The sequence below is a fragment of the Pseudomonas fluorescens genome, assembly GCF_000968015.1.
GTDB lineage: Bacteria > Pseudomonadota > Gammaproteobacteria > Pseudomonadales > Pseudomonadaceae > Aquipseudomonas > Aquipseudomonas fluorescens_W.
The window spans coordinates 110,055-167,156 of record NZ_LACH01000002.1 but is presented as its reverse complement, the minus strand read 5'-3'; the positions used below and the strand labels follow the sequence as shown (position 1 = coordinate 167,156).

50 protein-coding genes and 1 pseudogene (1 of these 51 cut by a window edge) are annotated in these 57,102 nt (G+C 59.7%); 26 read left to right on the top strand and 25 right to left on the bottom strand.

Annotated elements, in window-relative coordinates; genetic code table 11:
- Window positions 1-328, bottom strand: partial view of a transcriptional regulator BetI gene (gene betI / locus VD17_RS01960; protein WP_046052445.1) — the 5' portion only. The gene continues 266 nt to the left of window position 1, outside the view; only the first 328 of its 594 coding nucleotides appear in the window; the start codon lies at window positions 326-328; its stop codon lies beyond the left edge, outside the window.
- A gap of 379 nt (window positions 329-707) precedes the next feature.
- Between betI and VD17_RS01955 the strand changes: the two genes are divergently transcribed.
- Window positions 708-2,657, top strand: a complete 1,950-nt coding sequence (locus VD17_RS01955; RefSeq protein ID WP_259674532.1) for a BCCT family transporter — start codon at window positions 708-710, stop codon at window positions 2,655-2,657.
- Between the two features lie 299 nt (window positions 2,658-2,956).
- Here the strand turns inward: VD17_RS01955 and choV are convergent, their stop codons facing one another.
- The 3 genes from choV to VD17_RS01940 form a co-directional block, all read right to left on the bottom strand.
- Window positions 2,957-4,135: a choline ABC transporter ATP-binding protein gene (choV, locus tag VD17_RS01950; protein WP_046052443.1), complete on the bottom strand. Its 1,179-nt coding sequence runs from the start codon at window positions 4,133-4,135 to the stop codon at window positions 2,957-2,959.
- On the bottom strand, window positions 4,132-4,977 hold the full coding sequence (gene choW, locus VD17_RS01945; protein ID WP_033060358.1) for a choline ABC transporter permease subunit: 846 nt from the start codon (window positions 4,975-4,977) through the stop codon (window positions 4,132-4,134). The genes choV and choW overlap by 4 nt, the downstream gene beginning before the upstream one ends.
- A gap of 66 nt (window positions 4,978-5,043) precedes the next feature.
- Entirely contained in the window at window positions 5,044-5,991 is a 948-nt protein-coding gene (locus VD17_RS01940) for a choline ABC transporter substrate-binding protein (RefSeq protein WP_046045294.1), read from the bottom strand.
- A 435-nt stretch (window positions 5,992-6,426) separates the two neighbouring features.
- Between VD17_RS01940 and VD17_RS01935 the strand changes: the two genes are divergently transcribed.
- Both VD17_RS01935 and VD17_RS01930 read left to right on the top strand, forming a co-directional pair.
- Window positions 6,427-7,803, top strand: coding sequence for an L-serine ammonia-lyase (locus VD17_RS01935; protein ID WP_046052442.1), 1,377 nt, complete (start codon window positions 6,427-6,429; stop codon window positions 7,801-7,803).
- A gap of 524 nt (window positions 7,804-8,327) precedes the next feature.
- Complete coding sequence (locus tag VD17_RS01930; RefSeq protein WP_033060353.1) at window positions 8,328-9,431, top strand: GlxA family transcriptional regulator; 1,104 nt, start codon at window positions 8,328-8,330, stop codon at window positions 9,429-9,431.
- Window positions 9,432-9,533: 102 nt separating this feature from the next.
- Here VD17_RS01930 and VD17_RS01925 read toward each other — a convergent pair whose 3' ends face one another.
- The 6 genes from VD17_RS01925 to choX form a co-directional block, all read right to left on the bottom strand.
- Window positions 9,534-9,797: a hypothetical protein gene (locus tag VD17_RS01925; protein ID WP_033060352.1), complete on the bottom strand. Its 264-nt coding sequence runs from the start codon at window positions 9,795-9,797 to the stop codon at window positions 9,534-9,536.
- 369 nt (window positions 9,798-10,166) lie between these two features.
- Entirely contained in the window at window positions 10,167-11,330 is a 1,164-nt protein-coding gene (locus VD17_RS01920) for a gamma-butyrobetaine dioxygenase (protein ID WP_046052441.1), read from the bottom strand.
- A 14-nt stretch (window positions 11,331-11,344) separates the two neighbouring features.
- A complete protein-coding gene (locus VD17_RS01915) occupies window positions 11,345-11,821 on the bottom strand; it encodes a thioesterase family protein (RefSeq protein ID WP_046052440.1) in 477 nt (158 codons plus the stop codon).
- Between the two features lie 163 nt (window positions 11,822-11,984).
- Window positions 11,985-12,950: an L-carnitine dehydrogenase gene (locus tag VD17_RS01910; RefSeq protein WP_019580670.1), complete on the bottom strand. Its 966-nt coding sequence runs from the start codon at window positions 12,948-12,950 to the stop codon at window positions 11,985-11,987.
- 152 nt (window positions 12,951-13,102) lie between these two features.
- Window positions 13,103-13,990, bottom strand: coding sequence for a 3-keto-5-aminohexanoate cleavage protein (locus tag VD17_RS01905; protein ID WP_046052439.1), 888 nt, complete (start codon window positions 13,988-13,990; stop codon window positions 13,103-13,105).
- 88 nt (window positions 13,991-14,078) lie between these two features.
- On the bottom strand, window positions 14,079-15,023 hold the full coding sequence (gene choX, locus VD17_RS01900) for a choline ABC transporter substrate-binding protein (protein ID WP_046052438.1): 945 nt from the start codon (window positions 15,021-15,023) through the stop codon (window positions 14,079-14,081).
- Window positions 15,024-15,233: 210 nt separating this feature from the next.
- On the opposite strand from choX, the gene VD17_RS01895 reads away from it, so the two are divergent.
- On the top strand, window positions 15,234-16,193 hold the full coding sequence (locus VD17_RS01895) for a GlxA family transcriptional regulator (protein WP_046052437.1): 960 nt from the start codon (window positions 15,234-15,236) through the stop codon (window positions 16,191-16,193).
- A 138-nt stretch (window positions 16,194-16,331) separates the two neighbouring features.
- Here VD17_RS01895 and VD17_RS01890 read toward each other — a convergent pair whose 3' ends face one another.
- The 4 genes and pseudogenes from VD17_RS01890 to VD17_RS01875 all read right to left on the bottom strand — a co-directional run bounded on the left by VD17_RS01890 (window position 16,332) and on the right by VD17_RS01875 (window position 17,956).
- A complete protein-coding gene (locus VD17_RS01890; protein WP_046052436.1) occupies window positions 16,332-16,748 on the bottom strand; it encodes a DUF3010 family protein in 417 nt (138 codons plus the stop codon).
- A 32-nt stretch (window positions 16,749-16,780) separates the two neighbouring features.
- On the bottom strand, window positions 16,781-17,104 hold the full coding sequence (locus VD17_RS01885; RefSeq protein WP_046052435.1) for a helix-turn-helix domain-containing protein: 324 nt from the start codon (window positions 17,102-17,104) through the stop codon (window positions 16,781-16,783).
- Window positions 17,088-17,341: pseudogene (locus VD17_RS01880) on the bottom strand (type II toxin-antitoxin system RelE family toxin). The gene VD17_RS01885 and the pseudogene VD17_RS01880 overlap by 17 nt, the downstream one beginning before the upstream one ends.
- Window positions 17,342-17,554: 213 nt before the next feature.
- Entirely contained in the window at window positions 17,555-17,956 is a 402-nt protein-coding gene (locus VD17_RS01875; RefSeq protein ID WP_046052434.1) for a lysozyme inhibitor LprI family protein, read from the bottom strand.
- Window positions 17,957-18,204: 248 nt separating this feature from the next.
- Between VD17_RS01875 and VD17_RS01870 the strand changes: the two genes are divergently transcribed.
- The 8 genes from VD17_RS01870 to VD17_RS01835 all read left to right on the top strand — a co-directional run bounded on the left by VD17_RS01870 (window position 18,205) and on the right by VD17_RS01835 (window position 27,978).
- Entirely contained in the window at window positions 18,205-19,182 is a 978-nt protein-coding gene (locus VD17_RS01870; RefSeq protein ID WP_046052433.1) for a dipeptidase, read from the top strand.
- A gap of 78 nt (window positions 19,183-19,260) precedes the next feature.
- Window positions 19,261-19,791: a DUF5943 domain-containing protein gene (locus VD17_RS01865; protein WP_008033249.1), complete on the top strand. Its 531-nt coding sequence runs from the start codon at window positions 19,261-19,263 to the stop codon at window positions 19,789-19,791.
- 15 nt (window positions 19,792-19,806) lie between these two features.
- Complete coding sequence (gene dgcA, locus VD17_RS01860) at window positions 19,807-21,867, top strand: dimethylglycine demethylation protein DgcA (RefSeq protein WP_046052432.1); 2,061 nt, start codon at window positions 19,807-19,809, stop codon at window positions 21,865-21,867.
- Between the two features lie 171 nt (window positions 21,868-22,038).
- Window positions 22,039-23,988, top strand: a complete 1,950-nt coding sequence (dgcB, locus tag VD17_RS01855; RefSeq protein WP_046052431.1) for a dimethylglycine demethylation protein DgcB — start codon at window positions 22,039-22,041, stop codon at window positions 23,986-23,988.
- Entirely contained in the window at window positions 23,988-25,208 is a 1,221-nt protein-coding gene (gene etfA / locus VD17_RS01850; RefSeq protein WP_046052430.1) for an electron transfer flavoprotein subunit alpha, read from the top strand. The genes dgcB and etfA overlap by 1 nt, the downstream gene beginning before the upstream one ends.
- Window positions 25,209-25,223: 15 nt before the next feature.
- Window positions 25,224-25,994, top strand: coding sequence for an electron transfer flavoprotein subunit beta (etfB, locus tag VD17_RS01845; protein ID WP_033060746.1), 771 nt, complete (start codon window positions 25,224-25,226; stop codon window positions 25,992-25,994).
- A gap of 139 nt (window positions 25,995-26,133) precedes the next feature.
- On the top strand, window positions 26,134-26,700 hold the full coding sequence (locus tag VD17_RS01840) for a GNAT family N-acetyltransferase (protein ID WP_046052429.1): 567 nt from the start codon (window positions 26,134-26,136) through the stop codon (window positions 26,698-26,700).
- A 78-nt stretch (window positions 26,701-26,778) separates the two neighbouring features.
- Entirely contained in the window at window positions 26,779-27,978 is a 1,200-nt protein-coding gene (locus VD17_RS01835) for a retropepsin-like aspartic protease (RefSeq protein ID WP_046052428.1), read from the top strand.
- 791 nt (window positions 27,979-28,769) lie between these two features.
- Here the strand turns inward: VD17_RS01835 and gbcA are convergent.
- Window positions 28,770-30,065 carry a glycine-betaine demethylase subunit GbcA gene (gbcA, locus tag VD17_RS01830; RefSeq protein ID WP_046052584.1) on the bottom strand — a complete coding sequence of 432 codons (1,296 nt, stop codon included), beginning with the start codon at window positions 30,063-30,065 and terminating at the stop codon, window positions 28,770-28,772.
- A 283-nt stretch (window positions 30,066-30,348) separates the two neighbouring features.
- On the opposite strand from gbcA, the gene gbcB reads away from it, so the two are divergent.
- Window positions 30,349-31,449: a glycine-betaine demethylase subunit GbcB gene (gene gbcB / locus VD17_RS01825; protein ID WP_046052427.1), complete on the top strand. Its 1,101-nt coding sequence runs from the start codon at window positions 30,349-30,351 to the stop codon at window positions 31,447-31,449.
- 140 nt (window positions 31,450-31,589) lie between these two features.
- Here gbcB and VD17_RS01820 read toward each other — a convergent pair whose 3' ends face one another.
- Window positions 31,590-32,414, bottom strand: coding sequence for an SDR family oxidoreductase (locus VD17_RS01820; protein WP_046052426.1), 825 nt, complete (start codon window positions 32,412-32,414; stop codon window positions 31,590-31,592).
- A 231-nt stretch (window positions 32,415-32,645) separates the two neighbouring features.
- Window positions 32,646-33,686, bottom strand: coding sequence for a threonine aldolase family protein (locus tag VD17_RS01815; protein WP_046045314.1), 1,041 nt, complete (start codon window positions 33,684-33,686; stop codon window positions 32,646-32,648).
- A 131-nt stretch (window positions 33,687-33,817) separates the two neighbouring features.
- Between VD17_RS01815 and VD17_RS01810 the strand changes: the two genes are divergently transcribed.
- The 8 genes from VD17_RS01810 (at window position 33,818) to fdhA (ending at window position 43,951) form a co-directional block, all read left to right on the top strand.
- Window positions 33,818-34,537 carry a TraX family protein gene (locus VD17_RS01810; RefSeq protein WP_046052425.1) on the top strand — a complete coding sequence of 240 codons (720 nt, stop codon included), beginning with the start codon at window positions 33,818-33,820 and terminating at the stop codon, window positions 34,535-34,537.
- A 285-nt stretch (window positions 34,538-34,822) separates the two neighbouring features.
- Window positions 34,823-36,076: a serine hydroxymethyltransferase gene (gene glyA / locus VD17_RS01805; protein WP_033053962.1), complete on the top strand. Its 1,254-nt coding sequence runs from the start codon at window positions 34,823-34,825 to the stop codon at window positions 36,074-36,076.
- A 23-nt stretch (window positions 36,077-36,099) separates the two neighbouring features.
- On the top strand, window positions 36,100-37,350 hold the full coding sequence (locus VD17_RS01800; protein ID WP_007947735.1) for a sarcosine oxidase subunit beta: 1,251 nt from the start codon (window positions 36,100-36,102) through the stop codon (window positions 37,348-37,350).
- A gap of 14 nt (window positions 37,351-37,364) precedes the next feature.
- Window positions 37,365-37,694, top strand: coding sequence for a sarcosine oxidase subunit delta (locus VD17_RS01795; RefSeq protein ID WP_033053963.1), 330 nt, complete (start codon window positions 37,365-37,367; stop codon window positions 37,692-37,694).
- Window positions 37,691-40,708, top strand: a complete 3,018-nt coding sequence (locus VD17_RS01790; RefSeq protein ID WP_046052424.1) for a sarcosine oxidase subunit alpha — start codon at window positions 37,691-37,693, stop codon at window positions 40,706-40,708. Before VD17_RS01795 ends, VD17_RS01790 begins: the two co-directional genes overlap by 4 nt.
- A gap of 160 nt (window positions 40,709-40,868) precedes the next feature.
- Entirely contained in the window at window positions 40,869-41,501 is a 633-nt protein-coding gene (locus tag VD17_RS01785) for a sarcosine oxidase subunit gamma (protein WP_008147099.1), read from the top strand.
- Between the two features lie 212 nt (window positions 41,502-41,713).
- Entirely contained in the window at window positions 41,714-42,571 is an 858-nt protein-coding gene (gene purU, locus VD17_RS01780; protein WP_008147101.1) for a formyltetrahydrofolate deformylase, read from the top strand.
- 180 nt (window positions 42,572-42,751) lie between these two features.
- Window positions 42,752-43,951, top strand: coding sequence for a formaldehyde dehydrogenase, glutathione-independent (gene fdhA, locus VD17_RS01775; protein ID WP_033053966.1), 1,200 nt, complete (start codon window positions 42,752-42,754; stop codon window positions 43,949-43,951).
- Window positions 43,952-44,088: 137 nt separating this feature from the next.
- Here fdhA and VD17_RS01770 read toward each other — a convergent pair whose 3' ends face one another.
- From VD17_RS01770 to VD17_RS01760, 3 genes are read right to left on the bottom strand one after another with little or no spacing between them, the layout of a single operon-like run.
- Window positions 44,089-44,763 (bottom strand): anti-sigma factor, encoded by a 675-nt coding sequence (locus VD17_RS01770; protein WP_046052423.1) that lies wholly within the window; start codon window positions 44,761-44,763, stop codon window positions 44,089-44,091.
- On the bottom strand, window positions 44,760-45,395 hold the full coding sequence (locus tag VD17_RS01765; RefSeq protein WP_046052422.1) for a sigma-70 family RNA polymerase sigma factor: 636 nt from the start codon (window positions 45,393-45,395) through the stop codon (window positions 44,760-44,762). Before VD17_RS01765 ends, VD17_RS01770 begins: the two co-directional genes overlap by 4 nt.
- Window positions 45,396-45,447: 52 nt before the next feature.
- A complete protein-coding gene (locus VD17_RS01760; protein ID WP_046052421.1) occupies window positions 45,448-46,038 on the bottom strand; it encodes a fasciclin domain-containing protein in 591 nt (196 codons plus the stop codon).
- Between the two features lie 215 nt (window positions 46,039-46,253).
- Here VD17_RS01760 and VD17_RS01755 point away from each other — a divergent pair, with 215 nt between their 5' ends.
- The gene (locus VD17_RS01755; RefSeq protein ID WP_046052420.1) at window positions 46,254-46,805 is read left to right on the top strand and encodes a DUF2780 domain-containing protein; all 552 of its coding nucleotides are present in this window, start codon (window positions 46,254-46,256) and stop codon (window positions 46,803-46,805) included.
- Window position 46,806: 1 nt separating this feature from the next.
- On the opposite strand, the gene VD17_RS01750 is transcribed toward VD17_RS01755, so the two are convergent.
- A complete protein-coding gene (locus VD17_RS01750) occupies window positions 46,807-47,694 on the bottom strand; it encodes an acyltransferase (RefSeq protein ID WP_046052419.1) in 888 nt (295 codons plus the stop codon).
- A gap of 299 nt (window positions 47,695-47,993) precedes the next feature.
- Here VD17_RS01750 and rloA2 point away from each other — a divergent pair, with 299 nt between their 5' ends.
- The 4 genes from rloA2 to creD all read left to right on the top strand — a co-directional run bounded on the left by rloA2 (window position 47,994) and on the right by creD (window position 52,214).
- Window positions 47,994-48,500 (top strand): retropepsin-like aspartic peptidase RloA2, encoded by a 507-nt coding sequence (rloA2, locus tag VD17_RS01745; protein WP_046052418.1) that lies wholly within the window; start codon window positions 47,994-47,996, stop codon window positions 48,498-48,500.
- 74 nt (window positions 48,501-48,574) lie between these two features.
- The gene (gene creB, locus VD17_RS01740; RefSeq protein WP_046052417.1) at window positions 48,575-49,255 is read left to right on the top strand and encodes a two-component system response regulator CreB; all 681 of its coding nucleotides are present in this window, start codon (window positions 48,575-48,577) and stop codon (window positions 49,253-49,255) included.
- Window positions 49,255-50,682 (top strand): two-component system sensor histidine kinase CreC, encoded by a 1,428-nt coding sequence (gene creC, locus VD17_RS01735; RefSeq protein ID WP_046052416.1) that lies wholly within the window; start codon window positions 49,255-49,257, stop codon window positions 50,680-50,682. The genes creB and creC overlap by 1 nt, the downstream gene beginning before the upstream one ends.
- Before the next feature lie 161 nt (window positions 50,683-50,843).
- Window positions 50,844-52,214, top strand: a complete 1,371-nt coding sequence (gene creD / locus VD17_RS01730; RefSeq protein WP_046052415.1) for a cell envelope integrity protein CreD — start codon at window positions 50,844-50,846, stop codon at window positions 52,212-52,214.
- A 210-nt stretch (window positions 52,215-52,424) separates the two neighbouring features.
- On the opposite strand, the gene VD17_RS01725 is transcribed toward creD, so the two are convergent.
- From VD17_RS01725 to VD17_RS01710, 4 genes are all read right to left on the bottom strand, one after another.
- The gene (locus tag VD17_RS01725) at window positions 52,425-53,054 is read right to left on the bottom strand and encodes a glutathione S-transferase (protein WP_046052414.1); all 630 of its coding nucleotides are present in this window, start codon (window positions 53,052-53,054) and stop codon (window positions 52,425-52,427) included.
- An 89-nt stretch (window positions 53,055-53,143) separates the two neighbouring features.
- Window positions 53,144-53,323 carry a hypothetical protein gene (locus tag VD17_RS01720; RefSeq protein WP_046052413.1) on the bottom strand — a complete coding sequence of 60 codons (180 nt, stop codon included), beginning with the start codon at window positions 53,321-53,323 and terminating at the stop codon, window positions 53,144-53,146.
- Window positions 53,320-54,450, bottom strand: coding sequence for a PepSY-associated TM helix domain-containing protein (locus tag VD17_RS01715; protein WP_046052583.1), 1,131 nt, complete (start codon window positions 54,448-54,450; stop codon window positions 53,320-53,322). Before VD17_RS01715 ends, VD17_RS01720 begins: the two co-directional genes overlap by 4 nt.
- Before the next feature lie 72 nt (window positions 54,451-54,522).
- Window positions 54,523-56,958 (bottom strand): TonB-dependent siderophore receptor, encoded by a 2,436-nt coding sequence (locus VD17_RS01710; RefSeq protein ID WP_046052412.1) that lies wholly within the window; start codon window positions 56,956-56,958, stop codon window positions 54,523-54,525.
- Window positions 56,959-57,102 lie beyond the last annotated feature (144 nt).

The window sequence follows — 57,102 nt, the reverse complement described above, 5'->3', positions numbered from 1 at the left end:
GCCAGGTTTTCATTGCCGGGCCATTGACCTGGCTGGCGTCGAAGTTGCCTTCGATAATCACCTGGAGGTGCGCCCGCGGGCTGCTGTCCTCCAGCGCCTGACGGCGCGCGGTGACGTTCTCGCTGAGGACACTCATCAGATACTGCGCGGTGGCCGCGATCAGGCCGTTCTTGTCCTGAAAATAGTGACTGATGATGCCATTCGAGACACCGGCCAAACGGGCGATCAGCGCAATGCTGGCGTCCCCCATGCCGACCTGATCGACGGCCAGTAGCGTGGCTTCGATCAATTGCTGGCGGCGGATGGGTTGCATACCGACCTTGGGCATCTTGCACATCTCCTTAGGCCTACCGGTGGACGTGAAACGTCTATCGGATTGAAGGCCAGTCTATTTTGTTTTGATTGAACGTTCAATCAACAAAGAATAAGATCTGCGACAATTCGTCGCTGCCTACAGGTTTTTCCTACATGTAGTTGGCGGAAAAACGACATCCCAAAACGCTCGAAACCCACGCGCACTGGCGCTCCCGGGTTTCGGGCTTTTTTCGGGGTGTCTTTATATCACCCGCTGGTCGGCTGCCAACTAAGCGATTGGTCGGGTAACGCGTTGCCTTGTGTTTTTCTCTCGCACTGCCTGGAGCATCTGTGCCATGAGTTCTGCCTCTCTTATAAAGACCCCACCCGAGAAGGTGACGGTCAACGGTTGGGTGTTCTACACCTCTACCGCGTTGATCCTGTTGTTGACCGCCATTCTGATCATCGCCCCGCAAGAGGCCGGCAGATTGCTCGGTATTGCCCAGGCCTGGTTGTCCCGCAGCTTCGGCTGGTACTACATGGTGGTGATCGCCGCTTACCTGGTCTTCGTGGTCGGTCTGGCGTTTTCGTCCTACGGCAAGCTCAAGCTGGGCAGCAAGGACGACACCCCGGACTTCAGCTACGGCGCCTGGGCAGGGATGCTGTTCTCGTCGGGTATCGGCATCTCGCTGCTGTACTTCGGTGCATCCGAGCCGCTGGACCACTACTTCAATCCGCCGGAAGGCGTTGCTGCCAGCAACATGGCGGCACGTCAGGCGGTTCAGCTGACATTCCTGCATTGGGGCCTGCATGGCTGGGCGATCTACGCATTGGTCGGCCTGGCCGTTGCATATTTTGCTTACCGTCATAACCAGCCGCTGGCGTTGCGTTCGGCGCTGTATCCGCTGGTCGGCGAACGTTGGGTCAAAGGCGCGGCCGGTCATGCGGTGGACGGCTTCGGCATGTTCGTGACCCTGCTGGGTCTGGTGACGAACCTGGGGATTGGTTCGCTGCAAGTGTCGTCGGGCCTTGAAAACCTGTTCGGCATGGAACACAGCAACACCAACCTGCTGATCGTGATCATCGTGATGAGCACCGTGGCGACCATCGCTGCCGTGTCCGGCGTGGAAAACGGCATTCGCCGTCTGTCCAACCTGAACATCGTGCTGTTCAGCGGCCTGCTGATTTTCGTGCTGTTGTTCGGCCCGACCCTGCACCTGCTCAACGGCTTTGTGCAGAACATCGGCGACTACCTGAACGGCGTGGTGCTGAAGACCTTCGACCTCTATGTGTACGAAGGCGACACTGAGAAGTCCGACCGCTGGTTGGGCCTGTGGACCCTGTTCTATTGGGCCTGGTGGATTTCCTGGGCCCCATTCGTGGGTATGTTCATCGCGCGTATTTCCCGTGGTCGCACGGTGCGTGAACTGGTGGCCGGCGTGCTGCTGATTCCACTGGGTTTCACCCTGGCGTGGCTGTCGATCTTCGGTAACTCGGCCCTGGACCTGGTGATGAACCATGGGGCGGTGGAGCTCGGGAAGACGGCGCTGGAACAGCCGTCGATGGCAATCTACCAACTGCTTGAGCACTACCCGGCGTCGAAAATCGTGATCGGCGTGTCGATCTTTGTCGGTTTCGTGCTGTTCCTGACCCCGGCGGATTCCGGCGCGGTGATGATGGCGAACCTTTCGTGCAAGGGCGGCAACGTCGACGAAGACGCCCCGCATTGGCTGCGGATCTTCTGGTCGGCGGTGATCACGCTGGTGACCATCGGCCTGCTGTTCGCCGGTAACTTCGAAGCCATGCAAACCATGGTGGTGCTGGCCGGTCTGCCGTTCTCGGTGGTGCTGGTGTTCTTCATGTTTGGCCTGCACAAGGCGATGCGCCAGGACGTGCAGATCGAACAGGAACAAGCGGAACTCGCAGCGCGTGGTCGTCGTGGTTTCAGCGAGCGTTTGACGCAGCTGGACTTGCAGCCGAATCAGTCGATTGTTCAGCGTTTCATGGACAAGCAAGTCAGCCCGGCGCTGGAAGATGCGGCGGTGCAATTGCGTGGTCAGGGTCTGGATGTACAGACGTTGCTGGGCAAGTCGAAACGCTGCATGGGCCTGCGGATCGAGATGGAAGAGGGCAATCCTTTTGTCTACGAAGTGAGCCTGGACGGCTATCTGGCAGCGGCGAGCGACATGGTTTCGGCTGAAAGTGCTGATGAACCGCGTGCACGTTACTACCGCGCCGAGGTGTACCTGCACAACGGCAGCCAGGACTACGACTTGATGGGCTTCACCCAGGATCAGATCACCCGTGATGTGCTCGATCAGTTTGAAAGCCATCGGCAGCTCCTTGGCCGGGTCTATAGCTAAAACTTGAGGTCTGCGGTGCAGTGAATGCACCGCAGCTCTTTTGTGGAGAGGGATTTCTGTGGCGAGGGGATTTATCCCCGTTGGGCAGCGAAGCGGCCCCAAACCAGACACCGCGGTACATCAGATAAATCGCGCTGGCCGGTTTTACGACTGCTGCGCAGCCGAACGGGGCGGTGCGACGTTTCGCTAAATCCCCTCACCACAAAAATCCCCTCACCACAGTTGTCAGCATTCCAAGCCGAATATCTGCACAAACAAAAACGCCGCGATCCTCTCGCGGCGTTTTTGTGTGTGTTGCCTTACCCCAGGTTCTTGCCGAGCAGTGCGTGATACAGCTCGCTGTCACCGAGGATCCCGACCACTTTGTTGTTGTCGTGCAGCACCAGCTTATTACCCGTCTGATAGCGAATCTGCAGCGCGTCGCGCATGCCGATGTTCGAATCCACCAGCGTTGGACGACGACCCAGCCCTTCAACCGCTTGCCCTGGAATCCAGTTCTGCAGGTCCAGGATCGCGCCGTTCTGGCGGGCGCCTTTGATGGTGTTGCCTTCGGCCAGGTCCAGCCACGAATCGCCGCCCGGATCGAGGCAGACAGAGCCATTGATGCGTTTGCAGTTGTCCAGGGTGCGCATCAGGCTGCGACCGCAGAGAACGTTCAGCGGGTTGGTGTGGGCCACGAAGGTCCGTACATAGTCGTCCGCCGGGTTCAACACGATCTCTTCAGGTTTGCTGTACTGAATGATCCGACCGTCTTTCATGATCGCAATACGGCTGCCGAGCTTCAGGGCTTCATCGAGGTCGTGGCTCACGAAAACGATGGTCTTGCTCAGCTTGCGTTGCAGTTCCAGCAGTTCGTCTTGCAGGCCTTGGCGGATCAGCGGGTCGAGTGCCGAGAACGGTTCGTCCATCAGCAGGATGTCGGCGTCCATCGCCAGGGCACGGGCCAGGCCCACGCGTTGTTGCATACCACCGGACAGCTCGTTGGGTTTCTTGTTGCGCCATTGGGTCAGGCCCACCAGCTCAAGCTTTTCATCCACCAGTTTGCGGCGTTCTTTCTCAGGGCGACCCTGCATTTCCAGGCCGAAACTGATGTTTTCGCGCACCGTCAACCAAGGCATCAGGGCGAACTTCTGGAACACCATCGCAATGCGCTTGGTGCGCATCATTTTCAGTTCCGCAGGGGTGCAGGAAGCAATGTCGATCTGCTTGCCTTCGTGCTCGACGAACAGCTTGCCGCGGCTGACGGTGTTGAGGCCGTTGATGCAGCGCAGCAAGCTGGACTTGCCGGAGCCGGACAGGCCCATCAGTACACAGATTTCACCTTTTTCGACGTCCAGGCTGGCCTTTTCAACGCCAACAATCTGCCCGGTCTTTTTCAGGATCTCGTTACGGGTCATGCCTTGATCCAGCAGCTTGAGTGCCTCGCGTGGATCCTTGGAGAAGATTACGTCGACGTTATCGAAGCGAATAATGCTCATGCGTCACCCCCTACTTTAGCTTCGGGTTGTTTGCAGATACGGTCGAGCATGATCGCCAGCAGTACGATCGCCAGGCCTGCTTCGAAGCCCAGGGCGATATCAGCAGTGTTCAGTGCGTTGACCACGGGTTTGCCCAGGCCATCGGCGCCCACCAGTGCCGCGATCACCACCATCGACAACGACAGCATGATGCACTGGGTGATACCGGCCGCGATGCTTGGCATGGCGTGGGGCAGTTCGATTCGCGAGAGCAGCTGACGTCGCGAGCAGCCAAAGGCCTTGCCTGCGTCCATCAACTCTTCCGGGACATCGCGAATACCCAGGTAGGTCAGGCGGATAGGCGCGGCAATCGCGAACACCACCGTCGAGATCAGGCCCGGGACCACACCCAGACCGAAGAGGGTCAGGGTAGGAATGAGGTACACGAAGGTCGGTACGGTCTGCATCAGATCGAGCACCGGACGCATCAGTGTGTAGAACATCGGTTTATGCGCGGCGACGATACCCAACGGCACGCCGATGACCACGCAGACCAGGGTGGCGAACAACACCTGGGCAAGGGTTTCCATGGTTTCCTGCCAGTACCCCAGGTTGAGGATCAGCAAGAAGGAGGCGATGACGAAAACGGTCAGCCCCCACTTTCGTTGAATGAAGTGAGCCAGTAGCGCGATGAGGCCGATCAATGCCAGCGGGTTGAACCAGGTCAGCGCAAAAGTCACGCCGTGGATCATCGTTTCCAGTGACACGGCGATTGCGTCGAAGGTGCTGGCGCCGTGTTGCGTCAACCATTCAACGAAGCCCGCGATGTACTGGCCTAGAGGTATTTTCTGATCAATCAGCATGGTAGTGAACGTCCGCATGCAAGGAAATAAACAGCCCGGGCGAGCGAACTCGCCCGGCGTAAGCGATTACTGCGCGAGCTTGGCTTTCACGGCCTCCAGGCCTGGTTTACCGTCAATGGTGGTCACGCCAGCGAGCCAGGTATCGAGGACCTGTGGATTCTTTTTCAGCCAGGCCTTGGCGGCCGCGTCAGGCTTCATTTTGTCGTCCAGGACGTTGCCCATCAGGGTGCTTTCCATGTTCAGCGTGAACTGCAGGTTTTTCAGCAACTGACCGACGTTGCTGCATTCCTGCGCATAGCCCTTGCGGGTGTTGGTGTAGATGGTTGCCTGGCCGAAGTTCGGACCGAAATAGTCGTCGCCGCCGGTCAGGTACTTCATCTTGAAACGCGTGTTCATCGGGTGTGGTTCCCAGCCCAGGAACACCACGGCGGTGTTGCGGCGCTGGGCGCGATCGACTTGCGAGAGCATGCCTGCCTCGCTGGACTCGACCACCTTGAAGCCGGCGTCTTTCAAGCCGAAGGCGTTCTTGTCGATCATGCTCTGGATCAGGCGGTTGCCGTCGTTGCCTGGTTCAATACCGTAGATCTTGCCGTCGAGTTCTTTCTTGAACTTGGCGATGTCGGCGAAATCTTTCAGACCTTTGTTATACAACTCTTCGGGGACGGCGAGTGTGTATTTTGCGTTTTCCAGGTTGGCGCGCAGGGTGTCCACGGTGCCGGCATCGCGGTAGGCCTTGATGTCGTTTTCCATGGTCGGCATCCAGTTACCCAGGAATACGTCCATGTTCTTGCCGTCGGCCAGGGACTTGTAGGTCACCGGTACGGAAATCATCGTGGTTTTGGTCTTGTAGCCGAGGGCATCGAGGACGACGCTGGTGGTGGCGGTGGTGACAGTAATGTCAGTCCAGCCGACATCGGAGAAGTTTACGGTGCTGCATTGAGCCGGTTCGGCGGCTTGAGCCAGTAACGGCAGACTCAGCATGGCGGCCAACAACAACGACGGGGAACCTTTCATGGATGGACTCCTTGGTGTTTTTTTTGGCAGTGTTCCGACTGGACCACCGCACTTATAGGTTGCGGTTGGATGGCGTTTTGGAGACATCTCTACCACGGCGCCTTGCAATCGAGTCGATACGATCATGTACCAGTGAAAATCTGACGCCTACAGGGTGCGTCGTAACCAGTACAGGGATGGTCGCATCCAGTGTCGGTGACGTCGTTTACAGCTTTTTTCAGCCCCCTTTGCCCCTCTGATCCGCAAAAAAACGGCGAAAACGTAGCGTCAAAGCCTCGCGGCGTTGGTGGGCATGAGTGCGTCGGTGTGAGACGTCGAACGACATGACAAAAGCCTGATGATGCGGCCATCTCGGCGGATTGCAGCTTGAGCGTAGCAGCTCCGTCACTGGGCGCTTTTGCGTCTGGAGTTGGCACATCCAGGAGTTCGGCAGTAATGGCTATCAGTGTTTTCGACCTGTTCAAAATCGGCATCGGCCCCTCCAGTTCGCACACTGTGGGGCCTATGCGCGCCGCGGCGTTGTTCGTGCAAGGTTTGCGTGAGCGGGGTCTTTTGGAACAAGTACGTCGCGTCGAAGTTCAGCTTTATGGGTCGTTGTCGGCCACCGGCATCGGTCACGGCAGCGACAACGCGGTGATCATGGGCCTGATGGGCGAATGGCCGGACGCGATCGATCCGTCGCAAATCGGCATCCGCATCGAAACCCTGCGCGAGACCCACACGTTGCTGCTCGACGGTCGTTTGTCGGTCCCGTTCATCTGGGCCCGGGACATGCGCCTGATCGACGAGAACCTGCCATTCCACCCCAACGCCATGACGCTGATCGTCGAAGGCGATGACGGTGAGCTGCATCGCGACACCTACTATTCCATCGGCGGCGGTTTTGTCGTTGATGAAGCACAGGCTTCAAGCGGCGTGGTCGATCTGGACCGCACCGTGCTGCCGTACGATTTCTCTAGCGCTGCCGAGCTGCTCAGCCTCTGCAAGCAGCACAACTTGCGCGTTGCAGAGTTGATGATGGCCAACGAGAAAGTCTGGCGCAGCGAAGAGGAAATCCGCGCTGGCCTGATGACACTCTGGCGCGCCATGCAGGATTGCGTCGAACAAGGCCTCAAGCACGAAGGCATCTTGCCCGGCGGCCTGAATGTGCGCCGTCGCGCGGCCAAGTTGCACCGCAGCCTGCAAGAACTGAACAAGCCCAACGTGATCGGCTCGACCTTGAGCGCCATGGAGTGGGTCAACCTGTTCGCCCTGGCGGTCAACGAAGAAAACGCCGCTGGCGGGCGCATGGTGACGGCGCCGACCAATGGCGCGGCGGGGATCATTCCGGCGGTGTTGCACTACTTTATGAAGTTCAGTGAGGTGGTGACCGACGCCAACGTGGTCGACTATTTCCTCAGTGCGGCGGCGGTAGGGATTCTGTGCAAGAAGAACGCTTCGATTTCCGGTGCCGAAGTCGGTTGCCAGGGCGAAGTCGGTTCGGCCTGCGCCATGGCGGCGGCCGGGCTGGCGGAGATTCTGGGGGCGACGCCGGAGCAGCTGTGTAACGCGGCGGAAATCGGTCTGGAACACAACCTCGGCCTGACCTGCGACCCGGTGGGCGGGTTGGTGCAAGTGCCGTGTATCGAGCGCAATGCGATTGCCGCGGTGAAAGCCATCAACGCAGCGCAGATGGCGCTGCGTGGCGACGGTCAGCACTTTATCTCGCTGGATCGGGTGATCCGCACGATGCGTGATACCGGTGCCGATATGCATGACAAATATAAAGAGACATCGCGGGGTGGGTTGGCGGTTAGCGCGGTGGAGTGCTGAGACCGAGTTGGTCCCATCGCGAGCAAGCTCGCTCCCACACTGGATTTGTGAACGACGCAGATCAAATGTGGGAGCGAGCTTGCTCGCGATAGCGCCAGACCAGTCAAAACTGCGCGCAAAGTGAACACCCGATTCAGAACGCGCCACGTTTTGGAGCGTCGCTTACAGATAAGCGACTTGCTCGAGATCCGGGATCCAGTTTGGCCATTACCGCCTGTCACCTGTGCCTGCGGTGACACTCTCCCTCAGGTCGCTGTAGCCCTGTTCCCACAAGTGCTACCGATTTGCTCACGCCCAACGGGGCTGAGCGCCTCCCGCCGATAATGGCACTTATAACCCCCACTCGCGGCGCGGCTTATATAGACGCGGCGCGACGTCGTTTTCAGGAGTTATTGAACGGCCATTCAATTTTAGGCATGGCATTTGCTCTGTCATTACAAAGCCCGTCTCCCGCGCGAGAACGATGGCAATAACAAGAGCCTCCGCCTGAGGCCATCACCCGCTTTGTGTGAGGAGATACCGCGATGACGACGTTCAACTCCGGGGCCCAACCCCAGAACCGTGCGCCTCAATCCATCGGCTTTCTGCTGCTGGACAATTTCACGCTTATTTCTTTGGCCTCCGCAGTAGAACCCCTGCGTATGGCCAACCAGTTGTCCGGTCGCGAGCTGTATCGCTGGAGCACGCTTACCGTCGACGGCGGTCAGGTCTGGGCCAGTGACGGTCTGCAGATCACCCCCGATTGCTCCATGCACAAAGCGCCACCCCTGGACACCGTGATTGTCTGTGGCGGTATCGGCATCCAGCGCACTGTTACCCGGGAACACGTTTCGTGGCTGCAAAGCCAGGCGCGTCAGTCCCGCCGTCTCGGTGCGGTCTGCACCGGCAGCTGGGCCCTGGCGTGCGCCGGCCTGCTGGATGGTTTCGATTGCAGCGTGCACTGGGAATGTCTGGCCTCGATGCAGGAAGCTTTCCCGCGTGTGGCCATGAGTACCCGTCTGTTCACCCTCGACCGTAACCGTTTCACCAGCTCCGGTGGCACCGCGCCGCTGGACATGATGCTGCACCTGATCAGCCGCGATCACGGCCGTGAACTGTCGGCCGCGATTTCGGAGATGTTTGTCTACGAGCGCATCCGCAACGAGCAGGATCACCAGCGTGTGCCGCTCAAGCACATGCTTGGCACCAACCAGCCGAAGTTGCAGGAAATCGTCGCGCTGATGGAGGCCAACCTCGAAGAGCCGATCGACCTCGACGAGCTGGCGGTGTACGTCGCCGTGTCGCGTCGTCAGCTGGAGCGGCTGTTCCAGAAATACCTGCACTGCTCGCCGTCGCGTTACTACCTGAAACTGCGCTTGATCCGCGCCCGGCAGTTGCTCAAGCAAACGCCGATGTCGATTATCGAAGTGGCGTCGGTGTGTGGTTTCGTGTCCACGCCGCACTTCTCCAAGTGCTACCGCGAATACTTCGGCATTCCGCCGCGTGACGAGCGCGTAGGTTCCAACACCACGCAACAAGTGGCGATGATGCCGCTGCCGCAAGCACTGGTGCTGTCGCCGTTGTCCGGGCCGTTGTCGGCGTTGAGTCAGGCGCGCAATGAGTCGACTTTCGCCAGCGTAAGGCTTTAAACCGTTGTGGCGAGGGGGCTTGCCCCCGTTCGACTGCGCAGCAGTCGTAAAGCTTTTAGGGCCGCTTCGCGACCCAACGGGGGCAAGCCCCCTCGCCACAGGTCAGGCGCTACGGCTTTGTTGATACTCCGCCAACGCTGGCAGCAGTTGCTTGTCGATGGCCTGACGCACGGCCGGCTGGATGGACGCGCTGCTGGTGTACATCTGCTTGACCATGGTGCGCAGTTCCATTGCCCGGTCGTTGTTCAAGCCCCGTACTGCGCATTCGCAGGCCTGCTCGGCGGTTGCGCCAGGGGGCACTGAAAATCCCAACGCCTTCAGCTGGCTCAACAGGTCTTCCTGGTCTATCAAATCGGCGTACATCATGACGCAATCCTTCTTCAGGGAACGGTGTCGTGGCTCGATTCTCGTAGGGGTGCGGGGTGGCGGCAAGGACGATTTGTCGCAATGGCCGCAATACCTATGAACAGGTCGTTTTCGACTAACTTGCTACGTATGAGAGTGGGCACACTGGGGTCAGCTGGCTTCACGAAGGTTTGGTCACCCTCGCGCAACGGCTCCTCAACAGTACCCACCTCTGCCCCGATCCTGTCACGGCTTGATCGGGGTTTTTTTTGCCTGTGAAACAGGAAGGGAGATGGTGACTGGACTGACGCCATCGCGAGCAAGCTCGCTCCCACAGTGATCGCATACCTCTGTAGGAGTGAGCCTGCTCGCGATGAACGATGACGCGGTCTAGCGTTGCAATACCAGGATCCGCGACAACAGTTCATCACGGTCGACATAGCAACCCTGAAAATGCCGGGCGCCGGTGGCGGGGTCGAAGGCGTTGCGGGCGTGGAGGGTGCGGCGGTTGTCGAAACACCACATTTCGCCGGGGTTTAACCGCGTCATCACCCGAAATCGCGTTTCCCTGGTCATTGCAATAAAGCGGCGGTAGGCGTGATAGAGCGCGGGCATCTGCTCGACCGACGCATCGAACGGCCCACGCAGAAAATTCGCCATGCGGATTTCCGAAACCTGCCCAAAGGCATCCAGCGCGATAATCGGCGCGAGACGACGGTAGTCGCTGTGGCGGTCTTTGTTGCGGAACTCCACAGGGATTTCACAGAGGCTTTTAAACGCCTCGGGATCTTCATGGCGCAAGGCGTCGGCAATGGCAAAACCGTCGACGAAAATACTCTCGCCACCCTCGGCGTCATTCACCAGGCAATGCAGGAATTGCAGCCCCGGTTGCAACTCCCGAGTCGGCAAATCGCTGTGCAGCGGCAGGTTGAAAGCGGTGTAGGCATTGCTGTCGGCATCGGCCTTGGATTGCACGTTGAACAGCACGCCAAAGTTGCTCTCGCGGATGAAGGAAACCCGCTGGGCGATCAGTTTCAGCGAACCCGGCTCGGTGGGCACACCGCGGACCTGAGTCAGGCCGGTATCGCGTACGGCCAGCAGCCATTGCAGCAGGGCATGGTTGTCGTTCATCAAAGCCTGGTATTCGAATACCGGCAGCTTCAGGTCGCTGTTCCAGAGCTGGCTTTTTGGCTTGGCAGCCCGGCGTTCGGCGCGGGACTCGTCATCATAGGCGTGGGCCCGTAACCAGCCGGGATCGAAGCGGCTGAGATGGCCGTCCTGCCAGTCGACACGCAGGCAGCCTTCGGCATCAATGCTGACGTCCGAGGGCTTCAGGTTTTCGGCGACGTCGACGATTTCCAGCACTTGCTCGCGGGTCACGGTGTAGACGCACAGCGGGCACGGACAGTTGTCGCGCAACCACTGATGATGAAAAGGGCTGACCCTGTTGTCGGCCCATGTCACTTGAATTCGGTCCGCCAGGGTTTGCACGGCGGTCAACGCGCTGATCAACGGGTAGGTACGGAAGTCGGCAAAAGCGGCGGCGGTGTTCAATGGCGATCTCCTTGTTATTTTTTAGGGGGTAACGCGATCACTCGGCCAATATAGGCAGGGGCGGGAAGGTCGGTTTGCTCGGCGACGATGGCTTGCAGCTTGCTCAAGGTGTCTTCGCTGAACGGTGCGGAGCGCGGCCCGGCGAGGTCAACGTGCAGCAGCATTTGTTCGTTGCCCGCCAGCTCCTTGTCACCTCCGAGCAGATGCAGACTGTGATAGAGATGCAGGCGTTTGCTGTCGTGGCCAATGATTTGGGTATGCACTTCGACGTCGGCGTCGAGCTTCACTTCATGCAGGTAATTGAGGTGCAGTTCGAGGGTGAACAGCGAGTTGCCGCTGGCTTCGCGGTTGTTGCTGTCCATGCCCAGACGATCCATCAGCGCATCGGTGGCGTAGCTGAAAATCAGCAGGTAGAAGGCGTCGCGCAGGTGGCCGTTGTAGTCGACCCAGTCGGGGATGATTTTGGTTTGGTAGGTGGTCAGGGTGGGCATGATGAGGGATCCAAATGGTGTGGTGACTGGATGGCCCCCATCGTCGGAACGCCGCCCGGAGCAAGCTCGCTCCCACATTGGTTCTGTGAACGACGCAGATCAACTGTGGGAGCGAGCTTGCTCCGGGCGGCGTTCCGACGATGGGGCCGGTCCTGTTGGTTCATTATTCGCTGAAGGCCATCCCATGCTTCTCTTTGGTGGTCTTCACCGCCTCCAGCACCGCCAGCAGGCAATCATCACGATAGCGCTCCAGCGCCGAAATGCTGTGCGTGCCCAACTGATCACTGGTGCCATCCACCACATCATCAATCAACTTGTCGGTCAGTTCCGGCGCCGGCAGATACGTCCACGGCAACTGCAGCGCCGGCCCGAATTGCGCCATGAAGTGCCGCATGCCTGCATCGCCACCCGCCAGGGTGTAGGTCAAGAATGTGCCCATGAACGACCAGCGCAGGCCCGCGCCAAAGCGAATCGCATCGTCGATTTCACCGGTGGTCGCCACACCGTCGTTGACCAGGTGCAGCGCTTCACGCCACAACGCTTCGAGCAAGCGGTCGGCGATAAAACCGGGTACTTCCTTGCGCACATGAAGCGGACGCATGCCCAAGGATTCATAGACTTTCATTGCCGCTTGAACGGCTTCCGGAGCGGTGTTTTTGCCGCCAACCACTTCCACCAGCGGCAGCAGGTAAACCGGGTTGAACGGGTGCCCGACGACGCAGCGTTCCGGGTGCGTCGAACTCTCGTAGAACTCGCTCGGCAACAGGCCGGAAGTACTGGAGCCGATCAAGGCATTGGGCTTGGCCGCCGCGCTGATTTTGCTGTGCAGTTCCAGTTTCAGGTCCAGACGCTCAGGGGCGCTTTCCTGAATGAAATCCGCGTCGCGAACGCATTCTTCAATGGTTGCGACAAAGCGCAGCCGATCCTGCGATGCGCCTGGCGCCAGGCCCTGTTTCTCCAACGCACCCCAGGCATTGGCGACGCGTTTGCGCAGCGCGGCTTCGGCACCGGGCGCCGGGTCCCAGGCCACCACGTCGAGGCCGTGGGCGAGGGCGCGGGACACCCAACCGCTGCCGATGACACCGCTGCCCAAGGCTGCGAAGGTTTTAATTTCGGTGATAAAGCTCATGGCGACTTCCTGAATTTGGCTCAAAAAAACTGTGGGAGCGAGCTTGCTCGCGATGGCGGTATTACTGCCGCAGATAATGCGTCGGATGTACCGACGTCATCGTCGGAACGCCGCCCGGAGCAGGCTCGCTCCCACAGGGGGAAAGGGTGGGGTTAGCCGCGCTTGGTCAGGCCCATTTTTACCCGGCCTTCCGCCGGGGTCAGGACACGGGCGCCGAGGCGGCTGAGAATTTCCGAAGCGCGTTCAACCAGTTGGCCGTTGGTCGCCAGTACGCCCTTGTCCAGCCAGATGTTGTCTTCCAGACCGACCCGCACGTTGCCACCGAGCAGCACCGCTTGCGCCGCCATCGGCATTTGCATGCGACCGATGCCGAAACCGGCCCAGACTGCATTGGCAGGCAGGTTGTCGACCATGGCTTTCATGGTGGTGGTGTCGGCCGGCGCGCCCCACGGGATGCCCAGGCAGAGTTGGAACAGCGGGTCGTCGAGCAGGCCTTCCTTGATCATCTGCTTGGCGAACCACAGGTGACCGGTGTCGAAAATTTCCAGCTCGGCCTTCACGCCCAGCTCTTGAATGCGTTTGGCGCCAGCGCGCAGCTGGGCCGGGGTGGACACATAGATGGTGTCGCCGTCGCCGAAGTTCAGGGTGCCGCAATCGAGGGTGCAGATTTCCGGCAGCAGCTCTTCAACGTGGGCCAGACGGGTCAGCGGACCGACCAGGTCGGTGTTCGGGCCGAATTCCATCGGGTTCTCGCCAGCGCCGATTTCCAGGTCGCCGCCCATGCCGGCGGTGAGGTTGACGATGATGTCGACGTCCGCCTCGCGGATGCGCTCCATCACTTCGCGATACAGCGCTACATCACGGCTGAATTTGCCGGTTTCGGGGTTACGCACGTGGCAGTGGACCACGGTGGCGCCGGCCTTGGCAGCTTCCACGGCGGCCGCGGCGATTTGTTTCGGAGTGACCGGCACGTGTGGGCTCTTGCTGGTCGTGTCGCCAGCACCGGTGAGTGCGCAGGTGATGATGACGTCGTGGTTCATGAGGCGGTTCCTGTTCTTTATGGGAATGGCGTGCGTGATTAGTCGATTCGCAGCCCTGTCGGGCTGCGAATCGGTGGTTCAATCGGGTTTATTTGGTGGTCAGCTGCAGGTTTTCAGCGGCGGGTTTGCCATCGAAGGTGGTCACGCCTTCGAGCCAGCGTTGCTTGTCTTGCGGGTGATCTTTCAGCCATTGCTTGGCCGATTCGAAAGCGTCCTTGTGATCCAGCAGCGGCTGCATCATCCGGCTCTCGTCTTCGGCGGAGTAGGTCAGGTTGCTCAGCAAGCGACCGACGTTCGGGCATTGCTCGGCGTATTTCGGCGCGGTGACGGTCCAGACCGTGGCCATGCCTTCGTCCGGGCCCAGAGCGTCTTCACTGCCAGTGAGATAGGTCATCTGCACGTTGACGTTCATTGGGTGCGGCGCCCAGCCGAAGAACACCACGGCTTCCTTGCGTCGCACGGCGCGATCCACCGCCGCGAGCATGCCGGCCTCACTGGACTCGACCAACTGGAACTTGCCGAGGCCAAACTGGTTCTTGGCGATCATCGCCTTGATCTGGGTGTTGGCCCCCGAACCAGGCTCGATGCCGTAGATCTTGCCGCCCAGTTCTTTCTCGAACTTGGCGATGTCGGCGAAGGTTTTCAGGCCCTTTTCGGCGAGATACGTCGGTACGGCGAGGGTGGCGCGGGCGTCTTTCAGGCTTGGCGCTTCAAGTACTTTGACCTGCTTGCCATCGACGAACGGCGTGATGGTCTGGGTCATCAGCGGGTTCCAGTAGCCCAGGAACAGATCCAGGCGCTGGTCGCGGATCCCGGCGAAGATGATTTGCTGGGATGCGCTGGTTTGTTTGGTGTTGTAGCCGAGGCCATCGAGCAGGACTTGGGTCATGGCACTGGTGGCGATCACATCGGTCCAGTTCACGACGCCCATGCGTACGTTCTGGCATGAAGCAGGTTCGGCCGCCATGACGCTGGCGCTCAGGAAAGCGGTACCGCTGAGTGCAAGAACACAGCTGCTGATCAGTCGTTTCATCTCAGGTTTCCTCGGCAGTTCGTTATTGTGGGTCCGGTCATCTTCGTGCGCCGGTGATGCCAAGTTACGCAGCTTAAGGCCCGCTAAAGCGCACTGCGGCGACCAGCTCTTGCACTGCAGCGACCTGCGCTCTTGATTGCCTGTCGCAAGTGGCGTATCAACGACCACACGCTCCCCGCCCTCTCGTTACCTGCCAATCGAGTGCGCTCCATGTCCCAGGATTTCTACTTCTTGTTGATGCCGGGTTTCTCGGCGATTGGATTTATCTCGGCCATCGAGCCGCTGCGGGTCGCCAATCGCTTTCGTGGCGAGCTGTATCGCTGGCATGTGCTCAGCGCGGACGGCGGGGCGGTGTTGGCCAGCAACGGCATGTCGGTCAACGCCGATGCCGCGCTCGAACCGCTGAAGAAAGGTGCAACCTTGTTAGTGGTCGCCGGCTTCGAACCCTTGAAATTCGCTACCCCCGCGCTGGAGCACTGGTTGCGCCGGCTGGACAACGAATGCGTGACCCTCGGCGCCATCGACACCGGCAGCTTCATCCTCGCCGAGGCCGGCCTGCTCGACGGCCACCGCTTGACCCTGCACTGGGAAGCCATCGACGCGTTCAAGGAGTCTTATCCACAGCTCAGCGTTACCCAGGAGCTGTTCGAGATCGACCGTCGACGCATTACCTCCGCCGGCGGCACCGCTTCCATCGACCTGATGCTCGACCTCATCAGCCAGGCCCACGGCCCGGAACTGGCGATCCAGGTCAGCGAACAATTCGTGCTCGGTCGCATCCGCCCGCGCAAAGACCACCAACGCATGGAAGTCGCCACGCGTTATGGCATCAGCAACAAGAAACTGGTGCATGTGATTGGCGAGATGGAGCAGCACAGCGAACCGCCGCTGAGCACGCTGGAATTGGCCGAATCGATCAAAGTCACGCGACGGCAGCTCGAGCGATTGTTTCGGCTGCATTTGCACGACACGCCGAGCAATTTCTACCTGCGCCTGCGGCTGGAGAAAGCGCGGCAGTTGTTGCGGCAGACGGATATGAGTGTGTTGGAAGTGAGTATTGCGTGCGGGTTTGAGTCGCCGTCGTATTTCACCCGCAGCTATCGGGCGCGGTTTGAGCGGTGTCCGCGGGAAGACCGGCGGCGTTTGGGAGATGGCCGGGAACTGGTCTGAACACAAATTTCGACAGCAACAGAAAACCCTGTGGGAGCGAGCTTGCTCGCGATAGCGGTGGATCAGCCGACATCAATGTTGAATGTACTGGCCTCATCGCGAGCAAGCTCGCTCCCACAGTTTTGATTTGCTGCAGTCTTACTTTTTCATCAGGCCGGAACACGCCGCCTTGTAAGCTTCATGCTGATACTTGTTCAGCGTGGCCGGCAATTCGAAATCAAATTTCTTGTTCTGCGCATTGATGGTCTGCGGCGACAGCAGCGTGACCTCGCAATTCTCCAGTAACTGAAAAACGCCTTCGATCTTGAACGTGGTCGGCCCACCGGCGAATTCGCCTTTCTTGCTGCGCTTCTTGATCGCGATCCGGTCGATGGAGTTCTCGCGCACGAACGAGGCGACTTGAGCGGCGAAGACTTTGACGTTGGCGGCTTCGTCGTCATCGTCGAGGGCGATTTTCTTGGTGGCCAGGGCGACGTGGCTCAGCGCCTGACCGTCGAGAGAGGCCACAGCGATGATAGCTTCGCTGCCTTTGATTTCGATGCCGCAGATTTTCATTTGAATTCCTTAACTGGCTGGTGGCGTGCAGCTTACAGCTCAAGCTGATCGGCGTTGATGCCAAAAGCCGCGGCAATTTTCTCACGGGTCGCCTTGCGAGGCTTGGCGACGGTCTCCTGCTGGGCAAAGGCCGGTTGGGAGATACCCATGCGTTTGGCCACTTCATCCTGAGTAAGGTTCAGATGTTCGCGCCAGGCGCGAATTGGCGTTGCGCCGTCGACGATACGGCTGACCACCTCATGAGGGGTCAGATCGGATTCGATTTTTTGCGCCACGTATTGCGCGTATGGAATAACCACGAAGGCGGGGTTTCCGTCAGCGTCATTAATAATTTGAACGTCAGTAGGTGCGCTCATCGCGTTTTTTGACCTCTTGGATACTGATCACTTTAATTGCGCCATCCCAGTCGAACATGATCCGATAATTGCCGACTCGCGGACGGTAGGCGTAATCATGACCAACCGGTGCTTTGACGTTGCCCACATCAGGCATGTCAGCCAGCACCGTGATGCATCACGCACCTGGATCTGATGAGCGGAATGCAATTTCAGCAGCTGCTTAACGGCCTTTCGAGTCCAGTGGATGCTGTTCATAGGGGGATATAAGTCTTTTATAAGATTTGCGAATCTTTACTTATATTTTCCAGGTCGCAAACAAACGAACCGTGTCGGCGTGTTGCCCGGCTGAAACGGTCGTTTATTGAGCTAAAGGGCGGTTGTAGGCGTGATGAAAACTGCTTGTGGGACAGGTCATTTCTTGCGGTTAGAAAGCTGGCGACAGCACCAGCTTCCGACGGACGATAATGTTTACTGCTGCCCAATCGACTCCAAGAACTCCGACCGCTCATCACTCATCCGCGCCACGCAATCATTCTGCGCAATCGTGAATGCCTTGCTACCGCTCGTCGCCGGAAACGCTTCAACCGCGCAGTCTGCATCCCGGGTCTTCAGCCACTGCTGTTGTGCGGCCTTGATCTTGGCGGTGATGTCGGTCAGTTGCGCCGGGTTCTTGCCGTAGAGCGTTTGCATGCGCTCGGTCAGGCTTTTGAGGTTTTCGCTCAGCAGGTCTTCGGCGGTGGTTCTGCTGTAGGTCGAGCATTCAAGAGTCTGGACTTCGTTTTCGACTTTGTCGCAGGGGTTATCGTCGGATTCTTCAGCCGCGTGTACGCCGGTCGCTATCAGTGCCAATGCCAGGAAGATCGATTTCATTGCGCCGTCGCCCCTTATTCCAGTAAAGCATCCAGTGAAACATCCAGTAGTGGCGCGAATTCTGGCCCATGCGCAGGCCCTTGAACAGGTGGCTCATGACGTCCGACGACGACCCTTTGTCGCGGATTGACGCTTTCGGCAAACCCCCTGTCGTTTTTGCACCCGGCTGCCCCCTCCCTCAGGCATATGCTGGCCCCAAAGCGCCGGCACACGATTCGGCGCATGAATCGCTAATAGGGGACAGCCTGATGAGCCCAGCCGAATTACACGCCGACAGCATCGTTATCGACGGTCTGATTATTGCCAAGTGGAACCGTGAGCTGTTCGAAGACATGCGCAAGGGCGGTCTGACCGCGGCCAACTGCACCGTGTCGGTGTGGGAGGGCTTTCAGGCCACTGTGAACAATATCGCCGCCAGCCAGAAGCTGATCCGCGAAAACAGCGACCTGGTGATTCCAGTGCGCACCACCGCCGATATCCGCAAGGCCAAAGAGCAGGGCAAGACCGGCATCCTGTTCGGCTTCCAGAATGCTCACGCCTTTGAAGACCAGATCGGCTACGTCGAGGTGTTCAAGCAGCTGGGCGTCGGTATCGTGCAGATGTGCTACAACACCCAGAATCTGGTCGGTACCGGTTGCTACGAGCGTGATGGCGGCCTGTCGGGCTTCGGTCGCGAAATCGTCGCCGAGATGAACCGCGTCGGCATCATGTGCGACCTGTCCCACGTAGGTTCGAAAACTTCCGAAGAAGTCATCCTCGAATCGAAGAAGCCGGTCTGCTACTCCCATTGCCTGCCGTCGGGTTTGAAAATCCACCCGCGCAACAAATCCGATGAAGAACTGAAGTTCATCGCCGATCACGGCGGTTTCGTCGGCGTGACCATGTTTGCGCCATTCCTGGCCAAGGGCATCGATTCGACCATCGACGATTACGCCGAAGCCATCGAATACACCATGAATATCGTCGGTGAAGACGCCATCGGTATCGGCACCGACTTCACCCAGGGCCATGGCCAGGACTTCTTCGAATACCTGACCCATGACAAGGGCTACGCCCGCCGCCTGACCAGTTTCGGCAAGATCATCAACCCGCTGGGCATTCGCACCGTCGGCGAGTTCCCGAACCTGACCGAAACCCTGCTCAAGCGCGGCCATTCCGAGCGCGTGGTCCGCAAGATCATGGGCGAGAACTGGGTCAACGTCCTCAAGGACGTCTGGGGCGAGTAAGCCACAGCACCTCTGAATCCTTTCCCCCGGCCATCCGTGCCGGGGGCAACACCAAAATTTTTCTGGAGTTAAGTTTCCATGGCCAAGATCGCCCCGCAATTGCCAATCGAAGTCGACAGCGAAACCGGTGTCTGGACCTCCGACGCCCTGCCAATGCTGTATGTACCGCGTCACTTCTTCGTCAACAACCACATGGGCATCGAGGAAGTGCTGGGCGCCGACGCCTACGCCGAGATCCTCTACAAGGCCGGCTACAAATCGGCCTGGCACTGGTGTGAAAAAGAAGCTGAGTGCCACGGCCTGGAAGGCGTTGCGGTGTTCGAACACTACATGAAGCGCCTGTCGCAGCGCGGCTGGGGCCTGTTCAAGATCCAGGACATCGACCTCGACAAAGGCACTGCCAGCGTCAAGCTCGAACACTCTGCGTTCGTTTATGTGTACGGCAAGGTCGGCCGCAAAGTCGACTACATGTTCACGGGCTGGTTTGCCGGCGCGATGGATCAGATTCTGCAAGCCCGCGGCAGCAAGATCCGTACGGTTGCCGAACAAGTCTACGGTGGCTCCGAAGAAGGCCACGACGACGGTTTGTTCACCGTCAAGCCGTTGTAAGTCGAGGAACCCGCCATGGCTTTCGAAGCAATGTTCCAGCCGATCCAGATCGGCAAACTGACCATCCGTAACCGCGTGCTCAGCACCGCGCACGCTGAGGTCTATGCCACCGACGGCGGCATGACCACCGACCGGTACGTCAAATATTACGAAGAGAAAGCCAAGGGCGGGATCGGCCTGGCGATTTGCGGCGGTTCCTCCAGTGTGGCCATCGACAGCCCGCAAGGCTGGTGGAAGTCGGTCAACCTGGCCGACGACCGGATCATTCCGCACTTCCAGAATCTGGCCGATGCCATGCACAAGCATGGCGCCAAGATCATGATCCAGATTACTCACATGGGTCGTCGTTCCCGTTGGGACGGCGAGCATTGGCCAACCCTGCTGTCGCCATCGGGTATCCGTGAGCCGGTGCACCGCGCGACCTGCAAAACCATCGAGCCGGAAGAAATCTGGCGGGTGATCGGCAACTACGCCAGCGCCGCCGCGCGGGCCAAGGCCGGTGGCCTGGACGGCGTCGAGCTGTCCGCCGTGCACCAGCACATGATCGACCAGTTCTGGAGCCCGCGCGTCAACAAACGTACCGACGAATGGGGCGGCAGCTTCGAGAACCGCATGCGTTTCGGCCTGGAAGTAATCAAGGCTGTGCGAGCTGAAGTCGGCCCGGATTTCTGCGTCGGCATCCGTCTGTGCGGTGATGAATTCCACCCGGATGGCTTGTCCCACGAGGACATGAAGCAGATCGCCAAGTACTACGACGACACCGGAATGATCGACTTCATCGGCGTGGTCGGTTCGGGTTGCGACACCCACAACACCCTGGCCAACGTTATTCCGAACATGAGTTATCCACCGGAGCCATTCCTGCATTTGGCCGCCGGTATCAAGGAAGTGGTGAAGGCCCCGGTACTGCACGCGCAGAACATCAAGGACCCGAACCAGGCGACCCGTATTCTGGAAGGCGGCTACGTCGACATGGTCGGCATGACCCGCGCCCACATCGCCGACCCGCACCTGATTGCCAAGATCAAAATGGGTCAGGTCGACCAGATCAAACAATGCGTCGGCGCCAACTACTGCATCGACCGTCAATATCAGGGTCTGGACGTGTTGTGCATCCAGAACGCCGCAACCTCCCGTGAATACATGGGCGTGCCGCATATCATCGAGAAGTCGACCGGTGTGAAGCGCAAAGTTGTGGTGGTTGGTGCCGGCCCTGCCGGGATGGAAGCGGCGCGTGTGTCGGCCGAACGTGGCCACGACGTGACCCTGTTCGAGAAGAAAGAATTCATCGGTGGCCAGATCACGACCGCCTCGAAAGCCCCGCAACGGGATCAGATCGCCGGTATCACTCGCTGGTTCCAACTGGAATTGGCGCGTTTGAAAGTCGACCTGCGCCTGGGCGTGGCGGCCGATGCGGCAACCATTCTCGATCTGCGTCCGGACGTGGTGGTGCTCGCCGTCGGTGGCCATCCATTCCTGGAGCAGAACGAACATTGGGGCGCGGCTGAAGGCCTGGTCGTCAGCAGCTGGGACATCCTCGACGGCAAGGTTGCACCGGGCAAGAACGTGCTGGTCTACGACACCATTTGCGAGTTCACCGGGATGTCCACCGCCGACTTCCTCGCCGACAAGGGCAGCCAGGTCGAGATCGTCACTGACGACATCAAGCCGGGCGTGGCGATTGGCGGCACCTCGTTCCCGACGTACTACCGCAGCATGTACCCGAAAGAAGTGATCATGACCGGGGACATGATGCTGGAGAAGGTCTACCGCGAAGGCGACAAGCTGGTGGCGGTGCTGGAAAACGAATACACCGGCGCCAAAGAGGAGCGGGTGGTGGACCAGGTCGTCGTCGAAAACGGCGTGCGTCCGGACGAAGAAATCTACTACGCCCTGAAGGAAGGCTCGCGCAACAAAGGCCAGATGGACATCGAAGCCTTGTTCGCGATCAAGCCGCAACCTTCGCTGAGCCAGGCGGGGGACGGCTACTTGCTGTTCCGCATCGGCGACTGCGTGGCGCAGCGCAACACCCACGCGGCGATCTACGACGCGCTGCGGTTGTGCAAGGATTTCTAAGAGCTTGTGGATAACCCTGTAGGAGTGAGCCTGCTCGCGAAAGCGGTGGATCAGTCGACATCGATGTTGAATGTCAGTCCGTCTTCGCGAGCAAGCTCGCTCCCACAGGAATCGAGCAAGGCATCCAGGTAGTTTGGCCTGCAAGACCCCGAGGTCTTTGGGAGCTCCACCATGTTGAACACCCTTCTTCCAATCCTGTTGTTCGCCGCCTTGGGCCTCGCTGTCCTCGGCGCGTTGCGGCGGGTGGCTATGTGGCGCCGAGGCCGGGCTTCGAAAGTCGACCTGATCGGCGGCCTGTTCGCCATGCCCAAGCGTTACATGGTCGATTTGCACCATGTGGTGGCGCGGGACAAATACATCGCCAACACTCACGTTGCCACGGCCGGTGGTGCGGTGGCGTCTATCGTGCTGGCGATTCTGGTGCACGGTTTTGGCCTGCATAACCGCATCCTCGGCTATGCACTGCTGTTGATGACGGCGGTGATGTTCGTCGGTGCGATCTTTGTGTACCTGCGTCGTCGCAACCCGCCGGCCCGTTTGTCCAAAGGCCCGTGGATGCGCCTGCCGAAAAGCCTGTTGGCGTTCTCGGTAAGTTTTTTCCTGTTGACCCTGCCGGTCGCCGGCATCCTTCCGGAAAACTTCGGCGGTTGGGTGGTGGCTGCGATCCTCGGCGTTGGTGTGCTGTGGGGCGTTAGCGAACTGTTCTTCGGCATGACCTGGGGCGGGCCGATGAAGCACGCCTTCGCCGGTGCTTTGCACTTGGCCTGGCATCGTCGCGCCGAACGCTTTGGTGGTGGCCGTTCCACCGGTTTGAAACCGCTGGACCTGAACGATCCGACCGCGCCACTGGGCGTGGAAAAACCCAAGGATTTCACCTGGAACCAACTGCTCGGCTTCGACGCTTGCGTGCAGTGCGGTAAGTGCGAAGCCGCGTGCCCGGCGTTCGCTGCCGGTCAGCCGCTGAACCCGAAAAAACTGATTCAAGACATGGTCGTTGGCCTGGCCGGTGGCACCGACGCCAAATTCGCCGGCAGCCCGTATCCGGGCAAGGCGATCGGCGAGCACGCCGGTAATCCGCATCAACCGATCGTCAACGGTCTGGTGGACGCTGAAACCTTGTGGTCCTGCACCACTTGCCGTGCCTGCGTCGAGGAGTGCCCGATGATGATCGAGCACGTCGACGCCATCGTCGACATGCGCCGCCACCTGACCCTGGAAAAAGGCGCGACCCCGAACAAGGGCGCCGAAGTCCTGGAAAACCTGATCGCCACCGACAACCCTGGCGGTTTCGCCCCGGGCGGACGGATGAACTGGGCGGCGGATTTGAACCTCAATCTGATGAGCGAGAAGAAGTCGGTCGACGTGCTGTTCTGGGTCGGCGACGGTGCCTTCGACATGCGCAACCAGCGTACCTTGCGCGCCTTCGTCAAAGTGCTGAAAGCGGCCAAGGTCGACTTCGCCGTGCTGGGGCTTGAAGAACGCGACAGCGGTGACGTGGCCCGACGTCTGGGCGACGAAGCCACCTTCCAGTTGTTGGCCAAACGCAACATCCAGACCCTGGCCAAGTACAGCTTCAACCGCATCGTCACCTGCGACCCGCACAGCTTCCACGTGCTGAAAAACGAGTACGGCGCCTTCGACGGCAACTACGTTGTGCAGCACCACAGCACTTACATGGCGGAAATCATCGGCGCTGGCGCCCTGAACCTCGGCCAGCACAAAGGCAGCAGCGTGACTTATCACGATCCGTGCTACCTCGGCCGCTACAACGGCGAATACGAGGCACCGCGTGAAGTGCTGCGCGCCCTGGGTATCGAGATCAAGGAAATGCAACGCTCCGGTTTCCGCTCGCGCTGCTGCGGCGGCGGCGGCGGTGCGCCGATCACCGACATCCCGGGCAAGCAACGGATCCCCGACATGCGCATGGAAGACATCCGCGAAACTGGCGCCGAACTGGTGGCCGTGGGTTGTCCACAGTGCACCGCGATGCTTGAGGGCGTGGTCGAACCACGGCCGCTGATCAAGGACATTGCCGAACTGGTGGCGGACGCGTTGCTCGAAGACGCTGCCCCGAGCAAGCCGACCAAACCGGCCCAACGTGAACCTGCGGAGGCCCACTGATGAGCGACATTATCCGCCGCGACCCACGCGCCGAATGGATCGCCCGCAACCGTCTGCACCCGCTGCACGCGGCCATGCAACCGGCGCAACACAGCTGGATGGGGCCTAACGGCGTCATCCGCAAAAATCCTCACGGCATCGGTTTTATTGGTCCCAACGGGATCAAACGGATCGACCGCAGCGGCGCTCAACAGGGCGGGGCGACTAAACGCTCGGCCGCGGTTGAAGTCCAGTTGCCACTGCATCAAGTGCCTGCACCTGCGTTTTACATCAGTGTGGTGCCGGACATGGTCGGCGGCCGCTTGAGCAGCCACGACCGCGACTTGCTCGGCCTGGCTCACCAGTTGGCTGGCAAGGACGGCGCTGTATTGGCCGTGGTCTTCGGTGAACATAAAGAAAACGCCTTCGCCACCGCTGGCGTCGATCGCTTGCTGGTGCTGGATGGCGACGAATTCAGCGGTTATGCACCGGAACAACGGGTCCAGGGCCTGCGGGCTGTGGATAACCAGTTCAGCCCGCGTCACTGGCTGCTGCCGGACAGTCGCAGCGGCGGTGGTGAATTGGGTCGACGCTTTGCCGCCGCACTGGGCGAACGCCCGGCTACAAGGGTCTGGCAGGTCAAGGATCAGGAATGCATCGGTCGCGCCGGTGCCGGTTTGCAGGACCTTGCGCGCCCGGTGGCACGCTTGATTCTGGCTGCCGTCGAATGCGCCGAACCGGTCAGCGAAACCCGTCACGAAGCCTTGCCGGTGGAGTTATCCACAGCCGTGGCGCGCAGTTTGTCGCGCATCGAGGATTTGGGCGCCGTGGCAGTGGACCCGGCGGCGATTCCGATGGCCGAAGCCGAGTTCATCTTCTCCGGCGGCAACGGGGTCAAGGACTGGGGACTTTTCCACAGGACCGCCGAAGCGCTGGGCGCTACCGAAGGCGCGTCCCGTGTGGCGGTGGACGATGGCTTCATGGCGCGCGACCGTCAGGTCGGTGCGTCCGGCACCTGGGTCACCGCGCGGGTTTACGTGGCGGTGGGGATTTCCGGGGCGATCCAGCACCTGCAAGGCATCGGTGCCTGCGACAAGGTGGTGGCGATCAACCTCGATCCTGGCTGCGACATGATCAAACGGGCCGACCTGTCGGTGATCGGCGAGAGTGCAGAGATTCTTCAAGCCTTGATCGATGCGGTAGAGGCTTACCGCAACGAAGCCAAGCGCGATGCGGCTTAAGGAAAGGATAGGGTTATGAGCACGAAAATCATCAGCCTGGTGTCCATCGGCGCCCACCCGACCTCCGGCCGGCCACGTCGTGCGGAGCAGGATGCGCGGGCGGTGGAGCTGGGCCTGCAACTGGCTGGGGATAACCTGCAAGTGCTGCATGCCGGCGACGTCGCAGAACCTGCACTACGCGCCTATCTGGGGATGGGCCTGGAACAGCTGCATGTGCTTGAGCAGCCGGAAGGCGCCGATGCACTGCCGGCATTGACCGCGTATTTGCGTGACGCCGGGGCTCAGGTCGTGCTGACCGGCAGCCAGGCGGAAACCGGTGAAGGTTCGGGCATGTTGCCGTTCCTGCTGGCGGAAAATCTGGGCTGGCCACTGGTGGTAGGGCTGGCTCAAGTTGAATCCATCGACGGTAATTCAGCGCTGGTGCTGCAAGCCTTGCCGCGCGGTCAGCGCCGTCGCCTGAAAGTGCGACTGCCGTTTCTCGCGACTGTGGATAACGCCGCGCCGAAGCCTCGGCAGAGTGCCTACGGCCCAGCCCGACGCGGTGTGCTGCAGGCGGATGAAGTCGAAGTGATCGATGATGAACTGCTGGCGGTCGCCACCCTGCAACCGGCCAAGCCACGGCCTAAACGCTTGAAGGTGATCAAGGCCAAGAGCGGCGCAGACCGGATGAAAGCCGCGACGGCCAAGGCCAGCGGTGGCGGCGGGCAAGTGCTTAAAGGGTTGAGTGCCGAGGCGGGGGCCGAGGCGATTCTCAAGTTACTGATCGAAGAAGGCGTGGTCCGCTAGCGGATCACTAGTGCAGATCTAAAAATGTGGGAGCGAGCTTGCTCGCGAAAGCGGTGGTTCAGTCGACATCAATGTTGAATGTGAGTCCGCCTTCGTCGGATCGCCGCCCGGAGCAAGCTCGCTCCCACAAGGAAAAATAATGACCGTTGAATTTCGTTCGGCCCTGCGCGCGGATGCGCGGGAAATTGCTCGCTTGTTCCAGATTTCGTCAGAAGGTGCTGCGGATTACATCTGGAGCCAACTGGCGCAACCCGGTCAGGATTTACTGGACGTGGGCGCCAGTCGTTACGCCCGTGACGACGTCGATTTTTCTTATCAGAACTGCCTCATCGCCGAGGTTGATGGAAACGTCATTGGCATGATGCACAGCTACGTGATGCGTCACGATCCGCTGGCGCCTCCAGTGACCGATCCAGTCCTGGCGCCGTACGCCAAGATGGAAATCCCCGATACCCTCTACATTTCCAGCCTGGCACTCCATGAAGGCTGGCGAAACCAGGGCCTGGGCAAGCAATTCCTTGCCTACGCTTACGACCGTGCCAACCAGCTGGGGCTCAATGGCTTGAGTCTGATCGACTACGCCGTGAACACCGGCGCTCGTCGGTTTTACGAACGACATGGCTTTCGTATCGTCGATACCTGCCAGATCACTCCCCATCCGATGATTCGGGTCACGGGTGAGGCCTATCTGATGTATCGGCCCTAGTGCGCTACATTTCTCTATGAGCTGCTCAGGGTTGCCGCAGCGCTAGTTCATAAAACTCGTTTTCAGAATGGGTTGAACATGAAAGCGGTCAGTCGGCGTGAGACATGTCTGATCGGCGGCGTGAGTTCAAAGTCGTCTCTGGTGCTGCTTGCATTTTTTATCTGTGCAGCAACCAGTGCGATAGCTGATACCCGGCCGGCAGCTCCGGATTTTTACACATGGTTAGAGTCCGAACAGGGACAAAAAGCGTCCTTGGCGCAGCTGAAACAGCAATGCGCCAACGTGTTGGATGCTGAAAAAAACCTGAATTGTTCAGTGTCTGTTCTCGCCCGAATGTTCGAGGCCAAAACCGCAAACCAGATCCCCGAATACTATCTGGCGATCAAGCGACGTCACGCTCAGGCAATCGCGAATGACCCTGAGCTCAACGCAATGTTTTCCATGTTCGGCAGCGAATCCCTCGCGACCCTCAGATCGCTCGCCGATTTCTCGGTGAAAAGAACGACGCGGCACGAAGTGCTCGCAATTCACCCCTATGCCAGTGACGGTTACGTGACTGACGAGGTGCTGCCCTACCTCGATGTCAAAGCGGCCAATGGGGTCTCGTCGCGCTTCATTCTGGACACCGGCGCACCGCAAACCCGGGTCAACCACGACACCGCGAAGCTGATGGGAATCAGTTTCTTAACCGACTCTCACTATGGCTACAGCACGTTTTATGGTGAACGTGACCTGTCTGCCAAACTCGGGATCTTTGAGTCTTTAACGATAGGCTCAAGCGAGTTCAGAAATGTCCTGGTGTTTGTCAGCGACCGGGAAAACTTACTGGGGCTCGATTTACTCGGTAAGTTGGGGCGCTTGAAGGTCACCAAAAAGACTCTGGAGGTTAACGCTGAACCTCCTGCGCGATGCGATTCGCGAATCACCTATGCGCGCATCGACATCAATCAAAGACTGACCATTGCCGCACGCCTGGATCGTCGGGCCACGCCAGCGATTATTGACACCGGCAATGTTGATTACCTGACGTCGTCCTCGCCGGGCAACTCACCCATTCATGTCACCGATAAACCGCGCTCCCAAACCTTCAAGGGGGAATTGAGCCTGGCGGGACATATCCAACGGATCACCTACAACTACTACCCGGACTTTACGATTCCTCCGTCGTTGTTGCTGGGGCAGTACGTGCCTTCGCTTTTGCTTGGGTGGGGGGCATTCAATGACTATGAGTTGAATCTGGACATCGACTCGGGCTGGTCGTGTTTCAACAGGACCTGAGCGTGGTTACCCACAATCCCTGTTAGCGCTTCTGTGGATAACATGTTCGCCCATCGCTACACCCCATACAAATCAAGCCCTGCAACCCTTCGTACAAAAAACAACCAGCCTAACTTGCGGTTTTTTCAGGCTTTTCCCAGAGGATAACTTTGTGCGCGAGCCAATACTTGCCCCCAATCTCTGTTAGCGCATCTGTGGATAAGATGTTCGCTGTCCTCTACAGGCCATATAAACCGGGCCTGTCAGGCTTGTGATCAAAAAACGATCAAATCGTCGTTTTAGACCGGGAAACTTCGCGCAAACCCCGATTTATCGCGGCTTCCAACGGTTTTCCACAGATCAGCCCAAGTTGCCCCCAAAGTCTGTTGGCGCTTCTGTGGATAAGGTGTTCGCCATCCTCTGCAAGCCACGTATAACGTGACTTTCAAGCTTTCGATCAAAAAACAACCAATCGCTGTTCAAAACCCTGCTTCTGGATAAGTCACGGATTTTCTTCGGTTTCTGTGGAGAAAATTTTCTGTAAATTCACACTTGTCCCCAATAGCTGTGGGTGGAGGTGTGGATAAGTTGTTTGCGGAAGGCTGGGAGCCACGTTGCGTATAGGCCTGAACGCAATAGGTCATATTTCGTACAGATCTAAGGAGGGGGTGTAGGCGAGGGAGAGGATAAAAGGTAGACCGCCATCGCGAGCAAGCTCGTTGCCAAATTTGATCTGTGTTGTTCACAAATCCCCTGTGGGAGCGAGCTTGCTCGCGATGCTTTTGCTTTTGCTTTTGCTTTTGCTTTTGCTTTTAGCCTTGAACCGGAACGCCTTTGAGGTAAGGCGCAGGTTCCGCGCCCAGGTTGCTCAGCAAACGCTCGCTGTACCAGTCCACGAAGTTCACCACGCCAAACTCATAGGTCTTGGAGTAAGGGCCTGGCTGGTAAGCCGTGGAGTTGATGCCGCGCTGGTTCTCTTCGGCCAGGCGACGGTCCTGGTCGTTGGTCGCATCCCAGACCTGGCGCATGCGCTCCACGTCGTAGTCCACGCCTTCGACGGCGTCCTTGTGGACGATCCACTTGGTGGTGACCATGGTTTCCTGCGCGCTGATCGGCCACACCGTGAAGACGATGATGTGGTCGCCCATGCAGTGGTTCCAGGAGTGCGGCAGGTGCAGGATGCGCATCGAGCCCAGGTCCGGGTTTTTGATCCGGCCCATGAGTTTGGCGCAGCCTTGTTTGCCGTCCAGGGTCATCGACACGGTGCCCTTGAGCAGCGGCATGCGCACGATGCGGTTACGCAGGCCGAAGCTGGCGTGGGCGTAAGGGATCTTCTCGGCTTCCCAGGCAGCGGCGGAGGCGGCGACGTGGTCCTTGAAAGCCTGGTCGGCACGCGGGTCGGTGACGTCGTCCCATTCCAGCAGGGTTTTCAGCAGTTCCGGGTGCGATGCGTTGCAGTGGTAGCACTCGCGGTTGTTTTCCAGCACCAGTTTCCAGTTGGCCTTTTCCATCAAGGTGGTGGTAATCGCCACCTTGGTGTTCTCCATGTCGTACGGTTCCATGTAATGGTTCAGCGTCGACAGGAAGTCATCAATGGCCGGTGGGTTCTCCGACAGGCTGATGAAGATGTAACCGCCAGCGGTCTTCACGTTTACCGGTTTGAGGCCGTACTCCTTCATGTCGAAGTCGGCGCCCATCTCGGTACCGGCAAACAGCAGGCGACCGTCCAGTTCGTACGTCCACTGGTGGTAGTGGCAGACCAGTTTGGCGACTTTGCCTTTTTCACTGGTGCACAGGCGCGAACCACGGTGACGGCAGACGTTGTGGAACGCATGGATCACGCCTTCGGCGCCGCGAATCACGATGATCGGGTTCTTGCCGACTTGCAGGGTCAGGTAGTTGCCCTTGGTCGGGATTTCGCAGGCCATGCCGGCGATCAACCACTCTTTCTGGAAGATTTCCTGCATGTCGATATCAAACAGCCGCTCGTCAGAGTAAAACGGCTGCGGCAGCGAGAAAGTACGCTCGCGCTCTTGCAGCATCTGCGCGGTGGCCTTGCGTGCGGGTTCCAGTGGATCGCCCAGGCTCAGGGTAGTGGTGACGTCCATCATTTAATCCTCAAGGCCATTCTGTGTGGCCGGCGAAAGTGGCTAATCAGGTTTGCTACGCAAGGGTGTATAGGTTGTGTCTTGGTATGGGGCGAGTGTGGGGCCGGCGCTGGGCAGAACCTTATCCATGGGCGACATGGCCCAATCTGTTCCCGACGCGCAACCCCCGGTAGATGCAGGCTGGTCGCGATAAGTATGTGAATGTCGCAGATAGGTAAATGGGTGGTTCGCACGTTACGCAGAATCGTCAACATAAGGCCGACCATCGGCGGTGGAGAACAGCATGTCCAACAGCTTCCTGAATCCGGTAACCACCCAGACCTGGGCCAATGGTCGACACATCGTCCGTTGCGTCAAAGTCATCCAGGAAACCTGGGATGTGCGCACCTTCTGCTTTATGGCTGACCAGCCAATCCTGTTCTTCTTTAAACCCGGGCAGTTTGTCACCCTGGAGCTGGAAATCGAAGGCGTGCCGATCATGCGCTCCTACACCATTTCCAGCTCGCCATCGGTGCCGTACAGCTTTTCGGTGACCATCAAGCGCGTGCCGGGCGGCAAAGTCTCCAACTGGCTGCACGACACCCTGCACGAAGGCCAGGAGCTGGCGGTGCACGGCCCGGTCGGGCTGTTCAACGCCATGGACTTCACCGCGCCGAAGGTGCTGTACCTCAGCGGCGGTGTCGGTATCACGCCGGTCATGTCGATGGCTCGCTGGTTCTACGACACCAACGGCAACGTCGACATGGTGTTTATCCATAGCGCCCGTTCGCCCAAAGACATCATTTATCACCGCGAGCTGGAGCACATGGCGTCGCGGATCGATAACTTCAGCCTGCACCTGATCTGCGAGAAGCATGGTCTGGGCGAGCCGTGGGCCGGTTATCGCGGTTACCTGAACCACAAGATGCTCGAACTGATGGCGCCGGACTTCATGGAGCGCGAAGTGTTCTGCTGCGGCCCGACGCCGTACATGAACGCGGTCAAGCGCATGCTGGAAGCGGTCGGCTTCGACATGTCGCGTTATCACGAGGAATCGTTCGGTGCTACACCACCGGAAGCCCGTGCCGATGCGGTGGAACAAGCCGAACAAGCGGCGGATGCACCGGAAGTCGACGCGGCGGATCTGCACCAGGTGGAATTCACTGCGTCCGGCAAGAGCATTCGTGTTGCACCGGGTGAAACCGTACATGCGGCGGCGGCCAAGCTTGGCCTGCTGATTCCGAAAGCCTGCGGGATGGGGATCTGCGGGACGTGCAAGGTGATGAAGCTGGGTGGCGAGGTCGAAATGGACCACAACGGCGGGATCACCGAGGAAGATGAAGCGGAAGGGTTCATTCTTTCGTGCTGCAGCGTGCCGAAGGGTGATGTGCGCATCGAGTTCTGATGATTTCGCAATAACCCGTAACCCTGTAGGAGCTGTCGAGTGGAACGAGGCTGCGATCTTTTGATCTTGTTTTAAACAAGCAAAATCAAAAGATCGCAGCCTCGTTCCACTCGACAGCTCCTACAAGGGTTGTGGATATTTCAATCGACAAACAAATCTGGCATCAGCTTGTCATCGGTGCCGGGTTCGAAGCGGTAATGATCGAATTCGGTTACGCCGTGCTCCCCCAGAATCTCCTCATCAATCAGCAATCGCCCGGTAGTGCTGCGACCGCTGCTGCTCAGAATCACATGGGCGGCATCGGCCATGATCGCGGGCGTGCGCGCATGCTTGAACGACTCGCGTGACCCCAGCTGAAACTCGATGGCGGCGGTGGCGATCATCGTCTGCGGCCACAGGGAGTTGACGCTGATACCGTAGTTCTTGAACTCCTCGCTCATGCCCAAGGTCAGCATGCTCATGCCGTATTTGGTCACCGTGTAGGGGCTGTACTGGGCAAACCATTTACTCGCCAGATTCAGCGGCGGCGACAGGTTGAGGATATGCCCGGCGCTTTTCTTCAGATAGGGCAGGGCGGCCTGGCTGCACAGGAGTACGGCGCGGGTGTTGATCTGGTGCATCAGGTCGAAGCGCTTCAGTTCGATGTGTTGAACCCCGGTCAGCTTGATCGCGCCGGCATTGTTGATCAGCGCATCAATGCCGCCGAAATGCTCGTTGGCCTGGGCCAATGCCTCACGCACCGCGACTTCATCACGCACATCCACCTGTAAGGCCAACGCCTTGCCGCCCGCGGCTTCGACTTCCTTGGCCACACTGAAAATCGTGCCCGGCAACTTGGGGTGCGGCTCGGCGCTTTTAGCGGCAATCACAATATTGGCCCCATCCCGCGCGGCGCGCAGCGCGATCTCACGACCAATCCCGCGACTCGCGCCGGTAATGAACAGGGTTTTGCCTTGTAAGGACATGCGTGCGCTCCTGATAATTGTTGTCTGAGCGGAGGCTCGACAAACAATGTAGACGATGGAGCAAACGCAGGAGGGTGGGGCGGATGTGAACCTTGTGGCGAGGGGATTCATCCCCGTTCGGCTGCGAAGCAGTCGTAAATCCAGACAACTTAGTCTGTCTGAAAGGGCGCTAGGGCCGCTTCGCGGCCCAACGGGGATAAATCCCCTCACCACAGGGGATCGGGTTGCTGCTTAGCGGGACATGACCTCGCGAATATCCGCCGCCAGCTCCCGCACGCGTTCTTCTTCGGTGTCCCACGAGCACATGAAGCGTGCGCCGCCGTTACCGATGAAGGTGTAGAAGCGCCAGCCCTTGGCCGTCAGTGCTGCGATCGCCGGTTCCGACAGTTGCAGGAACACGCCGTTGGCCTGCACCGGGAACATCAATTCCACGCCTGGAATGTCGCTGACCAGTTCAGCCAACAGCTGCGCGCAGTGGTTGGCGTGGCGGGCGTATTTGAGCCAGGCATCGTTTTCCAGAATCCCGACCCACGGCGCCGACAGGAAACGCATTTTCGAGGCCAGTTGCCCGGCCTGTTTGCAGCGGTAGTCGAAGTCTTCGGCCAGTTTGTGGTTGAAGAACAGAATCGCTTCCCCCACCGCCATGCCGTTTTTCGTGCCGCCGAAGCACAAGACATCGACCCCAGCCTTCCAGGTCAGGTCCGCTGGCGAGCAGCCAAGAAATGCGCAAGCATTGGAGAAGCGCGCGCCGTCCATGTGCAGGTTCAGGCCCAGCTCTTTGCAGGTGGCGCTGATGGCGCGGATTTCTTCCGGGGTGTAGACGCTGCCGACTTCGGTGGCCTGGGTCAGGGTGACTACGCGCGGTTTCGGGTAGTGGATGTCCTGGCGCTTGAGCGCGATTTCGCGGATCGATTCCGGGGTCAGCTTGCCGTTTTCAGTGCGGGCGATGAGCAGCTTGGAACCGTTGGAAAAGAATTCCGGTGCACCGCACTCGTCGGTTTCGACGTGGGCGGTTTCCGAGCAGATCACGCTGTGGTAACTCTGGCACAGCGACGACAGGGCCAGGGAGTTGGCCGCGGTGCCGTTGAAGGCGAAGAACACTTCGCAGTCGGTTTCGAACAGTTTGCGGAAATCGTCGGACGCGCGTGCGGTCCATTCGTCGTCGCCATAGGCGCGTTGGTGGCCGTGGTTGGCCTGTTCCATGGCAGCCCAGGCTTCAGGGCAGATACCGGAATAGTTGTCGCTGGCGAATTGTTGGCTCTTATCGGTCATGGCCGGCTTCCGTGGTCGAGGCTCTTATGGTGAAGAGCCTCGTGGTCAATGATGGTGCGCACTTTACCGAAGATCGTCCGGGGAGCACACGCGATGATGCTGTCAGAAAAATACAAAGACGCCGGGCAATTATGCACATGACGCAAAGGGATGGGGCACTGGATCTGCTCAAGTGGCTGGCGCTGTTGAGCATGGTGCTCGATCACCTGCGATATGTTGGTTACTCCGTCGATCTGCTGTATGTGCCGGGGCGGTTGGCGTTCCCGTGGTTCTGTCTGGCGATGGCCGCAAACCTGGCACGGGCCCGCACGGTGACGACGGACGGCCAGTGGCGTTATCTGGGCTGGTTGCTGCTGTTTAGCGCCATCAGCGAAATTCCCTACCGGATGTACATTCCAGATCCCGACACCTTGAACGTGCTGCCCACGTTGGCGTTGGGATTGCTGGTGGCCCGTGGCTGGCGGGATCGAACTCTGCAAACGCGACTGTTGGCGGCAGGCGCCTTGCTGATGGCGGCGCTGTTCCCGGAGCGATTGATGTTCGGCTTCTTCGGCGTGCTGTTGCCGCTGGCGATGTTGCTGGTGCTCGGGCGGCCCTGGTATTTCAGCCTGTTGCCGGGATTGGTCTGTCTGGCAGCCAATCAGTGGCAAGTCCTGTATTCCTCCGCGCGGTTTCACAACAGTGAAGCCATCCTCGGCATCGCCGCTTGTCTGATCGCGCCACTGGCCGGCCTGCTTTTGCTGCGCCATGCCGGCCGGCTCGAACCTCCACCGCCGATGCGTCGCTGGGCGTACGCGCTCTATCCGTTGCATTTTCTGCTGTTACTCGCAGTACGACAGGCAATCGCCTAACCCCTGTGGGAGCGAGCTTGCTCGCGATGAGGCCGTCACCGTCAGCATTGATGTTGCCTGACCCACCGCTATCGCGAGCAAGCTCGCTCCCACAGGGGATCCCTGCTGGTTTGGAGATCGTGTTCGGCATGCCATTCCCCGCCATGTCGTAAACGCACCTTTGCGTGGCGTCCGTAGGCATTTGGCCTGTCTGCGCCGGTCATACCATCGCTATCAAAGGGCACTGTCGAAACACCAGTGCCTTACCGAGACGAATGGCGCATAGATGCCGCTGGGAGAGACGCGATGTTCAGCAAGCAAGACCAGATCCAGGGTTACGACGATGCACTGCTGGCGGCGATGAATGCCGAGGAGCAACGCCAGGAAGATCACATCGAGCTGATCGCGTCAGAGAACTACACCAGCAAACGCGTCATGGAAGCGCAAGGCAGTGGCCTGACCAACAAATACGCCGAAGGCTATCCGGGCAAGCGCTACTACGGTGGCTGCGAGCACGTTGATAAAGTTGAAGCGCTGGCCATCGAACGCGCCAAGCAACTGTTCGGTGCCGATTATGCCAACGTGCAGCCACACTCCGGCTCCTCGGCCAACAGCGCCGTTTACCTGGCTCTGCTGCAAGCGGGCGACACCATCCTCGGCATGAGCCTGGCCCATGGCGGTCACCTGACCCACGGCGCCAAAGTGTCGTCCTCGGGCAAGCTGTACAACGCCGTGCAGTACGGCATCGACACCAAAACCGGGCTGATCGACTACGACGAAGTCGAGCGTCTGGCCGTCGAGTGCAAGCCTAAGATGATCGTTGCTGGCTTCTCGGCCTATTCCAAGACCCTCGACTTTCCACGCTTCCGTCAGATTGCCGACAAAGTCGGTGCCCTGCTGTTCGTCGATATGGCCCACGTCGCCGGTCTGGTCGCTGCCGGCCTGTACCCGAACCCGCTGCCTTACGCCGACGTTGTGACCACCACCACCCACAAGACCCTGCGCGGTCCACGTGGCGGCCTGATCCTGTGCAAGTCCAACGAAGAAATCGAGAAGAAGCTCAACGCCGCAGTGTTCCCGGGTGCCCAGGGCGGCCCGCTGATGCACGTGATCGCTGGTAAAGCGGTGTGCTTCAAGGAAGCGCTGGAGCCTGGCTTCAAGGCTTACCAGCAACAAGTGATCGACAACGCCCAGGCCATGGCGGGCGTATTTATCAAACGCGGCTACGATGTAGTGTCCGGCGGCACCGATAACCACCTGTTCCTGGTCAGCCTGATTCGTCAGGGCCTCACCGGCAAAGAGGCGGATGCAGCACTCGGTCGCGCCCACATCACCGTGAACAAGAACGCTGTCCCGAACGATCCACAGTCGCCGTTCGTGACCTCCGGCCTGCGCATCGGCACCCCGGCGGTGACCACTCGCGGCTTCAAGGTTACCCAGTGCGTCACGCTTGCCGGCTGGATCTGCGACATCCTCGACAACCTCGGTGACGCCGACGTCGAGGCCAATGTTGCGCAGCAAGTTTCGGCCCTGTGCGCGGACTTCCCGGTTTATCGCTGAGCGCGGTTTTGGAGTAAATGACTATGCAACGGTACTCGGGCTTCGGCCTCTTCAAACACTCCCTCAGCCATCACGAAAACTGGCAGAAAATGTGGCGCACGCCGACCCCTAAAAAGGTCTATGACGTGGTCATCGTCGGCGGTGGCGGGCATGGTCTGGCGACCGCCTACTACCTGGCCAAAGAGCACGGCATCACCAACGTGGCCGTGGTCGAGAAAGGCTGGCTGGGCGGCGGTAACACCGCGCGCAACACCACCATCGTTCGCTCCAACTATCTGTGGGACGAGTCGGCGCACCTGTACGAACACGCGATGAAATTGTGGGAAGGCCTGTCTCAGGACCTGAACTACAACGTGATGTTCTCCCAGCGTGGCGTCTACAACCTGTGCCACACCCTGCAGGACATCCGTGATTCCGAGCGTCGGGTCAGCGCCAACCGCCTCAACGGCGTCGACGGTGAACTGCTCGATGCCAAACAAGTGGCTGACGAGATTCCGTACCTCGACTGCTCCAAGAACACTCGCTACCCGGTGATGGGCGCAACCGTCCAGCGTCGCGGCGGCGTGGCCCGTCACGATGCCGTGGCGTGGGGCTTTGCCCGTGCTGCCGACGCACTGGGTGTGGACCTGATTCAACAGACCGAAGTGATCGGTTTCCGCAAGGAAAACGGTGTGTGCATCGGTGTTGAAACCAACAAGGGCTTCATCGGCGCCAAACGCGTCGGTGTAGTGACCGCCGGTAACTCGGGGCACATGGCCAAACTCGCCGGTTTCCGTCTGCCGATCGAATCCCACCCGCTGCAAGCGCTGGTGTCCGAGCCGATCAAGCCGATTATCGACAGCGTGATCATGTCCAACGCCGTACACGGTTACATCAGCCAGTCCGACAAGGGCGACCTGGTAATCGGCGCCGGTATCGACGGCTACAACGGCTACGGCCAGCGTGGTTCGTACCCGGTGATCGAGCACACCATTCAGGCCATCGTCGAGATGTTCCCGGTGTTGTCCCGCGTACGCATGAACCGTCAGTGGGGCGGCATCGTCGACACCACGCCGGATGCGTGCCCGATCATTTCGAAAACCCCGGTCCCGAACATGTTCTTCAACTGCGGTTGGGGCACCGGTGGCTTCAAGGCAACACCTGGCTCGGGCAACGTGTTTGCCGCGAGTCTGGCCAAGGGTGAAATGCACCCATTGGCTGCACCTTTCTCCATCGACCGTTTCCACAACGGTGCGTTGATCGACGAACACGGCGCTGCTGCGGTTGCCCACTAACAGGAGAAATCCCCATGTTGCATATCTTCTGTCCTCACTGCGGCGAACTGCGCTCCGAAGAGGAATTCCACGCATCCGGCCAGGCGCACATCCCGCGTCCACTGGATCCGAACAGCTGCACCGACGAGGAGTGGGGCGACTACATGTTCTTCCGCGATAACCCTCGCGGTCTGCACCACGAGTTGTGGGATCACGTCGCCGGTTGCCGTCAGTATTTCAACGCCACCCGTGACACCGTGACCTACGAGATTCTCGAAACCTACAAGATCGGCGCCAAGCCACAATTCACCGACAAGACCGATAGCCCGAAAGCGGCCGCCACGGCTCTGGGAGAGAAGGTATGAGCCAGATCAATCGCCTGTCCAACGGCGGACGCATCGACCGCAACAAAGTGCTGAGCTTCACCTTCAACGGCCAGACCTACAAAGGCTTTGAGGGCGATTCGCTGGCCGCGGCCTTGCTGGCCAACGGTGTCGACATCATCGGTCGCAGCTTCAAGTATTCCCGTCCGCGCGGCATCTTTGCCGCCGGTGCCGAAGAGCCAAACGCCGTGCTGCAAATCGGCGCGACCGAAGCCACGCAGATCCCGAACGTACGCGCCACGCAACAAGCGCTGTATCAAGGTCTGGTCGCCACCAGCACCAACGGCTGGCCGAGCGTGAACAACGACATGATGGGGATTCTCGGCAAGGTCGGCGGCAAGCTGATGCCACCGGGCTTCTACTACAAAACCTTCATGTACCCGCAATCGTTCTGGATGACTTACGAGAAATACATTCGTAAGGCTGCCGGTCTTGGCCGCTCGCCGACCGAGAACGATCCGGACACCTACGACTACATGAACCAGCACTGCGACGTGCTGATCGTCGGCGGTGGCCCTGCTGGCCTGGCCGCTGCACTGGCGGCTGCCCGCAGCGGTGCGCGTGTGATTCTCGCCGATGAACAGGAAGAATTCGGCGGCAGCCTGCTCGATTCCCGCGAAAGCCTCGACGGCAAACCGGCCGCTGAATGGGTCGCCAGCGTCATCGCCGAACTCAAGGACACCCCGGACGTGCTGCTGTTGCCGCGCGCCACGGTCAACGGCTACCACGACCATAACTTCCTGACCATTCATGAGCGCCTGACCGATCACCTCGGCGACCGCGCCCCGATTGGCCAGGTCCGTCAGCGCATCCACCGCGTTCGCGCCAAGCGTGTAGTGCTGGCGACCGGCGCTCACGAGCGTCCGCTGGTTTACGGCAACAACGACGTGCCGGGCAACATGCTCGCCGGCGCTGTGTCGACTTACGTGCGTCGTTACGGCGTGGCACCGGGCAAAAAACTGGTGCTGTCGACCAACAACGATCACGCCTACCGCGTTGCCCTGGACTGGCTCGACGCCAGCCTGCAGGTCGTCGCCATCGCCGATGCCCGCAGCAATCCGCGCGGTGCGCTGGTTGAAGAAGCGCGCGCCAAAGGCATCCGCATCCTGACCGGCAGCGCCGTGATCGAGGCACGTGGCAGCAAGCACGTGACTGCCGCTCGCGTTGCCGCGATCGATGTCAAAGCGCACACCGTGACCAGCCCGGGTGAGTGGCTTGAATGCGACCTGGTTGCCAGCTCCGGCGGCTACAGCCCGGTGGTTCACCTGGCGTCGCACTTGGGTGGCAAGCCGATCTGGCGTGAAGACATCCTCGGTTTCGTACCGGGCGAAGCACCGCAGAAACGCGTGTGCGTTGGTGGCATCAACGGCGTCTATGGCCTCGGCGATTCCCTGGCCGATGGTTTTGAAGGCGGCGCTCGCGCAGCCAGCGAAGCCGGTTTCAGCGTGGTCGAAGGCACCTTGCCGAAAGCCCTGAGCCGTCTGGAAGAATCCACTCTGGCGCTGTTCCAGGTGCCACACGAAAAGAACACCGCACGTGCGCCGAAGCAATTCGTCGACCTGCAAAACGATGTCACCGCCGCCGCCATCGAACTGGCGACCCGCGAAGGCTTCGAGTCGGTCGAGCACGTCAAACGCTACACCGCACTGGGCTTCGGTACTGACCAGGGCAAGCTCGGCAACGTCAACGGCCTGGCCATCGCCGCCCGTTCGCTGAACGTGACCATCCCGCAGATGGGCACCACCATGTTCCGCCCGAACTACACGCCGGTCACCTTCGGCGCCGTGGCCGGCCGTCACTGTGGGCACATCTTCGAGCCTGTGCGCTTCACCGCGCTGCATCACTGGCACGTGAAGAACGGCGCCGAGTTCGAGGACGTCGGTCAGTGGAAACGTCCGTGGTACTTCCCGAAAAACGGTGAAGACCTGCATACCGCCGTGAAGCGCGAATGCAAAGCCGTGCGCGACAGCGTTGGCCTGCTGGACGCTTCGACCCTGGGCAAAATCGACATCCAGGGCCCGGATGCGCGTGAGTTCCTCAACCGCATCTACACCAACGCCTGGACCAAGCTCGACGTGGGCAAGGCGCGTTATGGCCTGATGTGCAAAGAAGACGGCATGGTCTTCGACGACGGCGTAACCGCTTGCCTCGCCGACAACCACTTCGTGATGACCACCACCACCGGCGGCGCTGCACGCGTGCTGCAATGGCTGGAAATCTACTCCCAGACCGAATGGCCAGAGCTGAAGGTGTACTTCACGTCCGTGACGGATCACTGGGCAACCATGACCCTGTCCGGGCCGAACAGCCGCAAGCTGCTCAGCGAAGTCACCGACATCGACCTGAGCAACGAAGCGTTCCCGTTCATGACCTGGAAAGAAGGCCTGGTCGGCGGTGTGCCGGCGCGGGTGTTCCGGATTTCGTTTACCGGTGAACTGTCGTACGAAGTCAACGTGCAAGCCGACTACGCCATGGGCGTGCTCGAGAAAATCGTCGAGGCCGGCAAGAAGTACAACCTGACCCCGTACGGCACGGAAACCATGCACGTACTGCGGGCCGAGAAGGGCTTCATCATCGTCGGTCAGGACACTGACAGCTCAATGACCCCGGACGACCTGAACATGGGCTGGTGTGTCGGTCGCACCAAACCGTTCTCGTGGATCGGCTGGCGTGGCATGAACCGTGAAGACTGCGTGCGTGATCAGCGTAAACAGCTGGTTGGCCTGAAGCCGATCGATCCGACCAAATGGCTGCCGGAAGGGGCGCAACTGGTGTTCAACACCAAGCAAACCATCCCGATGACCATGGTCGGTCACGTGACTTCCAGTTACCTGCACAACTCCCTGGGCTATTCGTTTGCCATGGGCGTGGTCAAGGGCGGCTTGAAGCGCATGGGTGAGCGGGTGTTCGCACCGCTGGCCGATGGCAGCGTGATCGAAGCGGAAATCGTTTCTTCGGTGTTCTTCGATCCTAAGGGTGATCGCCAGAACATTTGATGGTTCGGATCCTGTGGAGTGCAGTTGCACCGTGGTGACTTCATCGCGAGCAGGCTCACTCCTACAGGTAATCGCGTACCCCTTGTAGGAGTGAGCCTGCTCGCGATAGCGGTAGATCTGCTTGCACAGGGCTCAAGTCAGAATTCAGGAAAGGTGCTTTATGACCGCAGCCAATGTTTACCAACAACGCCCAACCACTGGGGCCAAGGCCGAGTCGTCGCTGCATCACGCCGACCTCGCCAGCCTGGTGGGCAAGGGTCGCAAAAGCGCCGGCGTGATCGTGCGTGAGAAAAAACTCCTCGGCCACCTGACCATTCGTGGCGATGGTCATGATGCTGCGTTCGCTGCCGGTGTGCACAAAGCCCTCGGTATCGAATTGCCGGGCGCGCTGACCGTCGTCGTCAAAGGCGAAACCAGCCTGCAATGGATGGGGCCGGATGAATGGCTGCTGATCGTGCCGACCGGTGAAGAATTCGCCGCCGAGAAGAAACTGCGTGAAGCGCTGGGCGACCTGCACATCGCGATCACCAACGTCAGCGGCGGCCAGCAGCTGCTCGAACTGAGCGGCCCGAACGTGCGCCAGGTGCTGATGAAGTCCACCAGCTATGACGTGCACCCCAACAGCTTCCCGGTGGGCAAGGCTGTGGGCACCGTGTTTGCCAAATCGCAACTGGTGATCCGCCACACCGCCGAAGACACCTGGGAACTGCTGATTCGTCGCAGCTTCTCGGATTACTGGTGGTTGTGGTTGCAGGATGCGGCTGCTGAGTATGGGTTGAGTGTTCAAGCTTAAGAACCACCCCTCACCCCAGCCCTCTCCCCATGGGGGAGAGGGGGAAAGGGAGCAGATCTCTATGGGGTTTTAAATCTGAGTTCAACACGATATTTCAGGTCGATGTCGCTCCAAGGACAACTCGGTCAGTCCCCTCGCCCCTTTGGGGAGAGGGTTAGGGTGAGGGGTGGAATTCCCTGACACCCAGCACAACGAACAGGAGTCACCGCACTATGAGCCGCGCCCCAGACACATGGATTCTGACCGCCGACTGCCCAAGCGTTCTCGGCACCGTGGACGCGGTGACCCGCTTTCTGTTCGAGCAGGGCTGCTACGTCACCGAACACCACTCCTTCGATGATCGGCTCTCGGGCCGTTTCTTCATTCGTGTGGAATTCCGTCAGCCCGACGGCTTTGACGAACAAGCCTTCCGCGCAGGGCTCGAAGAACGCGGCCAAGCCTTTGGCATGATCTTCGAACTGACCGCGCCGAACTACCGCCCGAAAGTGGTGATCATGGTCTCCAAGGCCGATCACTGCCTTAACGATTTGCTCTACCGCCAGCGCATCGGCCAATTGTCGATGGACGTAGCCGCCGTGGTCTCCAACCACCCGGACCTCAAGCCGTTGGCGGACTGGCACCAGATTCCGTACTACCACTTCCCGCTGGACCCGAACGACAAGCCGTCCCAGGAGCGTCAGGTCTGGCAGGTGATCGAAGAGTCCGGCGCCGAACTGGTGATTCTTGCTCGCTACATGCAAGTCCTGTCGCCCGAGCTGTGCCGCAAACTCGACGGCAAGGCGATCAATATCCATCACTCCTTGCTGCCCGGTTTCAAAGGCGCCAAGCCTTATCACCAGGCTTACAACAAGGGCGTGAAACTGGTCGGCGCCACGGCGCACTACATCAACAACGACCTGGACGAAGGCCCGATCATCGCCCAGGGCGTAGAGGCCGTGGACCACAGTCATTACCCGGAAGATTTGATCGCCAAGGGGCGGGATATCGAAGGGCTGACCCTGGCCCGGGCCGTGGGTTATCACATTGAAAGACGCGTGTTTTTGAACGCCAATCGCACGGTCGTTCTCTAGATCGCTATCGCGAGCAGGCTCACTCCTACATTGGAATACGTACCCCCTGTAGGAGCGAGCCTGCTCGCGATGAGGCCCTTACAAACAACACAAGACACACAGGCAACAACCCGAGCAATCAACGCGCCGCCGCTTCATGGCGACGCGACCGCTACATAAAAACAACAGCGAGGTGAAAGCATGTCTGGCAATCGTGGTGTGGTATATCTCGGCGATGGCAAAGTCGAAATACAGAAAATCGACTATCCGAAAATGCAGGACCCGCGCGGCAGGAAGATTAACCATGCTGTCATCCTGCGCGTGGTTTCCACCAACATCTGTGGTTCCGACCAGCACATGGTGCGCGGTCGTACCACCGCTCAAACCGGCCTGGTGCTGGGCCACGAAATCACCGGCGAAGTGATCGAGAAGGGCAGCGACGTCGAGAACCTGCAGATCGGCGACCTGGTTTCCGTACCGTTCAACGTCGCTTGCGGGCGCTGCCGTTCCTGCAAAGAGATGCATACCGGTGTCTGCCTGAGCGTTAACCCGGCACGTCCGGGCGGTGCTTACGGTTATGTCGACATGGGCGACTGGACCGGCGGTCAGGCTGAATACGCGATGGTGCCGTATGCCGACTTCAACCTGCTGAAACTCCCGGATCGCGATCGCGCGATGGAAAAAATCCGCGACCTGACCTGCCTCTCCGACATCCTGCCGACCGGTTACCACGGCGCAGTGACGGCTGGCGTTGGCCCTGGCAGCACCGTGTACATCGCAGGTGCCGGCCCGGTCGGTCTGGCCGCCGCCGCTTCCGCTCGCCTGTTGGGCGCGGCCGTGGTGATCATCGGTGACGTCAACACCGTCCGCCTGGCGCACGCCAAGGCTCAGGGTTTTGAAATCGCCGACCTGTCCCTGGACACCCCGCTGCACGAACAAATCGCGGCACTGCTGGGCGAGCCAGAAGTGGATTGCGCCGTCGACGCCGTGGGCTTCGAAGCGCGCGGTCACGGCCATGACGGCGTCAAACACGAGGCTCCGGCCACCGTGCTCAACTCGCTGATGGGCGTGGTTCGGGTTGCCGGCAAAATCGGTATCCCTGGCCTGTACGTAACTGAAGATCCAGGTGCCGTCGACGCCGCCGCGAAGATGGGCAGCCTGAGCATCCGCTTCGGTCTGGGCTGGGCTAAATCCCACAGCTTCCACACCGGCCAGACGCCAGTCATGAAGTACAACCGCCAGCTGATGCAGGCGATCATGTGGGACCGTATCCACATTGCCGACATCGTTGGCGTGGAGGTCATCAGCCTGGATGACGCGCCGCGTGGTTATGGCGAGTTCGATGCGGGCGTGCCGAAGAAGTTTGTGATCGATCCGCACAAACTGTTCAGCGCAGCGTAAGGCTTCACGCAACACAAAACGGCGACCCCAGGGTCGCCGTTTTTTGGATCAAAAGATCGCAGCCTTCGGCAGCTCCTACAGGGTTGCGCGGTCGGCGTAGGAGCTGCCGAAGGCTGCGATCTTTTGAACTTATGCTTTCAGAGTGCCGCCAACGCTCCTTGATATAGAACGGGCCCCGTCGGTTGCCCCGTCGGCGAACCGCCCTTCGGTTCAAGACTGACCGCCAACGCAATCGGCTTGCCGATCAACGTCTTCTGCGCATCGCTGAGCTCTACGCGCCCCTTGCCGCCCACAGGAATCACCCCAAGCGAAATCGGCTTGCCATCCGCCGGAATCGCCCACAACTCCAGACTGCGCCCCGGATCAACCGCGGCCAGCGTCAGCGGCTCAACGTTCAAATACTCCTGATGCGCTTCAACCTTCAGCGCAGGCTGCGCGTCGGCGGTCAGCAGCGTGGCGCTGTAACGCGCACTGTCGCGGTTATAAATCACACCCAACGTCACGGCGATCACCAGCGAGCAAACCGCCGCCGTCACGCGCAACCAGTTCCAGAACCGACGTTTTTCCGGCATATGCAGCACTTGCGGCTCAATCCGCGCCGTAATGCCCTGCCACACCCGTTCCGGCACCGGCTGCTCGGGCAGTGCGTCGGTCAAACTGGTCAGGTTTTCCTGCCACTGCGCCAGTTCCGCGCGCAGTGCTGCGTCCTCCAGCAACAACTGTTCGAAACGCCGACGGGCAGCAGAAGGCATCAAACCGATGGCGTAATCGGCGGCGAGGGCGCGGCGCAGGGTCGGGGTTTGATAGTTCATGATTCAAGGCACCTGCGCAGTCGCTCCATTCCGCGGCGGATCCAGGATTTCACCGAGCCCAGCGGCGCGGCCAGGTGTTCGGCGAGCTCAGAGCAGGACAACCCCTGAAAGTAAGCCACGGTGATCGATTGACGCTGCATGCCCTCGAGGCTTTCCAGGCAGCGGTTCAAGGCGTTGGCCTCACGGGCACTGCTGAGTTGTTCGTGGGCCGATGGGCTTTCATCCACCAGCGCCTGTTCTTCAAGGTCGCTCAACGGCCGGTCGCGGTGTTTGCGCAACTGATCGATGGCCTGATGACGGGTGATATTGATCATCCAGGTCAGCGGTGCCGACAGATGCGCCTCATAGCGAGAGGCGTTGTTCCAGATGCGCACGAAGCTTTCCTGCAGCACTTCTTCAGCCAGATCCGGCCGTCCCATGAAACGCAGCGCTACACCGTGCAGCCGTGGGCCGACGCTGCGGTAAAGCGTCTCGAAAGCGCGGCGGTCGCCCAGTGAACACTGGGCCAGAAGCTGCCTGAGCTGATCGGCGTCGGCGATGGGAATGGAAGTTCTCCAAGCAATCAAGGTGGGCTGCGTGAGGTGCCGGTTGCAGGCAGAGGTTAGTTCACGGTGCGCGGTTGTTCCATTCATGGCTGCCACCTCGAAAACCGCCGACCCTGATGCGCAGGGTCGGCGGCCCCCCTCAGCTTTTCGGCATCAGTACTTTGTCGATGACCTGAATCACGCCGTTGGACTGGTACACGTCATAGGTGGTGATGTCGGCGACGTCACCTTTTTCATCCTTGATGGTGATGTTGTGCGGGCCGTTCATCATCGCCCACAGCTTGCCGCCTGCGACGGTGGTCAGTTCGGCTGTGCCTCCACCGGCCTTGATCTTCTCGGCCAGGGTCATCATGTCGAGTTTTCCGGCGACCACGTGGTAGGTGAGGACGTGAGTCAGGGTCGCCTTGTTGGCAGGTTTGAGCAGGGTATCGACAGTGCCGGCCGGCAGGGCGTCGAAGGCCGAGTTGACCGGGGCGAACACGGTGAACGGGCCTTTGCCCTTGAGGGTGTCCACCAGGCCTGCGGCTTTCACGGCGGCGACCAGGGTGGTGTGGTCGGCGGAGTTCACCGCGTTATCGATGATGTCTTTGCTCGGCATCATGCTTTGGCCGCCGACGATGACCGAGTGGCTCGTGTCTGCCGCTTGCACGGTGTTCAGGGCGAATCCGCCACCAAGGGCCAGGGTCAGCAGGCTGGCAATCAACGGCGTTTTGATCGAAGTGCGTTTCATGGTGATGATCCTCGTGATGGGAATCGGCCAGGAATGTCTGTCCGTGCTTGATATACGCGGGCGGGACCAGACTGGATGCAGCGCCGGACAATTCTTTTTCTGCTGTTCGTCGGGGGCTCGCCAGGACTCGGAACAATCCCCCGGGATGCCAGTCCAACACACGATTTTCCGCCGCCCATTGCCGGGCGGTTTTCATGGCACATGAGGATGTCTGAATGAAGATTTCACGCGGTTTTGCACTGGCTTCGCTGATGTGTCTGGCGGCCAGTCCGGTCTTTGCTCAGTTCAACCTGTTCGATGCGGCCAATGCCATCTCCGGCACGCAGGACGATGACGCCGCCGTGGCCGCGCCGACCGCGCAGACGGCCGATCTGCTGAGTGCGCTCAGCCAATTGAACGTGACGTCACAACAAGCCATTGGCGGTGCCGGGGCGATGCTCGGTCTGGCGAAGAATCAATTGAGTTCGACCGACTACTCGGAGTTGGCCAAAAGCGTGCCCGGAATCGACTTGCTGTCCGGTGGCGGTGGACTGGGCGTCCTCAGCGGCTTGCTTGGCTCGTCCGGTACAGCGGCAGGTCTGAACAACGTCTTGGGCAACGTGAAGAACGCCAACGACCTGAACAGTGCCTTCAGCGCATTGGGCATGGACACGAGTATGGTCGGCCTGTTTGCCCCCGTGCTTCTGCAATTTTTCGGTCAGCAGGGCGTTGGCAGTTCGCTGCTGACAAACCTGGGCGGGATCTGGGGCGCAGGCACCGGTACCTGATTCAGCGGCGCTCGGCGCGCAACGCGTCGATGCGCTGGTCCTTCTCGATCCAGAGCTGGTTGACCCAGTTCTGGATGGTCTCGCGAAACTGCGGATCGTTTTCGTAATCGCCCTGCCACAGCGCGGGGGCGAGTTCGCGGGTCTTGATGTCGATGATGACCCTCGGCACGTTACCGCTGAGCAAATCCCAGAACCCCGGAATCGCCTGCTGCGGATACACCACCGTCACATCCAGGACGGCGTCCAGCTGTTCACCCATTGCCGCCAGTACAAACGCCACGCCGCCAGCCTTGGGCCTGAGCAGATGGGTGAAGGGTAATTGTTGCTGGGCACTTTTCGCAGCGGTAAAGCGTGTGCCTTCCAGGTAATTGACCACCGTCACCGGTTGACGCTTGTACAACTCGCACGCCGCTTGGGTGATCTCCAGATCCTTACCGGCCAACTCAGGGTGCTTCGCCAGGAATGCCTTGGTGTAGCGTTTCATGAACGGGTAATCCAGCGCCCACCACGCCAACCCCAGGAACGGCACCCAGATCAGCTCTTTCTTGAGGAAGAACTTGAAGAACGGTGTGCGCCGATTCAGCGTTTGAATCAGCGCCGGGATATCGACCCAGGATTGATGGTTGCTGATCACCAGATACGACGTGTCGACCCGCAGGTCGTCGCCGCCACGGATGTCCCATTGCGTGGGGATGCACAGGCGGAAAATCAGCTTGTCGATTTCGGCCCAGGTCTCGGCGATCCCCATCACCGTCCATGAGGCGTAATCACGCAAGCGCCCGGGCAGGACCAGTTTGAGCAAGGCGAACACCATCAGCGGCCCGAACAGGACCAGGGTGTTGAGCAACAGCAGCAGGGTAACGAAACAGCCGGTGAGCAGGCGGCGCATAAATAACTCTTGAAAGCATTTGGGCGCGCAATGATAAGCAGCTTCGGACGGCAGGCCAAATCGGTGACGACGAATGTTTCACCTTTACGTGGTTATGCTGGTCCTGTCGTGATCATTCCGGCCCCATCGCGAGCAGGCTCGCTCCCACAGGATTTGTGTGTGGAACACATGACTGTGAACAATAGAGATCCCTGTGGGAGCGAGCCTGCTCGCGAAAGATCTAAAGAACGAACGAATTCCCTACTGGCGGTCTAAAATTCCGTGTTCGACGCCCCAATTTCCTCAAGGAATCCCATTACGTGAAGTCCCTCCTTGCACTGCTTTCCCTCGTGGCCCTGCCGGTCCTGGCTGCTGAGCCGACCCTGTACGGGCGCTACGAATACATCGCGCTGCCGGAAATCGGTGGCGAAGTGCTCAAGGCCAAGATGGACACCGGCGCCCTGACCGCGTCGCTGTCGGCCAAAGACATCGAAACGTTCACCCGCGATGGCGACGAGTGGGTGCGCTTCCGCCTCGCCACCAAAGGCGCGAGCAACAAGGTCTACGAACACAAGGTCTCGCGGATCAGCAAGATCAAGACCCGCTCCGAAGAAGACGCGGACGACAGCGAAGCGGTCGCACCCACCAAGCGTCCGGTGGTCGATCTGGAACTGTGCCTGGGCAACGTCAAACGCACCGTTGAGGTCAATCTCACTGACCGCAGCAGCTTCAACTACCCTTTGTTGATCGGTGCCAAAGCCTTGCGTGAGTTCGGCGCGGCGGTGAACCCGGCACGGCGCTTTACGGCGGACAAACCCGACTGCTGATTTCAAGTGGTCTCATTGACGTGACGTGAGCCTTGGGGCACCGTTCGCCCACTTAACTCCCGGGCTCGGACGCCATGCCTCATATCCTGATTGTCGAAGACGAAGCGGCGATTGCCGATACCCTGATTTTCGCCTTGCAGGGCGAGGGCTTCACCACCACCTGGCTGAGCCTTGGCGCCGCTGCGCTTGAGCATCAGCGCCAGATTCCGGCCGACTTGATCATTCTCGACATTGGTCTGCCGGACATCAGCGGCTTCGAGACCTGCAAGCAATTGCGCCGTTTCAGCGAAGTGCCGGTGATCTTCCTCAGCGCCCGGGATGCTGAAATCGATCGCGTCGTGGGCCTGGAAATCGGTGCCGACGATTACGTGGTCAAGCCGTTCAGCCCAAGGGAGGTGGCGGCGCGGGTCCGGGCGATTCTCAAACGCATGGCGCCGCGAGCGACCGCCGAGGTGTCATCGGCGCTGTTTCGCATTGACAGCGAACGGGTGCAGATCAGCTACCGCGGTCAGCTGCTAACCCTGACCCGCCATGAATTCCGTCTGCTGCAATGCCTGCTGGACCAACCCGAACGCGTCTTCAGCCGCGAGCAGTTGCTCGATGCGCTGGGCGTCGCCGCCGATGCCGGTTACGAGCGCAGCATCGACAGCCACATCAAAAGCGTGCGCGCCAAATTACGCCAGGTGAACGCCGACGCGGAACCGATCCAGACCCATCGCGGCCTCGGTTACAGCTACAGTCCGGGGCGTAGCTGATGCCTCTGGGGATCCGGATTTTTCTGGTCTATGTGCTGTTTATCGGCCTGACCGGTTACTTCGTGCTGAACACCGTGATGGAAGAAATCCGTCCCGGCGTGCGCCAGTCCACCGAAGAAACGCTGGTCGACACCGCCAATCTCATGGCCGAAATCCTGCGCGACGATTTCAAGGCCGGCACCCTGAATCAGAATCGCTGGCCCGAGCTGCTCAAGGCTTATGGCGAACGGCAACCGAAGGCGAGTATCTGGGGATTGCCGAAGAACCAGGTCAACCACCGGATCTACGTCACCGATGCCAAGGGCGTTGTGGTGCTGGACTCCAGCGGTGTGGCAGTGGGGCAGGATTACTCGCGCTGGAATGACGTTTTGCTGACCTTGCGAGGCGAATACGGCGCTCGTTCCAGCCGCAGCGATCCAGACGATCCGAACTCCTCAGTGATGCACGTCGGCGCCCCGATTCGCGACAACGGCCAGATTATTGGTGTGGTGACCGTGGCCAAACCCAACAGCTCGTTGCAGCCATACGTTGATCGCACTGAGCGGCGATTGCTTGCCTGGGGGGCCGGGTTGATCGGCCTCGGTCTGCTGTTCGGCGCGTTGTTGTCCTGGTGGCTGAGCGCGGCGCTACGGCGTTTGACGGCTTATGCACAGGCCGTGAGTGAAGGCCGGCGGGTCGAGGTTCCGCACTACCGTGGCGGCGAACTGGAGCAACTGGCGACAGCGGTGGAGCAGATGCGCACGCAGCTCGAAGGCAAAGCCTACGTCGAGCGTTACGTGCACACATTGACCCACGAACTGAAAAGCCCGCTGGCGGCGATTCGCGGCGCGGCGGAGTTGCTGCAAGGTGAGATGCCGCTGGCCCAGCAGCAGCGTTTTGTCAGCAACATCGACAGCGAAAGCGCGCGGATGCAGCAGTTGATCGAGCGCCTGTTGAATCTGGCCCTGGTCGAGCAACGCCAAGGGCTGGAAGAGCGGGTGGCGGTGCCGCTGGCTAAATTGGTAGATGAATTGCTGAGCGCTCAGGCAGCGCGCATCGAAGGCAAACAGTTGCGCGTGGAACAAACCATTGCAGCGGATCTGCTGCTGACCGGTGAACCGTTCCTGTTGCGTCAGGCGCTGGGCAATCTGCTGGAGAACGCTTTGGATTTCACCCCGACTCAGGGCTTGCTGCGATTCAGTGCCGAACGCATTGGGGAGCAGATCGAGTTCAGGTTGTTCAACCAGGCCGAGGCGATTCCCGACTATGCGTTGCTTAGGTTGAGTGAACGGTTTTATTCACTGCCGCGACCGGACAGCGGGCGCAAGAGCACAGGGTTAGGGTTGAATTTTGTTGAAGAGGTGGTGAAGTTGCATGGTGGATCGGTAAGCATCGGTAACGTCGACGGTGGCGTTCAAGTGAGTTTGCGTTTGCCTTCAGACCGTTAAAGATCGCAGCCTTCGGCAGCTCCTACAGGGGAACGCGTAAATTCTGTAGGAGCTGCCGAAGGCTGCGATCTTTTTCTCAACTCCACACAAACCCCACATTCCCCCCATAAATCTCCCACACAGAGTTCCCAGACTCTCCCCATCCAAACAGGGAGAGTCCCATGAACCGCAGCCTGACCATAAAACTCGGGGCAATTGCCCTTCTGATTCTGTTGTTGCTGATCCCGCTCCTGATGATTAACGGCGTGATTCAGGACCGCCAGCAACTGCGCGACGGTGTCCTTGAAGACATCGCCCGCAGTTCCAGTTACAGCCAGCAACTGAGCGGGCCGCTGATGGTGGTGCCGTACCGCAAAGTGGTGCGCACCTGGAAACTCAACGAAAAAACCAACGCGCGTTACCAGGAAGTGGGCGAAGAACGCGGCCGTTTGTATTTCCTCCCGGAGCACTTTGAACTCGACGGCCAGGTTCAGACCGAACTACGTTCCCGGGGCATTTATGAGGCGCGTCTGTTTCATGCGGACAACCGCATCAGCGGGCATTTCTCGCTCCCGGCTCAATTGGGTATCAAGGAAGATTTCGCCGATTACCAGTTCGACCAGCCGTTTCTGGCGGTCGGGATCAGCGACATTCGCGGCATCGAAAACGCCCTGAAACTCGAGCTCAATGGCCAGAAAATCGACTTCGTTCCCGGTAGCCAGGTGGGCTGGTTGGGGGAGGGTGTGCATGTGACGTTGCCGGCGCTCGACGCCAAGCAAGCCACAGAACTGGCCTTCGGTTTCGACCTGCGTCTGCAAGGCACTGGCCAGTTGCAGATTGTCCCGGTGGGCAAGACCAGCAAAGTATCGCTGGCCGCCAATTGGCCGCATCCGAGCTTCATCGGCAACTACCTGCCGGCCCAGCGTGAAGTCAGCGATCAGGGCTTCACTGCCCATTGGCAGACCTCGTTTTTCTCCACCAATTTGCAAGAAGCCTTGAGCAGCTGCGTGTCCGGCGGCGGTTGCGAAGCCTACACCGGCCGCAGTTTCGGGGTGAGCTTCATCGACCCGGTGGATCAGTACCTGAAGAGCGATCGGGCCATCAAATATGCATTGCTGTTTATCGTCCTGACCTTCGCCGGTTTCTTCCTCTTCGAAGTGCTGAAAAGCCTGGCGGTACACCCGGTGCAATACGCGCTGGTGGGCGTGGCCCTGGCGTTTTTCTACCTGTTGTTGCTGTCGCTGTCCGAGCACATCGGCTTTGCCTTGGCGTACCTGTTGTCGGCGGGCAGCTGTGTGTTGTTGATCGGTTTTTATGTCTGTCATGTGCTGCGCAGCGTGCGTCACGGCTTGAGTTTTTCGGCGGGATTGGCGGCGTTGTATGGCTTGCTCTACGGCTTGCTGAGTGCAGAGGATTACGCGTTGTTGATGGGGTCGCTGCTGTTGTTCGGGTTGTTGGGCGTGTTTATGGTGCTGACCCGCAAGCTGGACTGGTATGGGATCGGGCAGAAGTCGGCCAAGCCGCTGGCGTTTGATATCGGGGCTGTGGAATGAGCCGGTCGTTGGGGTTGCGTGAGGATCAGCGGGAGGGGGAGGTGTTGGCGACGCTGATATTCGGGTTGTTTCCGTTAGATCCGGTGCGGTGCCATCGCGAGCAAGCTCGCTCCCACAGGGGATTTGTGTCGTACACAAAACCTGAATTCACCCTGAATCCAATGTGGGAGCGAGCTTGCTCGCGATGAGGCCGGAACAGTCAGCGAAGTTCTAAACCTTCGGCATAGTCGCCAACATCGAAGCCCGCTGACTCACCTCAAAATACCAGTTAGCCAGCTTCGGATTCGTCGTGCGCCATTCCAGATCCGGATGGCGCAAATCCAGATAACCCAAAGCACAGGCCACACTGATCGCCGCCACATCGAAATGACTGGCCAGCTCGGCAATCGCGTCCGCTTCCAGCAATGCCAGGCCGCGACGAATCTTCTCGCGCTGACCCTCGAGCCACTCGTCCCAGTGTTTTTCCGGGGCGCGCAGGGCGACTTCATAACGAATCAGCACGGCAGCGTCCATGATCCCGTCGGCCAGGGAGGCCAGGGTCAGGCGCCGCCAACGGGCTGAGCCGTCGCGCGGTATCAGCGGGTTGCCAACGTGCTGGTGGTCGAGGTAATCGAGGATCACCCGGCTGTCATGGATGACGTTGCCATCGGCCAGGCGCAAGGCCGGAATTTTACCCAGCGGATTGTCTTCGTTGAGTATCAGGTCCGGGCTGACCGGAGTGAGCACGCAGTCTTGCAGCGCCACTCGGTCCTGTTGACCGGTTTCGTGCAGGAGCACCATGACTTTGCGAACGAAGGGCGACAAAGGGTTGTGGAACAAGGTCATGCTGGGGGCGGACATGGCAGCGTCTCGGAGTGGGCAGTGCTGGGCAGCATAGCGCGTGGATCACGCAACTTGTAGGAGCGAAGCTTGCTCGCTCCCACAGGTTTTTAGCGGCGTTGCAGCAGGCCGCGCAGGGCAAGGGCTGCGGGAATGCCCAGGCCCAACCAGCTCAGAGCGTCCCACACACCATCCCCCAGCAACGCGGAAAACAATCCCGTTGCGCTGAGCAGGGCGATAACCGTGGGGGTGGAAAAGACCTTCCAGAAATTCGACTGCCTCGGCCTCATGCGGGGCTCTCCGCATTCTCGAACACAGGTTTGGCCGCCTTGCGCCGCACCACCCACAGGTAAACCCCGCTACCGAGGACGATGATGGTCAGCCCATCCAGCGTCGCCCAGAGGATCTTCATCGGCATGCCGCCGTAGTCACCGAAGTGCAACGGTTGAGACATGCCCATGGCGTCCATGTACCACGGGCGTTCGGCCACGGCGGTGACTTGCAGGGTGCTGGCGTCGATCAGCACCGGTGTCAGCAGGTGCGAGGTCAGGTGGGTGCTGCCTTTCATGAACACCGCGTAATGGTGTTCGCTGGAAAATCGTGTGCCGGGGAAGGCGATGAAGTCCGGCTGCATGCCCGGTGCGACTTCCTTGGCGATGTCGAGCAAACGGGTCGCGGGCGCCAGTTGTGTCAGTGGCGGCGCATCACGATACGGCGCGACCATCGCGCTCAGGCTGTCGTTGCGCCACGCGGCGATCAGCAGGTCGGCACAGGCGCTGATGACGCCGGTGACGCCGACCACCAAGGCCCAGGTCAGGGTTACCACGCCGATCAGGTTATGCAGGTCGAGCCAGCGCAGGCGGGTGGATTTGTCCTGGCGCACGGTGGCGAATTTCAAACGCCGCATGAACGGCAGGTACAGCACCGTCCCGGAGACAATCGCCACCACGAACAGAATGCCCATGAACGCCAGCAGCAACTTGCCCGGCAGACCGGCGAACATGTCCACGTGCAGGCGCAACATGATCATCATGAAGCCGCCATTGGCCGACGGCATTTCCAGCGCTTCACCGGTGCGGGCGTCGAGCATGAAGGTGTGAGACGAATTCGGTTCAGTGCCGGCGGTGGCCGCCATGATCGTAATCGCGGCGTTGGGCTCTTCTTCGTCAAAGCCGAAATACTGCATGACATCACCAGGCCGATGCTTTTCAGCCGCCTGCACCAACTGCTGCAAATTCAGCAGCGGGGTGTCCGCCGGCATCGTCTTCAATTCAGCGGCATCGCCCAGCAAGTGGTCGATCTCGTGATGAAAAATCAACGGCAGGCCGGTCAGCGCGAGCATCAGCAGGAATACGGTGCAGATCAGGCTGGTCCAGGTGTGGACGAAGGACCAGCGGCGAATTGTTTTGCTTTTCATTTCATAGCCTTCAGAAATACCAAAGCCGTCCATGTCGGACGGCTCGGGACTTGGGCGTGTCAGGTCAGGCCGTTACCACTTGTAGTTGACGCTAGCCATCACGTTTCGACGGTCGCCGTAGTAGCAATAGAAACCGTCACAAGTCGATATGTATTCCTTGTCGAAAACGTTGTTCGCATTGACGGCAACGCTGACACCCTTGAGCACGTTGTCCAGACGACCGAGGTCGTAATGGACGGCTGCGTCATAGACAGTGTAAGAGTCGGTATGGCCGTCTGATTTATCGCGTACGAAAGCCATGCTGCCGATGGCGATGTTGTCGGTTTCTCCGATGTAGCGCACGCCGAAGCCGAGTCCGAAGCCGTCCAGAGCACCCGTATGCCATGTGTAGTCAGCCCAGGCAGAGGCCTGATTTTCCGGGGTCAATGGCAGTGGGCGATTTTTATCCAGGGGGCTGGTGACTTTGGTCATCTTGGTGTTGGCGTAGGTGTACGCGGCCGTCAGTTTCAGGTTCTCGTTGACGTTACCGGTCGCTTCCAGCTCGAAACCACGCACTTTGGCTTCACCTAGTGGGCGCGATACGCCCAAGGTGTCACTGAGCACGATGTCCTTACGGGTCAGGTCATAAGCGGCTGCGGTGAACAGCATATCTCTGCCCGGAGGCTGGTACTTGAGACCCACTTCGTATTGCTTGCCAGTGCCCGGACGAAATGCCTCGCCATTGGCTCCACCGGCTTCGGCTTGAAAGGACTCGGCGTAGGAGACGTAAGGTGTGAAGCCGGAATCGAACACATAGCTGAGGGCGGCGTTGCCGGTGAAGGCAGTGTCGTTGCGGGTGTCCTTGGCGTCGTTCATGTTAAAGAAGGTCGTGTCGGTGTGCAGCCAGTCCTGACGACCGCCCAAAGTCAGGCGCCAGTTGTCGAGGGCCATCTGGTCCTGAGCGTATAAGCCAGTGTCGTGGGTCTTCTGGTTGTAATCATTGAACGCCGTGTAGCTGACGTTACTGAAGTCCTGGCCGTAAATCGGATGGATGATGTTGCTGGTCGGCGCGCTACCAAACAGCCATTTGTAATTGGTGTTGACGCGTTGATGGTCGAGGCCCAGCAACAGCGTGTGCTTGATTGCACCGGTGTCGAAGTCGGCCTGGAAATTGTTATCCACGGCGAACTGGCTGATGTCTTCGTTGACGATGTTGGCACCGCGGGCCAGGGTGCCGTCGTCACTGACGGAACCGAAAAAACCGCCTGCGGTGATGCCCTGAAAGGACAGGTCGCTCTTGGTGTAGCGCAGGTTCTGACGGAACTGCCAAACGTCGTTCATCCGATGCTCAAAGGCATAACCCAGAGCGTAGTAAGTCTTGTCGTAGAACTCCCAGTCCGGATCGCCGAGGTTCTCGTGGAACTTCACCTTGCCGGCAGGTGTTGATAGCTTGGTGCCTTGCAAGGGAAGGAATTGGCTGGTGATGCCGGTATCGTCACGGTTGAACTGGCTCAGGAAAGTCAGCCTGGTGTCGGGATCGATGTTCCAGGTCAGGCTGGGGGCGATGTTGTAACGCTTGTCCTCGGTGTGATCGATGGTGGTGTTGCTATCGCGCACCACACCGCTGACGCGGTATAAAAAGCGACCTTCGTCATCGACAGGGCCGGTGCTATCGAAGCTGATCTGCTTGCGCTGATAGCTGCCGACCTGTACCTGCACTTCATTGCTGGCGATTACTTCAGGACGGCGGCTGACCATGTCGAGCAAGCCACCAGGAGGCGTCTGGCCGTAAACCGAGGACGCAGGGCCACGCAGCAATGCCACACGTTCGAGATCCCAGGTTTCCATCTTCGGCATGGTGTAAGTGCCCTTTGGCAGCGGCAAGCCATCGAGGAACTGGGTAGGTTCAAAACCGCGTACCTTCAGCCACTCCGCGCGGCTATCACTACCGTAGCTGCTGGCCACAACACCAGGCATGTAGCGCACGGCGTCATCCAGATTCTGTACCGCGCGGTCCTGCATCTGTTCACGGGTCGCGACAGAGATTGAACGCGGTATTTCGGCCAGTGCGGTATCAGTTTTAGTCCCGGCTGCCGTACGTTTGGCGAGGTAGCCCTGCACCGGGCCCCATGCGCTTTCGGCGTCTTCTGCGCCGATCACACTGGTCGCCGGTAAAGCCATCACACCTTCAGGCACCGCCACCAGGCTATAAGTGCCAGCGCTGCTTTGTTCCAGTTGCAGACCGGTGCCGCGCAAGGCTTCCCGCAGGGCGCCGGCTGCGTCGAACTGGCCATTGACCGGGGCCGAGGTCTTGCCCGCCGCCAGGCTCGGATTCAACGACAGCGCCAGGCCAGCCTGGCTGGCGATCTGGTTCAGGGTGCTGGCCAATGGCGCGGCCGGCAGGTTGTAGGCGCGAACGCTGGATGCCTGTTCAGCGGCGATCAGCTGACTGCTGGCCAGAGGGGCGCAAAGGGCAATGGCAATCGCCAGCAAACTGGGGCGCAACAAGGTGTCTAGCGAACGGGACATACAGCGGCTCCTGAATGGAAATATTTCTCAATTGCCTAGGTGCCGGACGAGAATTCAAAAGTGATAGGGCTGATTGAAAATAATTTCGATTCATCAATTGCGGTGACGCTGACGGCCTCTTCGCGGGCAAGCCACGCTCCCACA

Coding starts and splice junctions, on each gene's coding strand:
- VD17_RS01750 (WP_046052419.1), bottom strand. CDS start 47,694: ATGCGCCGCCTGCTCACCGGCTGTTTCGTTACCCTGCTGCTGTTGCTC.
- VD17_RS01820 (WP_046052426.1), bottom strand. CDS start 32,414: ATGTCCTTACAAGGCAAAACCCTGTTCATTACCGGCGCGAGTCGCGGG.
- VD17_RS01710 (WP_046052412.1), bottom strand. CDS start 56,958: ATGTCCCGTTCGCTAGACACCTTGTTGCGCCCCAGTTTGCTGGCGATT.
- creB (WP_046052417.1), top strand. CDS start 48,575: ATGCCTCATATCCTGATTGTCGAAGACGAAGCGGCGATTGCCGATACC.
- VD17_RS01770 (WP_046052423.1), bottom strand. CDS start 44,763: ATGAACTATCAAACCCCGACCCTGCGCCGCGCCCTCGCCGCCGATTAC.
- glyA (WP_033053962.1), top strand. CDS start 34,823: ATGTTCAGCAAGCAAGACCAGATCCAGGGTTACGACGATGCACTGCTG.
- VD17_RS01720 (WP_046052413.1), bottom strand. CDS start 53,323: ATGAGGCCGAGGCAGTCGAATTTCTGGAAGGTCTTTTCCACCCCCACG.
- gbcB (WP_046052427.1), top strand. CDS start 30,349: ATGTCCAACAGCTTCCTGAATCCGGTAACCACCCAGACCTGGGCCAAT.
- VD17_RS01810 (WP_046052425.1), top strand. CDS start 33,818: ATGCACATGACGCAAAGGGATGGGGCACTGGATCTGCTCAAGTGGCTG.
- VD17_RS01800 (WP_007947735.1), top strand. CDS start 36,100: ATGCAACGGTACTCGGGCTTCGGCCTCTTCAAACACTCCCTCAGCCAT.
- etfA (WP_046052430.1), top strand. CDS start 23,988: ATGAGCGACATTATCCGCCGCGACCCACGCGCCGAATGGATCGCCCGC.
- choV (WP_046052443.1), bottom strand. CDS start 4,135: ATGAGCATTATTCGCTTCGATAACGTCGACGTAATCTTCTCCAAGGAT.
- creD (WP_046052415.1), top strand. CDS start 50,844: ATGAACCGCAGCCTGACCATAAAACTCGGGGCAATTGCCCTTCTGATT.
- choX (WP_046052438.1), bottom strand. CDS start 15,023: ATGAAACGACTGATCAGCAGCTGTGTTCTTGCACTCAGCGGTACCGCT.
- VD17_RS01905 (WP_046052439.1), bottom strand. CDS start 13,990: ATGAACCACGACGTCATCATCACCTGCGCACTCACCGGTGCTGGCGAC.
- VD17_RS01785 (WP_008147099.1), top strand. CDS start 40,869: ATGACCGCAGCCAATGTTTACCAACAACGCCCAACCACTGGGGCCAAG.
- VD17_RS01715 (WP_046052583.1), bottom strand. CDS start 54,450: ATGAAAAGCAAAACAATTCGCCGCTGGTCCTTCGTCCACACCTGGACC.
- VD17_RS01835 (WP_046052428.1), top strand. CDS start 26,779: ATGAAAGCGGTCAGTCGGCGTGAGACATGTCTGATCGGCGGCGTGAGT.
- VD17_RS01725 (WP_046052414.1), bottom strand. CDS start 53,054: ATGTCCGCCCCCAGCATGACCTTGTTCCACAACCCTTTGTCGCCCTTC.
- VD17_RS01755 (WP_046052420.1), top strand. CDS start 46,254: ATGAAGATTTCACGCGGTTTTGCACTGGCTTCGCTGATGTGTCTGGCG.
- choW (WP_033060358.1), bottom strand. CDS start 4,977: ATGCTGATTGATCAGAAAATACCTCTAGGCCAGTACATCGCGGGCTTC.
- VD17_RS01790 (WP_046052424.1), top strand. CDS start 37,691: ATGAGCCAGATCAATCGCCTGTCCAACGGCGGACGCATCGACCGCAAC.
- VD17_RS01885 (WP_046052435.1), bottom strand. CDS start 17,104: ATGAGCGCACCTACTGACGTTCAAATTATTAATGACGCTGACGGAAAC.
- VD17_RS01840 (WP_046052429.1), top strand. CDS start 26,134: ATGACCGTTGAATTTCGTTCGGCCCTGCGCGCGGATGCGCGGGAAATT.
- VD17_RS01915 (WP_046052440.1), bottom strand. CDS start 11,821: ATGCCCACCCTGACCACCTACCAAACCAAAATCATCCCCGACTGGGTC.
- VD17_RS01815 (WP_046045314.1), bottom strand. CDS start 33,686: ATGACCGATAAGAGCCAACAATTCGCCAGCGACAACTATTCCGGTATC.
- etfB (WP_033060746.1), top strand. CDS start 25,224: ATGAGCACGAAAATCATCAGCCTGGTGTCCATCGGCGCCCACCCGACC.
- VD17_RS01865 (WP_008033249.1), top strand. CDS start 19,261: ATGGCCAAGATCGCCCCGCAATTGCCAATCGAAGTCGACAGCGAAACC.
- VD17_RS01935 (WP_046052442.1), top strand. CDS start 6,427: ATGGCTATCAGTGTTTTCGACCTGTTCAAAATCGGCATCGGCCCCTCC.
- VD17_RS01930 (WP_033060353.1), top strand. CDS start 8,328: ATGACGACGTTCAACTCCGGGGCCCAACCCCAGAACCGTGCGCCTCAA.
- VD17_RS01895 (WP_046052437.1), top strand. CDS start 15,234: ATGTCCCAGGATTTCTACTTCTTGTTGATGCCGGGTTTCTCGGCGATT.
- fdhA (WP_033053966.1), top strand. CDS start 42,752: ATGTCTGGCAATCGTGGTGTGGTATATCTCGGCGATGGCAAAGTCGAA.
- VD17_RS01875 (WP_046052434.1), bottom strand. CDS start 17,956: ATGAAATCGATCTTCCTGGCATTGGCACTGATAGCGACCGGCGTACAC.
- creC (WP_046052416.1), top strand. CDS start 49,255: ATGCCTCTGGGGATCCGGATTTTTCTGGTCTATGTGCTGTTTATCGGC.
- dgcB (WP_046052431.1), top strand. CDS start 22,039: ATGTTGAACACCCTTCTTCCAATCCTGTTGTTCGCCGCCTTGGGCCTC.
- purU (WP_008147101.1), top strand. CDS start 41,714: ATGAGCCGCGCCCCAGACACATGGATTCTGACCGCCGACTGCCCAAGC.
- VD17_RS01765 (WP_046052422.1), bottom strand. CDS start 45,395: ATGAATGGAACAACCGCGCACCGTGAACTAACCTCTGCCTGCAACCGG.
- VD17_RS01910 (WP_019580670.1), bottom strand. CDS start 12,950: ATGAGCTTTATCACCGAAATTAAAACCTTCGCAGCCTTGGGCAGCGGT.
- VD17_RS01870 (WP_046052433.1), top strand. CDS start 18,205: ATGAGCCCAGCCGAATTACACGCCGACAGCATCGTTATCGACGGTCTG.
- VD17_RS01795 (WP_033053963.1), top strand. CDS start 37,365: ATGTTGCATATCTTCTGTCCTCACTGCGGCGAACTGCGCTCCGAAGAG.
- dgcA (WP_046052432.1), top strand. CDS start 19,807: ATGGCTTTCGAAGCAATGTTCCAGCCGATCCAGATCGGCAAACTGACC.
- VD17_RS01940 (WP_046045294.1), bottom strand. CDS start 5,991: ATGAAAGGTTCCCCGTCGTTGTTGTTGGCCGCCATGCTGAGTCTGCCG.
- VD17_RS01925 (WP_033060352.1), bottom strand. CDS start 9,797: ATGATGTACGCCGATTTGATAGACCAGGAAGACCTGTTGAGCCAGCTG.
- gbcA (WP_046052584.1), bottom strand. CDS start 30,065: ATGGACGTCACCACTACCCTGAGCCTGGGCGATCCACTGGAACCCGCA.
- VD17_RS01760 (WP_046052421.1), bottom strand. CDS start 46,038: ATGAAACGCACTTCGATCAAAACGCCGTTGATTGCCAGCCTGCTGACC.
- VD17_RS01890 (WP_046052436.1), bottom strand. CDS start 16,748: ATGAAAATCTGCGGCATCGAAATCAAAGGCAGCGAAGCTATCATCGCT.